The organism is Cohnella sp. OV330 (assembly GCF_900112065.1).
GTDB lineage: Bacteria > Bacillota > Bacilli > Paenibacillales > Paenibacillaceae > Cohnella.
This window is the reverse complement of sequence record NZ_FOKE01000015.1, coordinates 57,469-115,139: the sequence shown is the minus strand read 5'-3', so window position 1 is coordinate 115,139 and position 57,671 is coordinate 57,469. Positions and strand designations below refer to the sequence as shown.

Sequence of the window (57,671 nt, the reverse complement as noted above, 5' to 3'; positions counted from 1 at the left end):
GAGCGTGTAGCCCCGCGGCTTGTAGTAGGCGTTGTAGTGCTCGTCGATCGCGCTGATCGTGCTGACGCGCATCAGGTCGAGCCCCGCGTCGGTAATGGCGCGCAGGTGGTCGCTGAGACCAGCGTTCGTATTGATGTTGATGTAGCCGTTCGACGTACGCTCGCGCACCCGTTTGATCGCCTCGATGATCGTCTTGGCCTGCGTCGAGGGCTCGCCCTCGCAGCCTTGGCCGAAGCTGATGATCGTGTCGGGCTTTTTCAGATGCTCGAGCATGATGTCGACGACCTCGTCCGTCGTCGGCTTGAACTTGAGACGCGTCTGCGGAGCCACGAAGCCGCTGTCGTCGGGCTGCTCCGAGATGCAGCCGAAGCAGCCGGCATTGCAGGAAAACGATACGGGCACGGCTCCCTCGAGGCGCTGGAGGAACGTGTTGGACGCCGTGAGGCATTCGTAGCCGAGCGCGCAATGGGACAAATGCTGATAAAGGCGGTTGTCCGGGTAAGCGGCCAGCAGCCTGTCCACTTCGACCTCGAGCTCCTTCCGGTCGCAATTGTCCGGATTCCAGGGCTCGGGATCGTCCGTACCCGCAGCCGCTACGTAGAAACCGCCGTCTTTCCAGACGACGGCCGTATAGCCGAACAGAGGGAATATCTGCGTCTTGTCCGTCTTGGTGTAGCCCGGGACATAAAAGCGCGTGAAGCCCTGCGGCAGCAATGCGCCGACCGCCTGGCTGCCCGCAGGCAAAGCCTTCATCTCGCCGGTCTTCGGATTCATCCCGATCGCGCGCGTGTGCGGCAAGCCGACCAGCGTAGCGCCGGCGGGGAGCGGAATCAGTTCGTCTTCAAGCAGCTCGACCAGCCTGTCGCCGCTCCGCGCAACGGCATGAAGTTGTTCGTGATCGTATACATTGCCGTGCTCGTCGGCGTAAACCAGGTACATGGCGTATAGCTCCTTTCGTGACTCGGACGCGCCCGGACGAAGCCGGGCGCGTCCTGTATGGCATAGGCGGGCTTATTCGCTCGCCGGGTTGTTCTTGGTCGTGCGCCGCTGGCGGGGCGCCTTGGCTGGCGGCGCTTCGGCGTCCGCCGGTGCGGACGGTGCCGCAGGTGCGACTGGCGCAGCCGGCGCGGAAGCCGCGGGCGAATCGCCTGTGGCGCTGTCCGCTGCAGCCTTAGCGGCGCGAGCGCCCGTCTTGGCGCCAGCGGACGCGCGGGTGCGCGGCGCGGCGGGCTTGGCCGCGGCCTGCGGAGCCGCGGTCGGCTCTGGCGCCGGCGCAGCTGGCGCGTCTTCGGCCGCCGCAGAGGCGGCGCGGCTGCCGCGGGCGGTGCCGCGCGGCGTCGACGACGAAGCGCGCGCGGTCGTGCGCTTCGCGGCGGCCGGCGCCTCGGGCGACGACGCAGCCGGCGCCGCCGACGCTGTTGCGCTAGGCGCGGCCTTAGCTGCGGCTGCCGGCGACTCTGTCGCCGCTGCGTTGGCCGCAGGCGAAGCCGTTGTTGCCGGCGCTGCTACCGTTGACGCTACAGCAGGCGGCGTCGCTGCAGCCGGCGATACCGCCGGTGGCGTAGCCGCCGCGTTCGGCGCTGCCGCCGCATCGGACTGCGCAGCCCCCATGGCTGCGGTAGTGCCGCCCGCTGCCTGACGGCTCGGGCTCGGCGCGGCTGACGTGCTGCCAGCCGGCCTAGCAGCGCGAGACGCCGCTCCTGGCGAAGACGCAGTCGGACGCGCCGATGATCTCGCCCCCGCCGATGCCGGCGATGAAGACGTCGCGCTCGTTCTGGACGAATCGCTCGGGCGCGGCGTCGCTCCCGTCGGCGCAACACCGCCCGCCGAAGCGGTCGTGCCCGCGCCCGGGTTCGTCGCGGCCGAAGGCGCGATCGGCGCCGCGTTCCCCGCGTTCGTGGCTGCGCTTGGCGAAGCCCCTGCCCCGGTCCCTGCCGTTGCCGAGGATCCCGCCGCCGAAGACGGCGCCTGCGAGGCAGGCGATCCGCCGCCCGCGGACGGCGAAGAAGCGTTAGGCCGTCCGCCATAGGAGGACGTGCCGTTCGAATAGGTCGGACGGCTGCTCGAGTAGCTGCCGCCGCGCGGTCCGGCGTTGTAGCTGCCCGGACGCGACTGAGACAACGGCCGGGAACCCGGCGTGCCGGAATACCGAGGACCGCCGGTCGATCCGGCGGAGCCGGAGCCGTAGCCCGTTCCTGTGCCCGAAGACGAGCCGCCGGACGTAGTGCCCGCGGATGCGGACCCGCCGCTCACAGACGAGCCGTTCGATGCAACGCTGCCGGAAGTCCCCGTAGACGACTGGCCGCCGGTCTGCCCCGGACGCAGCGGCCCGCGGCCAGGCGCGTTCGCCGCGTTGTCCAGCACGGCCAGGAATTCCACGTTGGTCTTCGTGCCGCCCAGCTTGCGCAGGAATTGATCCACGAACTCGATCGAATCGTTCATGCTCTTGCGCAGCGTCCACACTTTGTCGAGCTCCTCCTTGGAGAGGAGCATCTCCTCGCGGCGCGTGCCGGAACGGCGGATGTCGAGGGCCGGGAAAATCCTGCGCTCGGCGAGCTTGCGGTCGAGATGCAGCTCCATGTTGCCGGTACCCTTGAATTCCTCGTAGATGACGTCGTCCATCCGGGATCCCGTCTCGACGAGCGCGGTCGCCAGGATCGTCAGGCTGCCGCCTTCCTCCACGTTGCGCGCGGCGCCGAAGAAGCGCTTCGGCCGATGGAACGCCGCAGGATCGACGCCGCCCGAGAGCGTACGGCCGGAAGGCGGCACGACCAGGTTGTAGGCGCGCGCCAGGCGCGTGATGCTGTCGAGCAGGATGACGACGTCGCGCTTGTGCTCCACGAGACGACGCGCCCGTTCGAGGACGAGCTCCGCCACCTTGATGTGGTGATCGGGCACTTCGTCGAACGTCGAGGCGACGACTTCGCCTTTGACCGAACGCTGCATATCCGTGACTTCTTCAGGCCGCTCGTCGATCAGCAGCACGAACAGATCGATATCCGGGCGATTCGCCGAGATGCTGTTGGCGATCTCTTTGAGAAGGAGCGTCTTGCCTGCTTTGGGAGGAGCCACGATGAGGCCGCGTTGGCCGAGTCCGACGGGAGCCAGGAGATCCATGATGCGGGTAGACAGGCGATGAGGCGTCGATTCGAGTACGAGCTTCTGATCCGGAAAAAGCGGCGTCAGCGCCGGGAAGTGAAGTCTCTCTTGCGCGACTTCGGGGGTCTCGCCGTTGACGAGGTTTACTTGCAGCAAACCGAAGTAACGTTCGTTTTCCTTGGGCGTCCGGCATTTGCCGGAGACGAGATCGCCGGTACGCAAGTCGAACTTGCGAATCTGGGAAGCGGAGATGTAGATATCCTCCGCGCTGGGCAAATAGTTGATCGGGCGAAGAAAACCGTAACCTTCGGACAATACTTCCAGCACGCCTTCGAGAAACATATGTCCGCCGCGTTCGGCCTGCGCGCGCAGGATGGCGATCATGAGCTCCTTTTTGATCATTTGGCTGTAGCCTGCGATCTGAAGGTCCTTCGCCAGCTTGTATAGCTGGGTCAGGCTGAGGCCTTCCAGATCGGACATTTTAAAATCCGTCAATACAATCCCCACTTCATATTAGAATGTGCGGAACGCCGGAGCGGCTGCCGCCGCTCAAGCTTCGCGCCATACGTCCGCGCCGAGGCCGCGCAAATGCTCTTCGAGCCTCTCGTAACCGCGATCGATGTATTCCAGACCGGTGATCTCCGTCACCCCTTCTTCGACGGTCAGCGCAGCCACGACGAGCGCAGCTCCCGCGCGCAAGTCGGATGCCCGAACCTTGGCGGCGTTCAGCTTGCCGCCTTCGACGATTGCCGAGCGTCCTTCGACGCGGATCTGAGCGCCCATCCGCGCGAGCTCGGGGACATGCTTGAACCGGTTGCTGTACACGAAATCGGACAGTATGCTCACGCCGGTCGTCTGGGTGAGCAGGCTCGTCATCGGCGACTGAAGATCCGTGGCGAACCCCGGATAGACGAGCGCCTTGACGTCGACGGCTTCGTAGTCTTGCTGGCCGACGACGCGGATGGATTCGTCCATCTCGTAAACGTGAACGCCCATTTCTTGAAGTTTGGCGGTGAGTGCTTCCATGTGCTTGGGAATGATGTTGTCGATGAGAACGTCGCCGCGCGTCGCGGCGGCCATGATCATATAAGTGCCGGCTTGAATGCGGTCGGGAATGATGGAGTGTCTGCAGCCGTGCATGCGGTCTACGCCTTCGATGCGGATCGTCTCGGTGCCCGCGCCTTTGATCTTGGCGCCCATGGCGTTCAGCAGCGTGGCCACGTCGATGATCTCGGGTTCCTTCGCGGCATTTTCGATGATCGTGGAGCCCTTCGCTCTGGCCGCTGCCAGCATAATATTAATCGTGGCGCCTACGCTGACGACGTCCATATATATTCTAGCTCCGCGTAATTCGTTAGCTTTGATGCGGATAGCTCCATGTTCGTTGGTTACGATTGCGCCCAGGGCCTCGAAGCCCTTGATGTGCTGGTCGATCGGTCTCGGCTCGAAGTTGCAGCCGCCCGGCAGTCCGATGGTGGCTTCGCCGAAGCGTCCGAGCAAAGCGCCCATTAAGTAATAAGAAGCTCTCAATAGCTTGACCCGGCCGTTGGGCATCGGGATCGATTGAATGCCGGTCGGATCGATGGATAAAGTCTCCTCTTGCCAAGAGACCCGGCAGCCTAGTTCCTGAAGCAATTCCTTATAAATCTCGACGTCGCTGATATGAGGCAGATTGTCGAGCCTGACTTCGGATTCGGCGAGAATGGCGGCAGGGAGCAGCGCGATCGCGCTGTTCTTGGCGCCGCTGATGGAGACCGTTCCGCGAAGCGGACGTCCCCCGCGTATCATCAGTTTTTCCATGAATGCATGGTCCTCCTAGTAGATGCTTCATCTACTCCGGGGGCGCGTGGCGACCGCGTTCGATGAAGGAAAGGAAAGACGCCCGGCGAGGCGTCTTGTCCGTACGTAAGACAGACGCCGCCTCCGTCCGGATCTCCGGTTGCGGACAAGCCGCGGCGCGGCGGGACGGATTGCGGCGACGAATCTTCGATTAGGCTTGGTTGCTGCTGCCGAAGAGACGGATCTTCTCTTGAACGACGGCCTTCATCGCGTTGCGTGCAGGCGTCAGGTATTTGCGAGGGTCGATGACGTTGGCGTCCTTGTTAAGCACTTCGCGGATCGACGCGGTGCAAGCGACTTGGTTTTCCGTGTTGACGTTGATCTTGCCGGCGCCCGCTTGGATCGCCTTGCGGATCATGTCGTCCGGTACGCCGGAGCCGCCGTGCAGAACGATCGGCACAGGGATCTTGGCGACGACCGCTTCGATGATATCATAGTGGATCTTGACTTCGCCCTTGTACATGCCGTGAGCCGTGCCTACTGCGATAGCCAGCGCGTCGACGCCGGTTTCTTCGTAGAAACGGATCGCTTCTTCAGGCTTGGCCAGCGATGCGTCGGCCTCGTCCACGCTCAGGTCGTCCTCGACGCCGCCGATCGTGCCCAGCTCGCCTTCGACGGAAACGCCCATCGCGTGAGCAGCCTTGACGATCTCCTTGGTCAGCTTGATGTTCTCTTCGTACGGGTGGTGCGAGCCGTCGAACATAACGGAGGAGAAACCTGCGCGAATACACTTCATGGCGATGTCGAAGGTGCTGCCATGGTCGAGGTGCAAGGCGATCGGAAGGCCGGATTTCTTCGCTGCCGCCTCCGCGATGGCAACCGTGTACTCGATGCCCATGTACTTCAGCGCGCCTTCGCTGACGCCGAAGATGAAGGGGGATTTTTCTTCCATGGCAGCTTCGGTGATCGCTTGGGCGAATTCAAGATTGTTCATGTTGAATTGGCCTACCGCGAACTTGTTCGCCTTCGCCTTGGGAAGGAATTCGTTCATTGATACGAGTGGCATTGTGATTCCTCCTGCGCTCTGAATAAGTCGTGTGCTGTCTTACGCCCGACTTGCATGCGACGTTATTATATCACAAATGAAAGAAGGATTGTAAAATGCCTGCGTCCGGCAAAGCGCCCGCCCCGCGGCACGAAAAACAAAAACCGCCGGTCGTCTCCGGCGGTTCCCGTTCCGATATTCCCAGTCATTCTCAGGTGCCCGCCGCAAACCTCGGCGACGGCCCGCCCTCCGTCAGCTGCATATTGACGGCCACTCGCAATTCGTCGATATCGAAGGGCTTCGTGAAGTGCATCAGCGCGCCCAGATCGGTGGCTTCCTTGATCATGTCCAACTCGCCGTACGCCGTCATCATGATCACCTTGACGTCCCGGTTCATTTCCTTGATCTTTTTCAAAATCTCAAGCCCGTCCATGCCGGGAATCTTCATGTCCAGCAGAACAAGATCCGGGGTATGCGTGCGTACGATCTCCAGCGCCGCGCGTCCGTTCGCCGCCTGGAAAGTCTCGTAGCCTTCGACGCTGAATACCTCGAGCAGCAAGATCCGAATGCCGATCTGATCGTCGACAATTAGCAATCTCTTCTTGGCCACTTCATGATCCTCCTCTTCCTGTTGGTTCCTTCTTCCCGTATTCGCGCCCCGACCGGGAATTCCTTCCTAACTTCTGGCAATTGCAAAAAAAAGCTCCGGCTTTTGCCGAAGCTGGAATGCTTTTGTTGAAATAATCAAGATTCTGCTCCGCCCAGCGCCGCCTTGACGAATTCGCGGAAAAGGGGCTGAGGACGGTTCGGACGCGAGATGAACTCCGGATGGAACTGTACGGCCAGGAACCAAGGGTGGCCCGGCAGCTCCACCATCTCGACCAACCGGCCGTCCGGGGACGCGCCGCTGATCTTGAGCCCCGTCGACTCGATGAGGTCGCGGTACTCGTTGTTGAACTCGTACCGGTGGCGATGGCGCTCGTAGATGAGCTCTTCGCCATAGCACTCGGCCGCAAGCGTGCCCGGCACGATCTTGCAAGGATAGAGTCCGAGGCGCAGCGTGCCGCCCATATCCTCGATATCCTTCTGGTCCGGCAGCAGATCGATGACCGGATAAGGCGTAGCCGCATGGAACTCGGAGCTATGCGCGCCGTCCAGGCCGGCCATGCTCCGCGCGAACTCGATGACGGCCACTTGCATGCCGAGGCAAATGCCGAAAAACGGCACCTTGTTCTCGCGCGCGTACCGAATCGCCGTGATCTTGCCCTCGATGCCCCGATCTCCGAAGCCTCCCGGCACGAGGATGCCGCCGACGCCGCCCAGCAGCTGCTGTACGTTGGCAGGCGTGACTTCCTCGGCGTTCACCCAGCGGATGTTCACCTCGGCGTCCGCGTCGATGCCCGCATGCGCGAGCGATTCGACGATGCTGAGATAAGCGTCGTGCAGCGCGACATACTTGCCGACGATCGCGATCTCCGTCGTGCGCTTCAGCGACTTGACGCGGTTCACAAGCTCGATCCACTCGCCCATGTCGGGCTTGTCCGCTCCTCCGAGCTTCAGATGGCTCACGACGTAGTCGTCGAGCCCCTGCTCCTGCAGCATGAGCGGCACTTCGTAAAGCGTCGAAGCGTCGCGGCACTCGACGACTGCGTTCGCGTCGATATCGCACAAGAGCGCGATCTTGCGCTTGAGATCCTCGGCCAGCGGATGCTCCGTGCGGCAGACGATGACGTTCGGCTGGATGCCGATGCTGCGCAGCTCCTTGACGCTATGCTGGGTCGGCTTCGTCTTCACTTCGCCGGCAGCCTTGATATAAGGAATCAGAGTAACGTGAATGTACATGACGTTATCCCGGCCGATATCGCCCTTGATCTGGCGAATCGCTTCGAGGAACGGGAGACTCTCGATGTCGCCGACCGTGCCGCCGATCTCGGTGATGACGACGTCGGAGCCGGTCTCGCGCCCGGCGCGGAACACGCGGTCCTTGATCTCATTGGTGATATGGGGGATGACCTGGACCGTGCCGCCCAGATACTCGCCGCGGCGCTCTTTGCTGATGACGGTAGAGTAGATCTTGCCGGTCGTCACGTTGCTGTTCTTGGAAAGATTGATATCGATAAAGCGCTCGTAGTGGCCGAGGTCGAGGTCCGTCTCCGCGCCGTCGTCGGTTACGAACACCTCTCCGTGCTGATACGGGCTCATCGTGCCCGGGTCTACGTTAATGTACGGGTCGAACTTCTGTATCGTCACTTTGAGGCCGCGATTCTTGAGCAGACGCCCCAGCGACGCCGCCGTGATTCCTTTGCCGAGCGAGGATACGACGCCGCCCGTCACGAATATATATTTGGTCACCCTCTGTCATTCCTCCCGCATGTGCCCCTGGCATCATGTTAATGGTCTCCAAAAAAACAAAAAAAGTGACACCCAATTAAATGGGGGCACTTTTAAAAATAACGCTATTGAAATGCCTGCTTGAAAAGCCCAAGCATAAGTTTACCCGCTGACCACAGTGGTGTCAAGCCTTCGGAGCCCGTCGCCGCCGCGGCCGATCAGGCCTTAAAACGCTCGGGAAAGACTCGAACCAAGCCGCGCGCTCGCCGCAGCCGGTCGCGGAATGGGACGCCGATTCGGCGTCCCTTCCGGACGAAATTAACGCGCTTCTTCGTCTTCCTCTTCGTCCGCGTCTTCCTCGTCCTCATCCTCGTCGAAGCCGTCGTCTTCCTCGTCGACTTCGCCTTCGATGCCTTCCTCTTCCTCGGACTCCTCGTCGATCGCGACTTCTTCGTCGGTCTCGCCAGCTTCTTCGCCCTCGTCGAAGATCTCCTCGCGATCCTCGTCGAACAGATTATCGAAGCCTCCTTCTGCCTCGGTGAAGGTCTCTTCCTCGTCCTCGCCGTACAGATCCTCGTCGTCGAGATCGTCGTCGTCGTTGATGATGCGCGGACGCTTCGCGCCGCCCGTCACCGGATCGTCGGAGCGGTCGACCGGGTACCAGCGCTTCAGTCCCCAAACATTGCCGCCGACGCAAGCGAAGCGCCCGTCGATATTGATCTCTGTATAAACCTGCGCGATAAATTCATTAATCTGCTCGGGAGAAAATCCTCGCAGCTTGGCGATCTCCATCATGAGATCCCGGTAGTAGAACGGCGTATTGGCCGCCTTAAGCACCTGGAAGGCCAGATCGACCATCGGCATCTCCCGGATCTTCTCGGCGTCGAACTTCAGGACGTATTCAGCGCTCACGCTCTAAGTCCCCATCCTCTCTGTATGTTAAACGTTCTTATACCCCTCGGGCGTCAACCTTTAGTTAACCGCATTTGCCGCCAAAATGCAAGTACGGCGGCCTGCGGTCAAGGCTTCGCGGCGTTCGCCGTCCTATGCCTTTATTCGTCACTTTCCGCGGGAACGAAGCGTAGGTTGAGCGTTTTGCGCTGCAGCGGGCTTGTCCTTCGCCATGCGGACGCCATTAAGCGAAGGCGCCTCGGATCCGCGCCTTCGCTTAACCGACTGTACCCTTCCGCGCTCCTCGGGAGGAGGAACCTACATGGGTGCGAGAGTCTCTCCGGGGAAACTCCCACTTCATATTATGTGCCGGGAACCGAATTGACACCGCTTGTCGCCCAATTTAAGCATTCCCGGGCCATACTCCCAAGCTTTGCTCCGCCGGTATACATAGTATGGGAAATCTAAGCCGGGAAGGAGGCCAGCACATGGACACGAGCGCTCTCCTTCGCCTCCTCCGCCGCCTGCTCGCCGGCGGCGGGGAGCATGGCGCCAGAACGATCGTACGGTTCGCAAGGCATGAGGACGGCCGCAGGTTCCTCGCGAAGCTGGCCGCCAGGCGATCGAGCGGCGCCGCGCTGCGCGCCGCTCGTCCGATCCGGGTCATCGGCGGCTTTAGCCTCCCGCTGCCCGTTGCCTCTCTGATCCCTCTGCTGGGTTACGGCTGCGTGCTCGAGGAAGACCGAAGCGTCCAGATCAGCCGAGCGCTCCCGAGGCCGTTCGTCCGCGCGGACAGCAAGATGGACATCCCTTGGGGCGTTCGGCGCATCCGCGCGCCGCAGGCATGGAGCCGCACGACTGGGCAGCGGGTCAAGGTCGGCGTGATCGACACCGGCGTCGACTTCGGCCACCCCGACCTTCGCCACGCCCTGAGCCGCGGCATCAACCTCCTGCAGCGAGCGTCGCTGCCGCATGACGACAACGGGCACGGCACGCATATCGCGGGAATCATCTCCGCTGCCAACGCCTCGCGCGGCATGATCGGCGTCGCGCCGCGAACGGAGATCCATCCGGTCAAAGCGTTCGATACCGACGGCTCCGCGTACGTGTCCGACATCATCCTCGGCATCGAGTGGTGCGTCCATCACGGCATGGACATCGTGAACATGAGCTTCGGCATGCCGAACCGGAGCGAGGCGCTGCTGAAGGCGGTCGAGAGCGCGCACAGGGCCGGCGTGCTCATCGTCGCCTCGTCGGGCAACGACGGCAGGAAAGGCCGGATCGACTTTCCGGCAGGCTTCGGGCGAACCGTCGCCGTCGGAGCGCTCGACCGGCGCGGCCGGATCGCGCGCTTCACGAACCGCAGCGCCGCCATCGATATTTACGCTCCAGGCGCGAAAGTGGAATCCGCCTGGCCGAACGCCCGCCGACGCGTCATGAGCGGCACGTCGATGGCGACCTCGCACGTAACCGGCGCGGTGGCGTTGCTGCTCGCGCTCCGGCCGGGGCTGTCCCCGGGCCGGATTAAGGATATCCTGCGCCGGTCCGCGAAGCCGCTCGGATACGACAAAGCTCCCCAGGGAGCCGGGGAGCTGGATGTCCTGCGCATGCTGGAGGTTGCCGGCGAATCATCGGCCGGGGTATCCGGGATTGCGGCGCGCAATAAGGACTAAGAGGCGCTGCGCGGAATGCAGAATAACGGTGCCGGGCGCCGTTATTTGTGCCATATCGTGGCTACAACGCGAATTAACGGCGCTGGGCACCGCTATTTGCGCGGTAGCGTGGCCGCGATGTGGAATAACGGTGCCTGGCGCCGTTATTCGTGCGGTTTCGTGGCCCTGACGCGAAATAACGGTGCTAGGCACCGTTATTCATGCGGTTTCGTGGCCGCGATGCGAAATAACGGTGCTAGGCGCCGTTATTCATGCGGTTTCGTGGCCGCGATGTGGAATAACGGTGCCTGGCGCCGTTATTCGTGCGGTTTCGTGGCCCTGACGCGAAATAACGGTGCTAGGCACCGTTATTCATGCGGTTTCGTGGCCGCGATGCGAAATAACGGTGCTAGGCGCCGTTATTCATGCGGTTTCGTGGCCGCGATGTGGAATAACGGTGCCTGGCGCCGTTATTCGTGCGGTTTCGTGGCCCTGACGCGAAATAACGGTGTTAGGCACCGTTATTCCAGCGATATCGCTTCCCGCCGCTTACATCTGCTCCGGCGCGGACACGCCGATCAGGCGCAAGCCGTTGGCCAGCGTGTGACGCAGCGCGGCCAACAGCTGCAGGCGCGCCTGGCTCTGCGCGGCATCCTCGGTGATGACCCGCTCCGCGCGGTAGTAGCTGTGGAAGAGCGCGGCCAGCTCGTACACGTAACGCACGATATGGTGCGGCGCGTAATCCTTCGCCGAGTCGGCGACGACGGCGGGAAACTCGCCCATTTTGCGCAGCAGATCGTACTCGTGCTCGGCCGTGAGCAGCTCCAGGTTCGCCTCGGCCACCGGCAGCACGGCGACGCCCTGCTCCTCCGCCTGGCGGAAGATGCTGCAGATGCGCGCATGAGCATACTGCACGTAGAACACCGGATTCTCGTTGGAAGTCGAGACGGCCAGATCCATGTCGAAGTCCAGATGCGTGTCCATGCTGCGCATCGTGAAGAAGTAGCGGATCGCGTCGACGCCGACTTCGTCCATCAGGTCCTCGATCGTGATCGCCTTGCCCGTGCGCTTGGACATTTTGACTTTTTCGCCGTTTTGGAACAGGCTGACCATCTGCGCGATCAGTACCGTCAAGCGCTGCGGGTCGTGGCCGAGCGCCGCCATGGCCGCCTTGACGCGCGGAATGTACCCGTGGTGGTCGGCGCCCCAGATGTTGATCAGCTCGTCGAAGCCGCGCGCGAACTTGTCCATATGATAGGCGATGTCGGGCGTCAGATAAGTGTAACTGCCGTCGTTTTTGACAAGCACGCGGTTTTTGTCGTCTCCGAATGCCGTCGTATTCAGCCAGACCGCGCCTTCCTCATCATACACGTGGCCTTGCGCGCGCAGCGCTTCGAGCGCGCCTTCGACCTTGCCCGTCCGATACAGCGAAGTCTCGCTATACCAGCTGTCGAAGCTCACGCCGAACCGGCCGAGGTCGCGCTTGATCTTGTCCAGCTCGCGCTCGAGGCCGTAGCTGCGGAAGTAGTCGAAGCGCTCCTCCTCCGTCTTCTCCAGCAGGCGCGCGCCTTCGCGCTCCGCAAGCTCCTTCGCGAACCCGACGATATCCTCGCCGTAATAGCCGTCCTCCGGCATCGCCGCATCCTCGCCGAGCGCCTGGCGGTAACGCGCCTCGATGGAGCGGGCCAGGTTATTAACCTGGTTGCCCGCGTCATTGATATAGTATTCGCGCGAAACGTCATAGCCCGCAAACGCCAGCACGTTGCACAGCGCATCGCCGACCGCGGCGCCGCGCGCGTGGCCAAGATGCAGGCTGCCCGTCGGATTCGCGCTCACGAATTCGACCTGGACCTTGCGTCCGCCGCCGGCGTCCGTACGGCCGTATGCGCCGCCCTGCTCCAGCACGGATGCGACGACAGGCAGCAGATAGCGCTTGTCCAAGCGGAAATTGATGAAGCCCGGACCCGCGATTTCCGCGGACGTGACATTCGCCTTAGCCTTGTCCAGGTTCTCGATGATCGCGATCGCGATCTCGCGCGGATTTTTCTTCGCGATGCGCGTCAGCTGCATGGCCGCGTTGGTGGCCAGATCGCCGTGCGCCTTGTCGCGGGGCACTTCGATGACGATCGCCGGCACCTGCTCCCGCTCCACGACCCCCGCCTTGACCGCGGCGTCCGCGATCGCTTCTTTTAACGTCTCGTATGTCTGCTCCAGCACGTTCATGACCCTATTCCTCCCGTATATCCAGTCCGATCTCGAACCGGCCCATCTCCTGATCCTCGCTGCGCATATCGTAGCGCCAGGACAGCGTGCCGCCGGCATCCGTCAAGTCCGCCGACAGCTCGTGCGTGAACGCCTCCACGGCCATCGAGCCCTGCGGCAAGCGCACCGCGCCCGGCGTCGCCGCGCCCAGGCGAAACGTCTGCTCGACGCCGATCTCCCCCTGCCGCACGACGCGCACGTCGCCCTTCAGGACGGATACCGTCATCGCGTCCGGGCACCGCAGCACCCAGCCCGTCGCCATCCGGAACCACTGGCCCGTCAGCCGCTCCTCCGCCCATTCGCCGGATTCGCCGCCCTGCCGGCTGCGGAACACGACCGTCACGCGCCTGTAGTCCGGCATTCCGATCCGCTCCCGTCTGTCCGATTGTCTGTTATTACTATATACACAACGCCCTTTGAATTCAACGACGGAGGGCGCTTGCCCCTCTTGCCCCCGCCGCCCCCGCATGCTATGATATGTGCCAATATCCGATCGACGATGAACGGGAGAGTACCGGATCGCATAGCCGTACCAGAGAGCCGGAGAGGTGGGAACCGGCACGGCGGGATCTTCGGGAAGCGGACCCGGGAGTCGGTCGCCCGAACCGGCGCGGCGCCAAGCCGCAAGTCCGGCACGTAGGGCGATCCGGCCTTGCGGCCGTTATCCGTTCGAGCGGCGTCTAGCGCAGTCTATCTGCATGGGCGCTATAAGAGTGGTACCGCGGACACACCTCCGTCTCTTGATGAGACGGAGGTTTTTTGCGTTCGGATTGATGCGTTCGGATCGATGCGTTGTGGATTGATGCGCTCGGATCTAAGCGAAGGAGGACATCGACATGCTGTTGGAACAAGCCGCAGCGCTGCTGCAACCCCACGTACCGTTAGAAAAGGAGGCGCTGCTGCGCCGGCTCGAGACGCCTCCGGAGCCGCGCCTCGGCGACGTCGCATTCCCTTGCTTCGTCCTGGCGAAGCAGCTTCGCCGCCCGCCGGCCGCGATCGCCGCGGAGCTCGCCGATGCAGTCGCCGCCGCTCATGGCGTCCGAGCCGTGGCTGCTGGCGGGTACGTCAACCTGTTTTTCGATCCCGCCGCCTGGCTGGGCCGGATCGTCGACGCCGCTCTCGAACCCGGCTTCGGGAGCAGCGACGAGGGCCGCGGCCGACATGTCGTCATCGACATGTCCTCGCCCAACATCGCCAAGCCGCTCGGCGTCGGCCACCTGCGCTCCACGATGATCGGCAATGCGCTGGCCAACCTTTACAGAGAGACCGGGCACGCCGTAACGACCGTCAATCACCTCGGCGATTGGGGCACCCAGTTCGGCAAGCTCATCGTCGCCTACCGCCGATGGGGCGGCAAATCGGCGCTCGAAGCCGATCCGATCGGGGAGAGCCTGCAGCTGTACGTCCGATTCCACGAGGAGGCGGCGGAACATCCGACACTGGAGGACGAGGCAAGGGAAGCCTTTCTGCGGCTCGAGCAAGGGGACGAGGAGACGACGGCGCTCTGGCGCTTTTTCGTCCAAGCGAGCATGAACGAGTTCGAGCGCGTCTACGCGCGGCTCGGCGTCCGGTTCGACGAAGTGCTCGGCGAGAGTTTCTACAACGACAAGCTGGCGCCCGTCCTGGACCGCCTGCGCGCGCAGGGGCTGCTCGAGGAGAGCGACGGCGCGCTCGTCGTCAGGCTAGACGAGGAAGGGCTGCCGCCTTGCCTGATTCTCAAGAAAGACGGCGCCACGATCTATCCGGTCCGCGACCTCGCGACCGCGATATACCGCAAGCATGTCATGAAGGCGGACCGTCTGCTGTACGTCGTCGGCGCCGAGCAGCAACTGCATTTCAAGCAGGTGTTCGGCGTGCTGGGGAAAATGGGAGAACCGTGGACGGGAGACTGCGAGCATGTGCCGTTCGGGCTGATGACCGTGGAGGGCAAGAAGATGTCCACCCGCAGGGGGAAGGTCGTCTTCCTGGACGAGGTGCTGGACGAAGCGGTGCGCAGAGCGCGCGAGATCATCGCGGCCAAGAGCCCGGATCTGCCGAACGCGGACGAGGTCGCCGAAGACGTCGGCATCGGCGCGGTCGTGTTCGGCGATCTGAAAAACCGCAGGCAGCTGTCCGTGGACTTTAAGCTGGAAGAAGTCGTCAGCTTCGACGGCGAGACAGGGCCTTACGTGCAGTATACGCACGCGAGGATCGCCAGCTTGCTGCGCAAGGGCGGCTTTGAGCCGCAGAACGGGCAGGACGGCGTATCCGCTGCGCCCCTTGCAGCGGACGAGGGCGTCGATATGGCGGATGCCGCTTGGGTTTGCGCCAAACGGCTCACCCAGTGGAGCGCCGCCGTGAGCGAGGTGGTTCGAGACAACGAGCCGTCGGCCGTGGCGCGTTTCCTGCTGGAACTGGCGCGCGACTTCAACCGCTTCTATCACGACGGCAAGGTGATCCAGCCGGACGACGCGGCAGGCACGCAGGCGCGCTTGCGATTGTCGGCGGCGGTCGGCCATCTGCTGGGACGCGGCTTGAAGCTGCTGGGCATCGCCGCGCCGGAGCGAATGTAAATCGAGGTCGGCGAAGCCTCGCCTGGCGGCGCCAATTTGCTAAGAACGTGACCTCGCAGCCGATGTTAGCGCCCTTTTGCGCTTATCGGCCCAGTCCGGTGTGTAGCGGAGTTAGCGTTAATGCCTTTTGGCGCTTATCGTCCCCTTCCCGAGCGTTGCGGAGGCTGCGTTAGCGCCCAAAAGCGCTTATCTCTGGCCTCAGGCCGCGCTTGGCGGTCACGTTAGCGCCCAATTGCACTTATCTCTGGCCGCACACTGCGGCACTCCAACGAAGAAGCCCGGAACGCGATACGTCTTACGACGCTCCCGCCCGGGCTTTTGCTTGACAAACCATATCTCTCCATCGCTTAGCGAACCCGCGTCTCCGTCAGTTGGAACTGCCCGACCAGTTGCCGAAGGAACGCGGTAATGCCTTCGACGCTGTGCGACGTATGCCGGACGCCGACGATCTCGCCGAGCAGCGCCTGCACCTTGGTCTCGACTTCGGCCGAGATGGCGCGGTTCTCCTTGCTGACGTCGGCGATCTTCTCCATCAAGGCGACGACTTCGTCCACGGCCTGCGTCTTCATTGCGTCCTCCGACTTAACGGCGACTAACGTATCGGACGCGGCAGCGACGAGCTCGGCGCCCTCCTCGACCACGCGCGTGCCCTCTTCCATCGAGGCGGAGGCCAGCTTCGCGTGGTCGTATATTTGGGCTACGATGGCGTGGACTTCTTCCGTCGAACGCCGCGTGGAATCGGCCAGCTTACGAATCTCGCCGGCGACGACGGCGAAGCCGCGGCCGTGCTCGCCGACGCGCGCCGCCTCGATGGAGGCGTTCAGCGCGAGCAGATTGGTCTGCGCCGAGATCTCCTCGATGACGGCCAGCACGCTGCGGATCTCGCCCGCCGTATCCATGAACAGCCGGATCGTGCCGTTCGTCTGCGCGACGCGGTCCGAGATTTGCGACATTTTGCCGCCGATCCGCTCGACCTCGCCCTGCGCGACTTCGATCTGCACCGCGGCCTTCCGCTCCAGCTTGGCCAGCGTCTCCCGCATCTCGCCGGCCACGTCCTTGGCGACGTCGATATCCTTCAGCTGCCGGCGGAGGCTGCGAATCATGTCGTGGATACGCTCGCTGACCCGCTCCGTCGAGCCGGCCGTGGAAGCGGCGGTCTCGTACATGAGCCGCTGGCTGCTGGATACGTCCGACGCGGCAAGACGCACCTGCAGCATGATGCCCTCAAGCGAATCGATCATATTATTGATCCACTTCGCCAAGTCTCGGATCTCGTCGTCGTCGTAATCCGACGTTCGTATCCGCTGCGTCAGGTCGCCCTTGCCTTCGGCATTGATCCGGATAAACTTGCTCAGGCTCCGCAGCGGTTCGGACACGCGGCGATCGCTCCTCCGCTGGACCAGCGCGAGGCCCGCTCCGCCCGCGGCCAGCGACAGCGCCAGCTCGCAGACGGCGGTCCATACGGGAGACGCCTCGGATGCGAGAAACCCGACGAGCGCCGCCGATACCGCGGAAAACCCGATAACGCCCATCCACAGCGGCTTCACGAGTCGCGACGACACACTGCGAATCCGGTACACCTCCTCCAGATCGCCTTCGCACATCATGCCCCAACGATCCGGACAGTGCGGAAGCTCGAAGGTCACGCCTTTGCCGATGACGGGAATGTGACGGTAGTCCGAGTAGCCGGGAAACTCGACGAACAGGTTGCTGCCGTTGCGAATCGTGCTGGCGACGCCCGGATGGAGTTGCCCGGTGGCCGGATCGGTGAACATGAGCTCGAGCTCGGTGTGCTCTTTGACGGATACGACGCCCCAGTCGGTGGCGACGCCGTCCCTCAGGTTTTCGCCGTGCGTGAAGGTTCTATCCTCGAACCGGCTGCGCGACAGCGCGGTGCCGGGCGCGATATGCATATTGAGCGAAGGCTTCGCCATGAACAGGTAGTTGTCTCCGGAGTCGGGATAAACATGGCCGGATTCGCGCTGGATGAGATCTCCGATGACGTCGTTCGGCACTCTTCCGCACAGCGCGCCCTTCCAAGCCCCGCTCTCTGCGAGCGGCAGAATGAAGAGCAAGGTCATCTTGTCGTGAAACGCGGACGAACGGGCTCCGATCTCCTCCGTCATCGAATCGGGGTAAGGGCCGAACAGGCAGGGACGCGCGCCGGCGCCGCCGCCTTTCGCATAGTCCATGCCCGCCGAGAAACCCGCGCCGCTTCCGTAAATCCGCCCCTCGTGGGAAAGATGCGTCGAATAAACGACCGTCCCCGCGGCATCGGTCAGAAAAATCTCGGTAAAGTCGATCGCGCGCGTATACGCCGAACCGATCAGCTTTTCTATCGTCTCGCGGGCAACCCCGCCGCCCGAATGCGCCAGGCCGCCCTCCTGCGATCGAAGCTGCTCCAGCAGCCGGTCCAGGTGACGCCAATAATCCGTCGTCCAGTCCTTCAGAAGCTGCATTCGCGTCTCCGCGATCCCTTCGAAGATCTCCTCGATATCGCGTTTCAACCGCTTGTTCAGCCTGTACGACCACCATAACGGAAGTCCCTTTTTGAAGCCGAGCCAGTCGAACATCCCGCCCACCCCTTTTATATGTATTATGTGAGTAATAATAACATTAAAATCGACGAATTTCCTCGTTTTTCCGAATATTTTCAACTGAACCAATGAATAATGTTAGTGTTTATGACGCAATCAAGGTTTTAAACATGCAAAAAACCCAACCCCTTAAGGAGTTGGGCGCCAGCTCATATAGGCGGTACCGGATTACTTGGTCAGATCCTCGACGAACTTCGGCAGCGCGAAGGCTGCGTGATGCAGGCGAGGCGTGTAGTACTTCGTGTCCAGCTCCGGCAGCTTGGATGCGTCGACTTGGAGCGGATCGTGCTTTTTGCTGCCCATCGTGAACGTCCACAGGCCGCTCGGGTACGTCGGGATGTTCGCCGTGAAGACGCGTACGATCGGGAACACTTCCTTGACGTCGCGGTTCACGCTTTGGATCAGCTCCGCCTTGAACCAAGGGTTGTCCGTCTGGGCGACGAACAGGCCCTCTTCCTTCAGCGACTCGTAGATGCCCTGGTAGAAGCCGCGCGTGAACAGATGCGCCGCGGGGCCGACCGGCTCGGTCGTATCCGCCAGGATGACGTCGTACGTGTTTTTATGATCGAGAATATGCTTGAAGCCGTCGTTCACCTGTACGTCGACCCGCGGGTCTTCGAGCTTGCCGGCGATCGAAGGCAGATACTGCTTGGAGTATTCGATGACCTTGCCGTCGATGTCGACGAGGACCGCTTTTTTCACCTTCGGATGCTTCAGCACTTCGCGGATGACGCCGCCGTCGCCGCCGCCGACGACCAGCACCTGCTCCGGATTCGGATGCGTGAACAGCGCGGGATGCGCGACCATCTCATGGTAAACGAACTCGTCCTTGACGGTCGTCATGACCATGCCGTCCAGCACCAGCATGTTGCCCCACTCTTCCGTCTCGATCATGGCCAGTTCTTGAAAGTCGGTTTGCTCGTGTACGTATGTTTGCTTGATCTTCGCCGTGATGCCGAAGTTTTCGGTCTGCTTTTCGGTGTACCACAATTCCATGGAGGACATGGGATCCCTTCTTTCCTGTCGGATTCGACTAAACAAGTTGTATTATAGGGGATCGTGCGCAAAAAGCAATGCGGATTTGGACGGGGCTGGAATAAGAGAAAGCCGACTTTTCCATAATAAGGGGTGAGTGTGTTCGGAATGTCACGTTAAACGTCGACCTGTGTCAGACGATGAAAAGAATCGCTCGGCGCGAAGCGCGCAAAATTCGCAGACGGCGCAAGGAGGGTTCGAATTGGATATGCACTCGGAAAGAAGGGCGGCCGGCCATGAAGCCGGAGGCGCCTCCGCGCGCGCCGAGGCGCCTGCGCGCCAGGAACGCCCGGAGCGAGCGGACGGCGGCAGAGGCCGCGGATTCAAATGGCGGATGGCGCTGGGCATCGCCCTTCTGCTGCTCGCAGGCGCCGTCGCCGCGGCCGAGCTGGCGCTCCGGTTCGGCAGCCTGCCGATGGCCGAGCTGCCCCAGTCGACGCGCATACTCGACATGGACGGCCAGGTGCTGTCCTCTCTGCAAGGCGGCGTCAACCGCAGGACGGTGGCGCTGCGCGACATCTCGCCTTGGCTGACGAAGGCGACGCTGGCGGTAGAGGACCGCCGGTTCTACTCGCACTCGGGGGTCGATCTGCGCGGACTCGCCAGGGCCGCCTGGGTCGACGCGCGCCATCTGTCCCGCGAGCAAGGGGCCAGCACGCTGACGCAGCAGCTCGCCCGCAACCTGTATTTGAGCCACGAACGCACGTGGACCCGCAAAGCCAAGGAAGCCTGGTACGCGGCCATGTTGGAGCGCAAGTACAGCAAGGACAAAATTCTCGAGATGTACCTGAATCAAATTTATTACGGGAACGGCGTCTACGGCGCCGAGGCGGCGGCGCAGCTCTACTTCGGCAAGCCGGCCGCCTCCCTCAGCCTGGCGGAGAGCGCCCTGCTCGCCGGCATCCCGAAGGGACCGCGCTACTATTCGCCTTATACGCGGCTGCCTCAGGCGCTCCAAAGGCAGCGCATCGTGCTGCAGTCGATGGAGAACAGCGGCGCGATCGATGCGCGGCAGCGGCGGCAGGCGCTCGCCGAGAAGATCGTCGTCCGGCCGATGCCGGACAATCGCGGACAGAGCGCGCCGTACTTCGCCGACTACGTGCGGAAGCTGGCGGCAAGCAAGCTCGGCATCGAGGAGCGGCTCCTGAACGAAGGCGGACTGCAGATCTATACGACGCTCGACAGCCGGATGCAGCGCGAGGCGGAGGCGGCCGTCGAGAAGCAGATGCCCAAGAACAGCCAGCTGCAAGCCGCGCTCGTCTCGATCGATCCGTCGACGGGATATATTAAGGCGATGGTCGGCGGCCGCCATTACGTGGACAATCCGTACAATCGCGTCTTCGCCGCCACGCGCCAGCCGGGCTCCTCCTTCAAGGCGGTCGTCTATGCGGCTGCGCTTGAGAGCCGCGCGGTTACCGCCGCGACGACTTTCCGCAGCGAACCGACCGTCTTCTATTATGACGACTATCGCAAGGTGTACCGCCCCAGCAACTACAACGACCGATACTTCGGCGCGGACATCGGGCTGCGGCAGGCCATCGGCACCTCGGACAATATATTCGCGGTTCAGACGCTTATGAAGACCGGTCCCGAGACGGTCATCGCGATGGCGCGCAAGCTCGGCATCGCCGCCAAGATTGACGCCGTGCCGTCTCTCGCGCTCGGCACGTTCCCGGTGAGCCCGTACGAGATGGCGTCGGCTTATGCGGTGTTCGCCGCGGGCGGCGTGAAGCGGGAGCCGACGGCCATCCTGCGGATCGCGGACAGCGCCGGGCACACGTTGTACGAAGCGCGTCCGAAAGCGGAGCAGATCGTATCGCCCGCGCTCTCCTACGTGCTGACCGACCTGCTGGGCAGCGTGTTCGAGCCTGGCGGCACCGCCCGGCGCGTCGCCCATCTGCTGCACCGGCCGACGGCAGGCAAGTCGGGCACGACGAGCTCCGACGCCTGGTTTGTCGGCTACACGCCGGACCTGGTCACCTCCGTCTGGGTCGGCTATGACAAAGGACGCGCGATCACCTCTAGCGAAGCGCACCGGGCTGCCCCTATCTTCGCCGAGTATACGGAGGCCGCGCTGGCCGGCGTGGCGCCGCACGCCTTCGCGGTGCCGGAGGGCGTCGTCTCGACGGACATCGATCCCGCATCGGGACTGCTCGCCTCCGCAGCCTGTCCGACGCGCGTGCGCGCGGCGTTTCTGGCCGGCACGGAGCCGACCGGCACCTGCGGCGAAGATCCCGAATCCGCGGCCAAGGACGGCGGCGGGCCGCAGTCGCTCTGGAGCAAGATACGCGGATGGTGGAAGAGCTGACTAATTCACGCAATGAGACGGCGGCGCGATCTCGATCGAGCGCATGGGTCGTCCATCCCGGAAAATAAGACGATGCGGTCTTGCACAACAAACGAATCAAATATGAAAAAACTGCCCCGGCTCGCTCGGAAAATTCTTCGGCGACCTAGGCAGTTTTTTTATGCAGCGGCGATGATTAAGCTAGCTGGTCCTTCAGATCCTCCGGCGAGCGGTCCCACCACTCGTAGTTGTGCGATTGCAGCAGCCGGCGGAGCGCCGCCTTGTCCTCGTCGCCAAGCTCCTCGAGCATGAACTTGCGCTTGATCGCGCGGTCCATGAGGTTCACGTGCTCGGCCAGCACCTTCCAGCCGCGCCGCGCTTCGGTATCGATCAGCATCTCGCAGGCCGTCGCGCCCCCGTAGAAGCTGCCCCGCTCGTCGCGGTCGACGGCGACCCAGACGATCCACACCTGGCGGCCGTTCGGGACGTTTTCTTTTTCCGGCGAGAACTTGATGCCCTTCTCCACTTTGCTCTTCGCATGCATCGCGCCTACATCGATATAGGCCTCGCCGCCGTCGATGATGACGGGCGATACTTGGCTCAGATCGATGGTCCCCGCGCCAAAGCCTTTATGTTCTTTACTGCTCACTACATTCAGCGCCAGCTTCTTTTTCTCCGGCTTGGGCTGCTGTTCGTTCGCGTTCGTGTCCACGACTCATCCTCCATCCTCTTCGCTAATCTTTATTTTATCGAAAAGCAGGGCAAAAAGCACCACGCGGCGCCCCCTCCTCCAGACATGCGATCTACCCGGCTCGCCCGCGCGCCAAAAAGCCGCCCGCCGCATCTTCCGCGGCAAGCGGCTTCCGTTCCTTAGATATCGTCGCTTGGCGTCGTCGGTCCTTCCGACTCCAGCAGATTCTTCTGCGCGACCGGCTTGCCGATCGCGTCCGCGAGCGTCGCATGCTCGGGCACGAACGCGCCGTAGCGGTACGTATAGGTCGTTCGCAGCCAGCCGATGGCCCTCCGTCCGCCCCCCGACTCGCCGGAGACGCGCTGCACCGCGACGATCTCCCCGGATGCGATCTCGTAGGAAGTCGCCGGATCCACGGCCGCTCCCTTCGCGGAAACGTCCGGGATAACGCCGCTGAGCCCGCTAGCCGGATCGGTCAGCCTGACGCCTCCGCCAGCGGTTCCCTTCAGCTCGTAACGCTGCGCCAGATCCGCGATCGTGAAGGCCGGATCCGTCACGTCGAACGACAGCCTGAATCCTTTCGCGCCGTCGTAGACACTAAGCCCCGTCCCTGCTTCGGCCTTCGCCGCCTTGCGGTAGACGAGCAGCTCCGGCACGCCGTCGCCGGTGACGTCCTTGAACTTGACCTCGGGCTTCTTCAAGTAATCGATCTCGGCAGCCTGCATGAAGGCGAACCGGAGCGTGCCGTCCGTCAATACGCGCCATCGGATCGGACGTCCCGCTGCGTCCAGATCGGCTTGGATATCGATCCCCTCCCTGAGATTCAGCGCCTCGGCCAACGCGGGATCGTGATTCGTATATACGGTTTCCGTGCGCGCGATCGGCAACGTCCCGCCGTCGGATACGCCGCCGGCCAAGGGAGGCCCGGCGAAAGCTATGGATGGGATTCCCGCGAACGCGGCGGCAGCCGTGCCTGCCGCGATCAGACGGAGCGTGCGATGAATGGGGTTCATGACCATCCCTCCTTCTATTATAGTTGTACCCATTCTATGTGGCGGAACAACCGGATAGACCGGCTTGTCCTTCGCATGCACGGTCTCGAGCCTCGGGCGGCAGGCGAATTTCATTTGTTTGGGACAAAGATATAATCCGCGGACAACCCACATATACATCTGCTAGACGCTTGTCAACGGGAGGGTTACCGTCATGCCCCAACGCCCCATCTATCGCATCGCCGCGCTCGCCGTCTCCGCCGCCGTGCTGCTCGGCTCGGCCAGCTTCGGATTCGATGCCGCCTGGCAATCTCAGTTCACCCTGCCCGCCTATGCCGCACAGGACCCGCTGACCGCCGCCTCCCGGGAGTCCGGCGATTCGGCCGGCGCCCCTGCAGCAAACCCCGCAGCCGTTGAGCCCGCCGGCACAGGCGCTTCCGACGGGCAGCACAGCGCGGCCGCGGCGCCGCAGTCCCAGCCGTCTCCAGTTCCGGCGCCGCAGGCGTCCGTCGCGCTCAGCAACCGGATCGTCGATTACGACATCTCGGTCAAGCTCCTGGACGGCGGCCAACTGGAAGGCGCCGAGACGGTGACTTGGAAAAACCCCGGACGCAAGCCCGTGACGGATCTGTACTTGCACTTGTATCCGAACGCGTTCGCGCCCGGCAGCACGTTCCTGGACGAATCGAACGGCCAGCTCCGCGGCGTGAAGATGACGCCGGGCAAGGACGGCGGCATGGAGCTGACCGAGCTGACGACCGAGGACGGCGAGACGCTGCTGCCGCGCCTTCGCTACGTCCAGCCTGACGATGGCAACGCGCAGGACCGGACGTTGGTCTCCTTTCGCCTGCCGAAGGCCGTCGCGCCCGGGCAGAGCGTCACCGTCCGCATGAAGTTCGCCGTCAAGCTGCCGCAGGTATTCGCCCGCATGGGGCAAGCGGGAGACTTCGTCATGGCCGGCCAATGGTTCCCGAAGGTCGCCGCCTACGAGACGAACGGCGTCCGCGGACGCGCCTCGGAGGGCTGGGATCTCCATCAGTACCACGGCAATTCGGAGTTCTACTCGGATTTCGGCGTTTACGGCGTGAAGATCGACGTGCCCGAGGACCGCATCGTGGCGGCGACCGGGTTTCAGTACAAGCAGCCGGTCGTCAAGGACGGCCGCAAAACGTATCAATTTTACGCCGAGGACGTGCATGACTTCTCCTGGTCCGCCTCCCCGGATTTCGTGACATCGGAGGACTCGTTCTCCTCGGCCGGCGTGCCTGGCGTACGGATCAAGCTGTACCTCGACCCGCTGCACGCGAAGCAGCAGGACCGCTACATGCACGCCGCCAAGTCCGCGCTGGCCAAGCTCGGCGAATGGTACGGCGACTACCCGTATACGACGCTCTCCGTCGTCATCCCTCCGGCCGACGCGGAAGGCGCGGGCGGCATGGAATATCCGACGCTCGTCACCGGCGCGGCAGCGAAGGACGACAACCCGGGCTACGAGCTCGAGCGCACGCTCGTGCACGAGATCGCGCACCAGTACTGGTACGGCATCGTCGCCTCCAACGAGTTCGAGGAAGCCTGGCTGGACGAAGCCTTTACGTCCTACACCGAGGATAAGCTCATGGCCGCCATCTACGGCGTCTCGGCCCGTACGCCGATCGAGTCGCTCTACATGACGAACCCGATGCCGCTCAAGCTCGACGCATGGGATTACGGCGGTTCGGATGCCTACGCGGAAAACGTGTATATTCGCGGCAAGCTCGTGCTCAAGGCGATCGAGTCCAAGACCGGGGAAAAAACGATGTCGAAGATCATGCGGACTTATTTTCAAAAATACCGCTTCAAGCACCCCGACAGCCAAAGCTTCCAGCGCGTGGTCGAAGCCGTCACCAAGGACGACTGGAAAGACTTCTTCCAGTCCTATGTCTACCGCGGGGAATCGGCCGACTTCGCGGTCGCCTCCATCCGCACGGAACCGGACGGCGAGGGCGGCTATCAGTCCATCGTCCTGCTCACGAGGACCCAGGGCAGCCCGCAGGCGGCGACGGTGCAGTTCGGCTTCAAGGACGGCAAGACCGTCCGCAAGACCTGGGACGGCATCCAGAGCCACATTCAGATCCGCTTGCAGTCGGCGTCGCCGCTAACTTACGTGGTTGTCGACCCGATGCTCGACATCGTGCTCGACCATAGCCGCTACGACAATTATCTGAAGGCCGAAGCGCCCGCGCGCAAACGGACCAAGCTCGACGTGACGCTGGGGCAGCTGATCGACGCGATCGTCGGCAGCATGGCCTGGTGAAGGAGGGGGACCCGACATGAACGACGCGATCCGGCAAGGCTGGGAGACGACCAAGCGGCACAAATACGTGCTCGTCGCCTTGTTCCTATATCGCCTGCTGTGGGGGTTTTTCCTCTACCGGTTTATCGACGCGGTCGTGACTCCGATCCTGGTTCGGTATCCGGACGAGCATCCGCTCGGCGAGGCGGCCAAGCAGTTGTTCGCCATCGAAGCCCAGTTCCGCCTCCTCAAGACGAATCTTGCCGACCATACGCTGCTCATGCTGGCCGGCATGCTCCTTCTTCGCATGCTGCTCACGCCGATCCTGAACGCGGGGCTTTATTACTCCTTCGCCTATGCCGAGGATCAGGGCGGCACCCAAGTGCTGCAGGGCATCCGGCGTTCGTGGAAAAAGGTGTCGCTGCTCTACGGCGCCGAGAAGCTGATTGCCTTGGCCCCCGCGTTCTGGCTGATCCCGTTCGGGAGGAGCGCTTACCTGGAAGTGCCCAACGCCATGTCCTGGCTCGGGCAAATGCTCCCTTACGCTGCGGGTTGGGCGCTCTGGATGCTGGCCGTGCACCTCCCCTTTTTGTTCATGCAGTTCAGCGCCGCCGCCGGAGACAGCCCTTGGCAAGGCGCGCTTCGATCGGCTCGCCGCCTGCTCCCCTTGCTCGGCGTGACGATCCTGCTGCCGCTGCTCTCCCTGCTCGGCTCCGCCGCGGTATCGGGCGCCGCATTGATCTGGACCGGCTTGCTCGCGATCGCGCTGAACCAGGCGTTCCACCTCGCCAGGTCAATGATCGCGCTCTGGACGGCAGCCTGCCAGCATCGGCTGTGGCAGCGCGAAGATGCTTGACAGGCGTTCGAGAAATGCGACTTGATCGGACCTATAAATCGGAAATAGGCGACGTTCGGCTCACCGTCAGGTGATCCGGGCGTCGCCTATTTTGCGAATGTTATTAATATCGTACGAGAGCGCTGCATAGACTACGATCATACTCTAGCGACCGCAGCCGTGTCGAAGACTTGCGTCCTCTTAATCTTTCTCATTTATTCATAGGCTTGGCCTCTCGTCGGTCCGCAGCCCGAATCCCTTGCCGCGCTTGGGTTCTGCGACGTCGCCAGCATATTCCTTTTCTTTTGGGACATTAAGGAATTCTAATCTTAAAGGAGCAGGAGTTGGGGCCTAAAAATCGAATTTCTAAAGCTAAGGTGCGAAAACTGCCGAATTCCCGCGCACTGGGAAACGGGGGAACCAGTCTTTACCGGGTGAATTGGCTTTGCCTCGCGCAGAAGCCATAGGGAACCTTCAACCGAACCCTCCAGCTAACCTCGTAGGCACTTGGAAGGAGCTTCTCGTTTTGCGTAAAGTTACAGTCCTCATTCTTGCATTAACCTGCCTTCTGGCTTTCCAGATGGGCAGCGCATCCGCAGCTTCCAAGCTTGACTCGGCCGTCTCCAAGCTGATCGGCATCGATTACGATTACGGCGGCACGACGACGAGCGGCTTCGATTGCTCCGGATTCACGGCTTATGTCTTCAAGAAGTTCGACGTCAAGCTGCCTCACTCGTCCAAAGGCCAATACGCCATGGGCAGTAAGGTCGCTCGCGACGATCTTCGTCCGGGAGACCTCGTATTCTTCAACACGAGCGGCAAAGGCGTGTCCCATGTCGGCATCTACGTCGGGGACAACAAGTTTGCGCACTCGGCTTCGAAGGGTGTCACGATCTCGGATCTGGATGAAAAGTATTACGCGAAGCGCTATCTGGGCGCCCGCCGCGTAATGGACTCCGACACTTACACGTCCGTGGCGATCGACCACGTGTAAACTCGGCTGAAGTGGAATAGCTTAGGCAAAGACCCGCCCCCAAGCGGGTCTTTGCTGCTGCATGGAGTGAATGGAGAGGTTACTAAGGTTGTACCCGTCCCCTCAGGAGCTTGAAACAGGCGTTGCGTAAAAAGAGGATCGAAAAAAAGGGGCTTAGGCGTTCTGCGCCTAAGCCCTTTTTTTCGTCATGTTTTCCAAGGAAATTCCGCGCCGAGACGGTCGGCTTCCTCGGGCTTCACCCGGCCGCCGTAGCGGGCCCTGCCGTAAAGCTCGCCGAGCGGCCGGGACATTTTCGCCAGCCACCCGCGGGACGCCGTCTCCGGCGCGCGGCCCGAAGGAGGAGCTTCGTTCAACCCGCGCCACTTTTCGATCGCCCCGATCGTCTCGGACGGCGTCAGCGATTCCCGGTGCGCGTATCCTTCTTTGATGGCCTCGGCGAGAACCGCTGCATACAAGCTTCTGACCCGTTTCTCCGCGGGCATCGCCGTCCATTCCTCGCGACGAAGCGTGCGTCTCGCCTTCGGCCGATTCCGCGCGAACAGTCTGCCAAGCAGCTTTTCCCCCTGCAGCAGGCTCTCGCGCTCTTCGGTGTAGCCGAGATCCGTCTCGGCCGCGCGCCGCCCTGCGAGAAGCTTGTCGTACCAAGCCGTAACGCGATCCGCGATGCGCCGCCACCAGACGGCGTTCAGCAAATATCGCCGCGCCAGGCGATAGACGACGACAAGCGCCAGCGCCGCGAGCACGACGTAGAGCGCATATTCGAGCCAGATCCAGAGCCGCCCCGTTCCTCCCTCCTGCGGCGGGAATGCCGGCGGCTGCGCGGACTGCACGGGCTGGGGCGTCGGCTCCGGCGCGGGCTCGCCTGCCGGCACGAGCGAGAACAGCCAGCGAAGGAGGCGCGCGACCTGCGGCCAGATCGGCAATCCCGCGAACGGGAGGAAGACCAGCACGACGATAACGCCCCACAACGCGAGGTACCGCTTGCCCGCGACGGCAAGCCGCCTCGTGACCAGGCCGGCGTGTAGACCGGCTTCGGCCAGCGACTTGGCCTGCACAAAATAAAATGCCGCAGCCAGCCAAACCATGCCAGCTGCGAGCAGCAGCGGCTTCGCTCCGGCTGCGATGCCGAGCGGCGATGCGGCCGCGAGGACGAGCGCGTGGAGTCCGACCGCGACGGAGCAGCGAACGGTGCGCGCCCAGTCGAGCCGGGCGATCCATGACAGGATGCCGAGCGGCAGTACGAGCCCTATCAGCCGCCAGTTTGCTGCGCTTGCGGCGGCGGTTGAGGCCGCGATCAGCGCGAGGTGGACGAGCGACGCCGGCAGCTTGCCGCGCAGCATCTCGGGCAGCGTTCGCCCGATCGCGGCGCTCAGCCAGGCGAGAGCGATCCAGCCGACCGTAGGGAAGGCGAGCCCGGCCTGCGCATGGAGCGCCAACAGGAGCGGATAAAAGGCCAAAGCATCAGCGAAACCGCGGAGGATGAGCTTCATGACATCCCTCCCGCCGCTTGACGCGAAGCCTGCCTATCCTTGTACAGCAGCATGACCTCCACCCGATTGCCCGCCTGTCGCAGCTTCCGTACGGCCAGCTCCTGCTTAGGCGTCAGGAAGGCGGTGATCAGCAGCAGATTCGCTCCGCGCATCCGCCCCTGGATCAAATCGCCGAGCAGGTAGCCCAGCTCCAGCCGAACGACGGGCTCGAAGCCGGTCATCGCTTCGAGCATGGCGTAAAGCTGGCTGCGGCCTCGCCCAGGCTCGATTCGCAGGGGGACCGACTCGTCGCCCTGCACGCGGCCGTTGAAGATCAGTCCCGCCCGGCCCCCGCTGTCGAGCGCCTGCTTGGCGACGGATGCGGCGATGCTGACCGCTTCCTCGAACTGCTCATGCGGGAGCCGCCTATTCGTCGAAGCGTCGGCGAGCTCCGCGTTGAGCAGCACGGTCACGTCGCCGCCCACCATCGTCTCCCTGCGGTTGACGAGCAATTCGCCGGTTTTGGCGGTGGCGTTCCAATTCACCTGCTTCATGGCGTCTCCGCCCCGATAGGCTCTGACGCCCGCCGTATGGTAGTGATCCTCGCGAAAAGCGTCCGGCGAGCTGAGCGCGCTGTGCATCCATTCGCGCGCCGCACGAGGGAGCTCCCTGGCGCCTAGCAGCTTCGGATACACGATAACCGCACAGTCCGAATCGACCTGAAGCGCCCCGCTCGTCATGCCCAATAGATCCCCGTGCGTTATCGTCAGCGTCTGAATCCGATATCGCCCCCGCTGCAAGCAGGTCACCTCATGACGCCGCACGAGCTTCGTGTAGGGCCCCAGCGTGAACAAGCTCGCATGGTTCTGCAGGGTCTGCCCGACGCTGACCGCAAGATCCGACGTCTCCTTGCCGAATCTTAGCGCGGCAGGCATCTGCGTCTCGGCACGCAGCCACGGGACCGGCAGCCACTTGGCATTGACGAGCCGCTCCTCCAGCCAGATCCGGTCCCCCGCGAACGCCCGAGGCACGCTGAACCTACGTTCGTAACGGATCTTGCGTAGCCCGATCCAACCGAACAGCATTCGCTGCGCCATCGCGAGGACGGCGACAACGACGAGCAGTTTAATGATCGGCATGGTCTATGCGTATACCGCGTCCTGCTCGGCAGGCACCGCGGTCTTGTTCACGATCTCGCGCACGATCGCTTCGGCCCGGCCGCTGCCCGCCAGCGGGTCGTGAAGGACCAGCCGATGGGCAAGCACGGGAACGGCGAGCGCCTTCACGTCCTCGGGCAGGACGAAGTCGCGCCCGCGAAGCAGCGCCCTCGCCTGTGCCGCCCGCATGAACTGAAGGCTCGCGCGCGGACTCGCGCCGACGGCCGTGTCTTCGCTGTCCCGCGTGGCGGAGACGATCGCGAGCAGATATTGCAGCACGTCGTCGTGGCAGCGTACCTTTTGGAGCGCTCCCTGAAGCTGCACGACTTCTTTCAGCGCGAGGACCGGCTCGGCCGACGCCAACGGATCGCCGTCCATGAACCGGCGCAGAATCTCCGCTTCCTCTCCTACGGCGGGATAGCCCATCGGGATCCGCAGCATGAAGCGGTCGAGCTGCGCCTCGGGGAGCGGGAACGTGCCGTGGCTCTCAACCGGATTTTGCGTGGCGATGACGAGGAAAGGCCGCTCGAGCGGATAGGTCTCGCCGTCGATCGTCACCTGGCGTTCCTCCATGCTCTCCAGCAAGCTCGACTGCGTGCGGGGCGTCGCCCGGTTCAGCTCGTCGGCCAGCAGAATGTTCGTGAAGACCGGACCCTTTCTCAGTTCGAAGACGCCAACCCGCTGATTATAAAAGTTAATGCCCGATACGTCCGATGGCAGCAGATCCGCCGTGAACTGGATCCGCTTGAAGGCGCAGCCGAGGGACCGGGCGAGCGACTTGGCAAGCAGCGTCTTGCCGGTGCCGGGCACGTCCTCCAGAATGATATGACCGGAAGCCAGCAGCGCGATCAGCGCATACTCCGCGGCGTCCGGCTTGCCGACGACGATCGCGGCGATCTGATCCAACACGCGGCGCGTCTTGTCCCGTACGTCTTGCAGATGAACCATGGATAAGAGCCTCCTCTTCCTCAAACGCTTTCAATTCCAGCTACCTTCCATATTACAGAGGCTGGCGCGGAATAACAATCAACGCGAGGCGTAGGTGAAGGCGGGCTTGCCAGACAGGAAGTGTGAAAGGCGCGGTTGGGGAAGCGGCGGCAGCCTGCTACAAGCGAGAAAAGCGCGGTTTCAGCGGCTGGGGAAGCGGCGGCGAGGTCTGTAGGCGCGAAAAGCAACGCTACTGCGTCGGCGGCCTGCTGCAACAACAGTTTCTGCGGTTACAGCGGCGGATGGCGCGCTCCGGACTACTGCAACAGCAGTTTTGCGGCTACAGTGGCGGATGACGCGACCCGAACTACTGCAACAGCAGTTTCTGCGGCTACAGTGGCGGATGACGCGTCCCGGGCTGCTGCAAGAGCAGTTTCTACCGTTACAGCGGCGTCGGACGCAACAACGAGAGCTGTAGGCGCGGAATGCAACGTTGCGGCGCCGCATGTCGACGACGGCAACGCAGCAAAAAAGCCGCCTCCCCTGGCAAGGGAAGCGGCTTCCGACAACCGATTGCTATACGACCGCAGCCGTCAAGCGGCCTTCTTCGCGAACCGCGGCCGCTTGGCCTGCTGCCGGCGCTTGGCCGATGCCTTCGGCCAATCCGTAGGGCAGGCAGAGCGGCGCGCCCGTGCGCGGATCCGGGATCACGTCGGCATCGATGCCGAATACGTCGCGCAGCATATCCGGCGTCATGACGACCTCGGGATGCCCTTCGTAGAGCACCGTGCCGCGCTTCAGCGCGACGAGATGCTGGGAGAAGCGCGCCGCATGGTTGAGATCGTGAACGACCATGATAATGGTGCGCTTTTGCTCGCGGTTCAGCTTTTCAAGCAGGTTCATGACTTCGATCTGGTGCGCCATGTCGAGGAACGTCGTCGGCTCGTCGAGCAGCAGCACTTCGGTGCCCTGCGCGAGCGCCATCGCGATCCAAGCGCGCTGACGCTGGCCGCCGGAGAGCTGGTCGACGGCGCGGTCGTGGAATTCGCCCATTCCGGTCGCCTGCAGCGCCCAGTCGATCATGCGGTTGTCCTCGGCGGACAACGTACCGAAGCCGCGCTGGTGCGGGTAGCGTCCGAATGAGATCAGCTCCCGTACCGTCAGCCCCTCCGGCGACGTCGGGTTCTGCGGCAGGATGGCGAGCTGCTTCGCCACTTCCTTGGTCGGCTGGCGGTGAATCTGCTTGCCGTCCAGATATACGCCGCCGCTCTGCGGGCTCAGGATGCGCGCGAGCGACTTCAGGATCGTGGACTTGCCGGAACCGTTCGCGCCCACCAGAGAAGTGATCTTGCCGTCGGGTACGGACAGATTCAGATTCTCCACAATACGCCGGCTGCCATAGGCGAGGGTCAACTGACTCGTGCTTAACCGCGACATATCTTCACTCCTCCGGCGAACGGATTCGCCTTTATGTTAGGTCTATGATAATCGTTATCATTATCAATTCATAATAAGAATGATAATGGTTCTCAACCTGGAAGTCAACGATTTACCATATTTGTTTTCGAATTTTTCAAATGCAGCATTTCCGATACGGTCACGAACCGATATCCTTCCTCCGTCAGCTTGGGCAAAATGACGCGAAGCGCGTCGATCGTCTGCGTCTTGCCGCTCACGTAGTCGTGCAGCAGGACGATATCGCCGCTGCGCACGTCCGCCAGAATTCCTTTGACGATATGGCTCACGCCGGGGCGCGCCCAATCGTCCGTCGGATGATGCCATGACCACAGTACGGTCATGAGCCCTTCTTCGCGCCCCACCGTCAGCACCCGCGCATTAAAGAAGCCTTCGGGCGGCCGAAAAAGAACCGGCTCCGCGCCGGCGGCCATGCCGATGCTCTTCTGGGCCATCGCGATCTCGCCGCGAATCTGCGCATCCGTGCAGTGCAGCAGCATCCGATGCGTGTATGTATGGTTCGCGACCTCATGGCCTTCGATCGCTTCCCGCCGCACGATGCCGGGGTATTGCTCCGCCTTTTTGCCCGTGATAAAAAACGTCGCGCGCGCTCCGTACGTCGCGAGCAAATCCAAAATCGCCGGCGTGTCAGCCGGGTCCGGGCCGTCGTCGAACGTCAGCGCGATGAACTTGCCGTCCAGCGGCACCTCCCAGATCGCTTCGCCTCTGGATTCGTAGTACGCTCTGCCTTTGAAGGCCGGCGCGTATCCCACCGCGTCCGCAGTGCCGCCGCGATCGGCTGCAAGCAAGACGGGCGCAGCGAACAAGATGGTTACAGCGACTGTTTTTACCGCGATACGGCGAATGATGGCCGACGTCTTCCCGTGCCGCATACCTTTGCCCCTTTCTATTGAAGAAGGAGTCCCGGACTTGCCGGAACTCCTTTCCTTGAACCGTGTTCGGCGATCCTAAAATCCTTTGTATTGGGGCTCTTCCTGCTCCAGCTGCTGAACGCGCTGCTCGACCTGGTCGACGATCTGCTGGGTTTGCGCAGCCGCGTCGGTGAAAAGCTGCTTGGCCTGCTGGTTCTGCGTGCCGATCGCGAATTGCTCCAGGCTCGCTTGAGCGCTCTTGAGCGATGCGACGGTGGTCTTTACTTGGGATGCTACGGTCATGTACGCTACGCCTCTTTCTCTTCGGTAATGTTCCCCGCAGAGGGACCCGTCTACTTTGCCCGTCTCCGCCGCGCTTCACAACTGTAAACATCTGGTCGACGCGCGGTCGCCTGATCCGTGCGGGTAAAAATCCGGCCGGCGAGGCATCCTCAACTTATACTGCCCGTCATTTGCACGAAAGTAGGAGGCGAACGCCATGGCGAACAACAAAATCAAAAAGCTGACGCCCGTCCAGCAGGAATACCGCCAGCTCGCATTGAAGCGGCAGCCCGCGCGTCCCGTCGCGCTCAACTGCCTGCGCGCCTTCGTCGTCGGAGGTCTCATCTGCACGCTTGGCCAAGGCATCCAGGAAGCGTTCATGCACTTCGCGGACATGACGCAAAAGGAAGCGGCAGCCCCGACGGTCGCCGTGTTGATCGCGATCTCGGTCGTGCTCACCGCGGCAGGCGTCTACGACAAGCTCGGACAATGGGCCGGCGCCGGTTCGGCCGTGCCCGTGACGGGCTTCGCGAACGCGATGTCGTCCGCGGCCATCGAGCACCGCAGCGAAGGCCTCGTGCTCGGCACCGGCGCGAATATGTTCAAGCTAGCGGGCTCCGTCATCGTGTTCGGCACGGTGGCCGCTTTCATCATCGCGCTCTTGCGATTTATTTTCGGATATGGAGGGTGAACGAATGACGATCCTGAAGGGACATCAGAGCTGGCTGTTCCGCGACAAGCCCATCCTCTTGTCGTCCGGCACCGTGGTCGGTCCGTTCGAAGGGCGCGGCCCGCTCGCAAACGACTTCGACATCGTGCACGACGACTCGCTGGTCGGCCAAGACAGCTGGGAGAAGGCGGAGCGCACTTACCTGGAGGAAGCGGCCAAGATCGCGCTGCAAAAGGCGGGCATGACGCAAGACCAGATCAGCTTCTATATCGGCGGGGACCTGATGAACCAGATTACGAGCAGCAGCTACGCGGCGCGCACCCTGGCGATGCCCTATATCGGCATGTTCGGCGCCTGCTCCACCTCGATGGAGAGCCTTGCGATCGCTTCTTATCTCATCTCGACGGGCGGAGCCAAGCATGTGCTGGCCGGCACTTGCAGCCATAATTCGACGGCCGAAAAGCAATTCCGCTATCCGACCGAGTACGGTTCGCAGAAGCCGCCTTACGCCCAGTACACGGTGACCGGCGCAGGCACCGTCCTCGTCGCGAGCGAAGGCGACGGTCCGCGCGTCGCGGCCGCCACGATCGGCCGCGTCGTCGACATGGGGATCACGGATCCGTTCAACATGGGCGCCGCGATGGCGCCGGCCGCGGTCGATACGATCATCTCTCACTTCCGCGATCTCGGCGTCGGCCCGGACCACTACGACCTCATCGTGACGGGCGACCTGGCGAAGGTTGGCTACGAGCTCGCCAGCGACCTGTTCCACAAGCATCGCATCCCGATGCACAAGACGCGCTTCCGCGACTGCGGCATGATGATCTACGACTACGACAAACAAATGGTGCAGGCCGGCGGCAGCGGATGCGGATGCTCCGCGGTCGTGACCTACGGCCACCTGCTGAAGAAGCTGCGCGAGGGCGAGCTGCGCCGGATCCTCGTGGTCGCGACGGGGGCGCTCATGTCGCCGCTGGCCCTTCAGCAGAGCGAGTCGATCCCGGGCATCGCGCACGCGGTCGCGCTGGAAGCGCCGAATTCCATTTTGGAGAAAGAGGGTTAACGTCATGCCGATGTGGGGTCAAATCATCTTCCGCTCGCTGGGCGCGCTGATCGTCCTGTTCATCATGGCCCGGCTGCTTGGAAAGAAGCAGATCTCCCAGCTGACCTTCTTCGAGTATATACTGGGCATCACGCTTGGCGAGCTGGCCGGCTTCATCTCCACGGATATCGAGACTCATTATTCGCACGGGCTCATTGCGCTCGCCGTCTGGTTCGCGGTGCCCTTCACGCTGGAGTATCTGTCCATGAAGAGCATCCGGCTGCGCCACCTGCTCGAGGGACGCGGCCGGGTCGTCATCAAAGAGGGCAAGGTCATGGAGGACAATCTAAAGAAGGAGCATCTGACGACGGACGAGCTGATGGAGCAGCTGCGCGGGAAAAGCGCGTTCAACTTGGCCGATGTGGAGTTCGCGGTCATGGAGACGAGCGGAGAGCTCAGCGTCCTGCTCAAAAAGGAAAAGCAGCCCCTCACGCCGAGCGATATGGGCATGCCGAAGGTACACGAGGTCGAGCCGCAGGTCGTCATCATGGACGGCAAAATGATGAGCGAGCCGCTCGCCACCGCGGGTCTCAGTCCGGGCTGGCTGGCGACGGAGTTGGAGAAGATCGGCGTTACGGTAGACAATGTGTTTCTGGGGCAAGTGGATGCGTACCAGCAGCTCTACGTCGACTTGTACGACGACAAGCTTCAGGTGCCCGCGCCGCAGGGCAAGGCGCTGCTGCTCGCCAACCTGAAAAAGCTGGAGGCGGATCTGGAATTGTTCGCCGTGTCGACGAAGGACGCGGAGGCGAAAGCCATGTATACCCGCACGTCCGCCGCGATGGCGCAGGTCATCTCGGATCTGAAGCCGATGCTGCAGGGGTGACGGTCGGGAACGAGCCTTTCAATAAATCCGGCTGACGATCTCCTCGAACGCGGGCTCCTCGACGTGCACGTCCGCAATCTCGCCCCATGCGGACAGCAGTCGCAGCACCTCCATGACGCCGGTCCGCTCGCGATTGAAGCTGACCTCCGCCTCCCGTTCAAGCACGTTTACCACGCGGACCTCCTCGGAGGCGGCCGACAGGCCGTCTCCGATTCGCGTGCCAGGCGCGAGGCTCGTTGCCCCGGCATAAGTCACGCGCACGGTCGTCGGCAGCCCGATCCGCTCCCGGAGCTTATCCAGCTCGCCGTCGTAGAGCAGCTCTCCGCGGCTGATCACGATGACCCGCCTGCACAGCGTCTCGATATCGTCCATGTCGTGCGTCGTGAGCAGCACCGTTTTGCCGAATTGTACGTTGAGCATCCGCAAATGATCCCGAATCTGCCGCTTGGCCGCCGCATCCATGCCGATCGTCGGTTCGTCCAGCACCAGCAGCTCAGGGTCGTGCAGCAGCGCCGCCGCCAGATCGCCCCGCATCCGTTGCCCGAGCGACAGCCGGCGGACCGGCGTGTCCCAGAAATCCCGCAGTTGCAGCACTTCCTCCAACTTCGCCAGCTGCCGCTCTTTCTCCGCGGCGCCGAGCCGGAACATCGCCGCCAAAATGTCGAAGCTGTCCTTCAGCGGCAGATCCCACCACAGCTGCGACCGCTGGCCGAATACGACGCCGATGCGCCTCGCCACGCGCCGCCTGTCCCGCTGCGGGCTGAGCCCGCCGATCCGGACTTCGCCCGCGCTGGGGTGCAGGATGCCGCACAGCATCTTGATCGTCGTGGACTTGCCCGCGCCGTTGGGCCCGATGAAGCCGACGAACTCGCCCTCCTCAATTCGCATATCGAGCGCCTTGACCGCCGTCACGATCTTGCGCTCGCGGGAGAACAGCGTACGGACCGCCTTGAGCCTGCCCGCCTTGGGCAGCGTCGTCGCGAACGTTTTGCCGAGCCCCTTGGCTTCCAGCATCGTTGTCATGCCGATCCCTCCTTGATCTTTTTGTCGAAAATAGCACGGCATCTGAAAAAGTCAGGTGCCCGTACTTTGATACTTCCGCACCCCGACGCGCCACAAGGCGAGCGCAGCACCAAGGGATAGCGCCGCGACTGCCGCGGTAGCCGGTACCGTCCACCATCCCCACTCGGACCGAACGATGAACATCGCGGGCACGTAGTTGATAAATCCGAACGGCACGACGGTCAGCAGCAGCGTGCGGAGCCAGTCGGGAAAAAGGCTTAGCGGCAGCTGGCACGCCGTCGTCGACGCATTGTCGGTGAGCACGGACAGGTCCTCGGTTCGCGTCGTCCAGAAGCCGACCGCCGCCGTCGCGAGGCCGACTGCGAACATGATGACGGTCCCGGTACAGACGATCAGCAGCGTCAACGGGATCGCGGCCCAGCCGACCGTCCCGTCCCCGAGCAGCTTGCCGAGGCATACGCCAAGTACGGTCAGGCTCTGAAGCAGCTCGCCGCCTACCATTCGCGTCCGCGACGTCAGCACGGACAACAGGAGCGGCATCGGCCGCAGCAGCAGCTGGTCCAGCTGGCCGTTCACGAGGTACGGCTCGAAGTTGTTCACGGCGGAGCCGAAGCCCCGATACAAATACTTGGCCGTCATCAGCACGCCGTAGAGGTACCCGATCTCCCACACGTTCCAGCCGCGGATCGCGCCGAACGCATGCAGCACCACCGCCAATCCGAGAAACTCGGCGACGGTCACGACCGACGCGAGCAGCGTCGTCAGCAGAAAACTGACCCGGTACTGCATCCTAGCGCGAACGTTGATCTTGTAAAGCATCCAAGAGATGCGCAGCCAATTCATCCGCCTTGCACCTCCACCTTGCGCCGTACGGCGGACGTCGCCGCGAGGCAGGCGAGCGAGAGCAGCGCGCACCAGGCGAGAGGCGCCAGCAGCGCTGACGGCGCGGCGGTACCGAGATAGGTACGGGTCGGGATGTCGTTGAAAACCGGGTACGGCGACAGTCTCGCGATCGTCTGCAGCCAACCGGGCATCCAAGCGATCGGCATGAGGAAACCGGACAGCACGAAGCTCAGCGAATAATTCAGCAGGCTGAACCAGCGGCTCTCCACCGTCCAAAGCGCCGTCACGCCAATGCAGTAGGAGATGCAGATGCCGGTATAGGCGGCCATGACGAGCGCCGCGAGCGTACGCAGCCAGAGCGCCGGATCCGAAGGAACCGGCAGCCCGACGAACAGCGCGTAGAGGACATATAGAGGCAGCGCGGTGAACAACATGTTATAGGCGATCGAACCCGCTTCCCGCCCCGCGGAGAATACGAAAAGATGCACGGGGCGGATAAGATCCAGCGCGATCTGGCCGGTCCGGACCCGATCCTCCAGTCCAAGCCCGTGCGAAGTGAAGGTCAGCCACAGAATCACCTGGTTAAACGCGATGTAGGCCACCATCCCCTCCCGGCCATAGCCCTCCAGCGCATATTGGTCGCCGATTCCTTGCCAAATCGAGATATAGATCATGCCGAAAATCACGCTGGCAACCGTACGCACGGCGTGCGATGCCGTGTATTGCAGGCGGCTCTCGTACGCGCTTCTGGCCAGCACCCAAAGCACGGTCATTGGATCCCTCTTTTCCGCGTTAGATTGGCTCTCCCGGGAAGAGCATTCCAAATGATAACAAATTCAGAAAAAAAGACTAGACTATTCTTTTCCGGCGTGCTAATCTAATATTATAGATGTCGAGGATACCTATTTATTTTTCGATCAGCAACCGCTGATCCCCCTTACTTAAAATTTGCCTAAAATCCGCCGATGGCGGTTTTTTTTATGTTTTTAAAAGGTAATATGGAGTTGCCGCCATCCAGCACTGCCGGCGTACGCCTGGGGGCGCGCGCCGATTCCGGACGACGAGCCGCCCCCGCGCCGAAGCATACGGAAAGCGAAGCTCGGCATAGGATAGTGGGGAGTTTGGGACGGCTTCGTTCCAAAAAGTGGTTGTCGAAATGTGACATCGCTTGTAAAATCAGTATGGATTGGGGACAGTCTTCTGTACCACTACTTGAGACGCAAAGGTGGAATTGAGCAAATGACAACAAGTTCGGAGCTTCGGGCACGAGCAAGATCGACATTGCAAGGCAAATGGACGGAGCCGGTGCTGCTCGCGCTGGTGTACTTCGTCATCTTTACGGTGATCGGCATTCTCGAACGAATCCCGCTGATCGGATGGGTGGCTTCGCTTGTATTGACCGGACCGCTGATGCTGGGGGTTTACGGGTACTTCCAGGACCTCGTGCGCGAGCGCAATCCGAGCATCGGCGGGTTGTTCAGCGGCTTCAACCGCTTCTCGGAAGCCTTTATCTTGAACCTGCTCGTCGGCATCTTCACGGCGCTCTGGACGCTGCTGTTTATCATACCTGGCATCATCGCCGCCATTCGCTATTCTCAAGCCTTCTTCATCTTGCGCGACAATCCGGGCATCGGCGGCCTTGAGGCCATCCGGCGGAGCAAAGCGATGATGGCGGGCAACAAGGGACGCTACTTCGTCTTTTGCCTGAGCTACCTCGGATGGGCCATTCTCGGCGCGATTCCGTTCGGCATCGGCTTGCTGTGGGTCGTTCCGTACTTCTATACCGGACTCGCCCACTTCTACGAGGACCTGAACCAATCGGCTTACGCGGAACCGCCTGTCCAGCCGGGACTGAACAACTACCAATACTAATAATCGAAGCCTTTCCGCAAAGGGAGACGAAGCGATGACATCCGACGATTCGAACAACAATTGGGGCGGGCCGGGACCGACGGATCCATCCCCTGGCCCGGATGCGGGCACGGCGCCGGACGCTTCGCCGGCCCAGCCGGCGGACCGCGGCGGCGAAGCCGCGGGCGATCGCGCGGCGAGCGAGCCGGCGCGAGCGCACGAAGCGCAGGCCGACAGCGGGTATCGCGCGGCCGATGAGCCGGCGCGATCTGTGCAGGGCTGGCGGCCCGAGCCCCATCAGGGCGGGTACCACGCGCCGGATGAACAAGCGCGGGCTCAGCAGGGCTGGCGGCCGGAGCCTCAGCAGGGCGGGTACCGCGCGCCGGATGAGCAATCGCGGGCTCAGCAGGGCTGGCAGCCCGAGCCCCAGCAGGGCGGGTACCGCGCGCCGGATGAACAAGCGCGGGCTCAGCAGGGCTGGCAGCCCGAGCCTCAGCAGGGCGGGTACCCGCCGCGTGCGGATAACCAGCATGCACAGCATGCGGGCCATCCGCACGCGCCTAACCAAGGCGGCTACTATCCGCCGCCGCACGGTTCCTCCTACGCGCAGCATCCCAACCAGGGCCAACAACCGTACTTCGGCGGGTCGGCGCATCCCTCTTCTTTCCGCCCGCCGGTCTACGATTATGCCCGTCCTCCCCTGACGCCGCCTGCACGCTCGAACAGCAAGTCGGTAGCCGCGCTCATTCTCGGCATCGGTTCGATCGTCATTCCGTTCATCGGCTTCTTCCTGGGCGTCGTCGGCATCATCGTGTCCGCGATCTCGCTGAAGGAGATCCGCGTACGAGGCGAACAAGGTTCCGGCATGGCCGTCGCCGGACTCATCTGCTCGATCGTGGGCACGGTGCTGTACTTCGTCATCATCGCGCTGATCATCATCTTCGCTATCGCCGGCGCGACGGACAACAATTTCGATTACAACAATTACTCGAACATCATCATGGAAGCCTAAAAAAAAAGGCTGTTCTATCGATTGCGAAATGCAATCGAAAGGAACAGCCTTTTTTTATTGGCGCCTCGGCCGACAACGACTTGCTTGGTTCCAAAGCCGGAACCCGCGCTTTTCTAGTTCACCCAAGACCACCTATCGCGCAAAAGTGCACGATCGTTATCACTTTCATCTCGCCGTTACGCCTATCGCGCAAAAGTGCAGGATTTTCTCCCGAAACACGCTGGATTTGGCCTATTGAGGCGAGCTACCGCGCACTTTTGCGCGATAGCACGTAAAAAACCGCTACACTGGCCTTCTATGATGTATTTTTGCATGATAGTACTAGCTTAGCGTACGATCCGACGCCCTTTGCAGGCACCTGCGAAGGATTTCCTCTCTTATTCCTCGTAAATCTTCGACAGCAGCGGGCCAAGCTCGCGAAGCGCTTCGTCCTCGCGCTCGCCGTCGACTTCCAGCGTTACCTCGTCGCCCTTGGCGAGGCCGAGCGAGAGCAAGCCGAGCGAGCTCTTGCCGTTGACCTTTTTAGATCCCTTGATCAGGTTCACCTTGCAGTTGAATTGCGTCGCCGCGTGGACGAAAATCTTCGTCGGACGGGCATGGAAGCCGGACGGATGGATGACGGTAAAGGTTTCGGAAAGCATTAGGCATGACTCCTTTGTTCTACGAATTGTTTGACTTCCTCTTGGGTACCGAGCTGCAGCGCCTCGTCGGCGAGCCGCGCCCATTCTTGCTTGGACAGCCGCCCAATGAGCTCGCGTGCCGGCAGCACGGACGACGCGCTCATGCTGAACTCGCCGAGGCCGAGGCCGAGCAGCAGCGGGATCGCCGTGAGATCGCCCGCCATTTCCCCGCACATGCCGGTCCACTTGCCCTCGCGCTCCGCGGCCCGGATGACCATGCGGACGAGCCGAAGGATGGATGGGTGATACGGCTGATACAAGTACGAGACGGCATCGTTCATGCGGTCCGCCGCCATCGTGTATTGGATCAAATCGTTCGTGCCGATGCTGAAAAAGTCGACTTCCTTGGCCAAGTAGTCCGCGTTCAGCGCGGCAGCCGGAATCTCGATCATGATGCCGACCTCAATATCCGCAGCTACCGGGATGCCCTCGCTTTCGAGCTTGGCGCGCTCCTCGGCCAGGATGGCCTTGGCCTGTCGCAGCTCGCCGGCAACGGCGATCATCGGGAACATAATATTCAGCTTCCCCGCCGTGCTCGCGCGGAGCAGCGCGCGCAGCTGCGTGCGGAACACATCCTCGCGGCTCAAGCAGAAGCGGACCGCCCGCAGGCCGAGGAACGGATTGCTCTCCTTGGGCAGCGACAGGTAGGGCAGCTCCTTGTCGCCGCCGATGTCGAGCGTGCGGATGACGACGCGTTTGCCGTCCATTTTAGCCAGCACGTGGCGGTAGGTCTCGTACTGTTCTTCTTCGGTCGGAAGCGAATTGCGCCCCATGTACAGGAATTCGGTACGGAAAAGCCCGACGCCGTCGGCGCCGTTCTCCAGCGCCTTCGCGACGTCCTCGACGCCTCCGATGTTGGCCGCCAGCTCGACATGGGCACCGTCAGCCGATACGGAAGGCTCGGTTGCCAGCCGTTTCAACTCGGCCACCCTCGCGTCGTAAGCTTCCTTTCTCGCCCGATAGTCCGCAAGCTCCTCCTCGCTCGGATCGACGACGATCCGTCCCTCCGTCGCGTCGAGGATGATCGTCGTCCCGTCCGGTACGTCGGCCGCGGACTTGCCGGCCCCGACGATCGCGGGCAGCTCCAGCGAGCGCGCCATGATGGCGGAATGCGACGTACGGCTGCCGATCTCGGTGACGAAGCCTCGCACGTAGTCCAGGTCGAGCTGCGCGGTATCGGACGGCGTCAGGTCCTGCGCCACGATGATCGTCTCCTCCGCGATGCCGGACAAAGCGGCGTACGTCCTGCCCTGCAGATGGCTCATGACCCGGCCGGAGACGTCCAGCACGTCCGTCGCCCGCTCGCGAAGCATCTCGCTGTCCATGCCGCGCAGCATCTCGACGATCATGCCCGTTACTTCGTGTAGCGCGTATTCGGCGTTCACCGATTCATTGTCGATCTGCTCAAGGACGGCGTCCACGAGATCGGGATCGTCGAGCAGCATCAGATGCGCTTCGAAAATTTCCGCCTTCGCGGCGCCGAGCCTGCGCTCCGTCGATTCGCGGATCGCGTCGATCTCCGTCTTCGCCCGCGCCACGGCGGCGCGGAAGCGTCCCGCCTCTGCGGATGCGTCGGCGACCTCGGCGCGCTCCGGTACCCCGGCCGCGTTATGCGCGTACCGGAACGCCCTGGCGATGGCGATGCCGGGAGAAGCGGCGATGCCGGTTAATAATTGGGACATGGTGCATCTCTCCTTTTATATAAAGCCGTCAGCTCGGCAGACGAGCCGACAGCGCTTCGTATTGATCCATCGCGAGCCGGTGCAGCGGATGCTCCGGCTGCAAAGACGTATAGGCCGTCAGCGTCGCCGGGACGCCCTTCTCCTGCAGCGATCGCTGCAGCTCGACCGACTCCGGGTCGTCCGTGTAGTCGAAGCGCAGCGCCGCCGCCATGACCTTGGCGAGGGCCACGGGCCGGGTGCCCTGCTCCAGCGCCTGCAGCGCGGGACTGACAAGACGGTCGTTCGGCGACAGCTTGCGGATCGGCGACCGGCCGACGCGCGCGATCTCGTCGGTCAGATGCGGATTGCGGAAGCGGCCGAGGATCGTATCGATATAATGGCGATGCGCCTCCGGATCGAAGCCGTGTTTGCGGACGACGACGGCGCCCGTCTCGTCCAGCACCGCGCGCACTTCGCTCACCAGCTCCTCGTCGGCCATCGCCTGTTGAATCGTCCCGTACCCTTTCAGATTGCCGAGATAAGCAGCCGATGCGTGCCCCGTATTCACGGTGAATAGCTTGCGCTCGATATACGGCGTTAAGTCGTTTACGTAATGTACGCCTTCGACGCGTTTGAAATCCGGGAACATAACGGACGCGTCGACCGCCCATTCGTAGAAAGGCTCCACCGTCACCGCAAGGGGATCCGCGTTGTGCTGGATCGGCACGATCCGGTCCACCGCCGCGTTCGGGAAGGCGCACATGGCGTCGGCCTTTAAGCGCGTCTCCTCGTCCAACAGCGCATATACATGCGCTTTGAGCTGGGCGCTGCCGCCGATCGCGTTCTCGCAGGCGATCAGGTGGAGCGGGGCTGCGCTCGCGGCGATGCGGCGCTCGATGCCGCGCGCGATACCCGGAGCGATATGCTTCAAAATGTTCACCCCGACGGCGGTCGTGACCAGCTCGGCCTCGGCCACCGCGGAGGCGACGGCCGCAAGGTCGGTGCCGTCAATCGCCGTCACGCCCGTCACCCGAATCTGCTCCTGTTCGTCGTCGGCCAATGTCACCGTGTATTCGCCACGCTCGCGAAGCGCGTCGACCAGCGTCTTGTTTACGTCGGAAAATATAACTTCGTAGCCCGAGCGTGACAACAGCAGTCCGATGAAGCCCCGTCCGATGTTGCCTGCGCCGAAATGCAGGGCCTTCATTCCTCCGCACCGCTCTCGAAGATTTCGATCATCTCGGCGGGGGTATTGGCCGCGAGAATTCGCTCCATGTTCTCGTCGTCCGAGCAGATCATCGCCACGTTCGTCAAAATGTCCAGGTGGTCGTCGCCTACCGCAGCGATACCGATGACCAGATGCGCTTTCTCGCCATCGCCGAAGTCGACGCCGGCCGGCAGCTGGACGATCGACAGGCCCGTAGATTTGATCGTGCCCTTGGATTCGCTCGTACCGTGCGGGATGGCGAGCCCGCCTCCCATATAGGTGGACAGCGAGTTCTCGCGTTCGATCATGCTGTCGACGTAAGCCGGCTCTACGTGGCCCGCTTCGACCAGCAGCCGGCCGGCCAGTCGGATCGCCTCGTATTTGTCGTTGACGGATGCGTTCAATTTCACTTTGTTTGCGGAAAGGATGCTCATATCGGTCACTCGCTTTCGGTTTTAGTTAGGAAAAAGCTTCTTAAATGCGTCGTCATTCGCTCGCGGATCGCCGTCTCGTCGCCACCCTCGAGCAGCGCGACCGTCTCCTCGTCGAGCAGCATCGCGCTGATCTCGCTCAGCACCTCGAGTCGCTCGCGCGCCAGCGCGCGGGGCGCCAGCATGAGGAGGAACCGGGCCAATTGGACGGGCGAACCGTCGTCTTGCTCCGGCAGTCGAACCGCCTGACGAAGCCGGTATAGCTTAAGGGTGGAAGACTTGATTTCCGGCGCCCGCGTATGAAAGAGCGCGAGGCCCGTGCCGGGGATCATCTGGCTGCCCTGTTCCTCCCGCCCCAGCAGCCGGTCGCGCACTGCGGCCGCGCAGCTCAGCGCGCCGAGCGCTTCCTCCCGCCGGCAGGCGTCGTCCAGCGCCGCGTGCAGCTCGCTCGCCTCCTCGCCCAGCTCGATCACCCGGAACCCGCCGACGAGCGATACGATCTCGTCGAGCGTCGTCTTCAGGCGCTGCAGCCGGGCGAAGGCGTCTGCCGCAGCGTCCGGCGAGCCGGTCTCTCTCTTCCGGACGGCGGCTTGCTTAAGCTCCCACGGCGCCTCGCGAACGAACGCCCGCAGCCGGTCGGCCTCTCCCTGCGTGAGCAGGGGGCTGACCTTCATGTAGTGCCTGGCGTCGATCGGAAGATCGATCGTGGAGATGATGAGGTCGTACGTGTCCTCGTCAAGGCGAGCCGCCTCGTACCAGGACACCCGGTCCGCGATCTCGATCTGCGGGAGCTCCTTGCGGATGCGCATCTGCAGCAGCTTGGAGGAGCCGATGCCGCTCGTGCACACGAGGATCGCCCGCACGTTCCGCTGGAGCTGCTTCAGCCGCTCGTTGGAGGCGCCGAAGTGCATGACCAGGAAGCCGATTTCCTCGTCCGGCACCTCCAGATGGGGCAGCGCCGCGCAGGCAGCCTCCCGGACGGCCGCGAACAGCGTCGCGTAATCCCGGCGAATCTGCCCCAGCAGCGGATTGCGGATGCGCTGCCCCTCGCCGAGCCGCTGCACCGCCTGCTTCAAGTGTTCGAACAAGCCGTCCCGAAGCGATCGGTCCTCGTCGTAATCGACGCCCGTCGATGCCTGCACCGATCGGATGAGGCGGCGAACGGCGTCCGCCAGCGCCAGATCGTCGCCGGGCAGCAGAGCGAGGTCTTTGCCGTGCGCGTCCTGCAGCAGTTCGGCGGCGTAAGCCGTCTCGGCCGGGCCGATCGCCACGCCCGGCCGCGCCGAGAGCTGGTCCGCCAGCTGCGCGGCTTCCGCCGCGGCCCGCTCGGACGCTTGCCCGTCCTGCGGCGGCGGCTGGTACGGAACGGGCGCGTCCGCCACCGTTTTTCCTTGCCGGACGCGATGCAGCGAGATCGAGAGGCGGATGAGCAGGTCCGTATAAATCTGTTCGTTGAGGCTTCCCGCCCATCGGCCCTCCAGACTCCACAGCGCGCTCTCGACGTCGGCCATGTCGGCGCGTCCGGCCAGCTCGAACAGCATGCGGTCGAGCGGATGCGACGGCGGCTCGCCCCGGCTCGCGATCAGCTCGGCGTCGTCGAGGCGCAGCCGGATGAGCTGCCGGATCGCCTCCCGCAGCTCCGCCTCCCCGCCCGAGAGCTCGACGCCGTAGCCTCTGCGGCGAATAAGCCGGACGCCGAAGCGCTCCACCCACTCGGCCAGTTCCTCCAGGTCGCTGCCGATCGTCTGCACCGTCACCTTCAGCTCGTGCGCCAGCGCGAATTGCTTGACGGGCTCCCGCTCCCGAAGCAGCAAGCAGAGCAGGTAAATCTGGCGTTCGTCGGGGGAGAATTCGGTCTCCTCCGACGCGGATACGATGCCGCCGAGGCGCTCCAGCGCGGCCGGGTCGCCCTGCAGGGCGATGCCCGAGCCGGATTTTTTCACCAGCGATACCGCTTGGCCTGCCAGCAGATCCTCGACCGCGGCGAGTTCCCGGTGCACGGTGCGCGAGCTGACCTGGAGACCTGCGGCAAGCTCGGCGGCCGTCATCTCCCGCCCGCTGCGCAGCAGCAGCTCGAGGATGCGCCGGGTTCGGTTGGATACGATCATGGACGGATCATTCCTGTCTATCCAAAATGGGCTGAACGCCGGCGATATGCTCGCCAGCGTCAGCCGATTCGATATGCGGAGCGGATGCGGCCGTCATGGCGCACCGTCCCAAAAGCACGCTTCGGATCAGGCGAGCCTATTCACCAGCACGTCGTACTCCGGGCTTTTAAGGAAGTTGTCGATCGAGATATGCTCGGCGTTCGGCGCTTTTTGTTTGGCGCGGTCGGTGAGCGTTTTATGCGTGATGACGATATCCGCGTCGTCCGGAATGTCGCTGATCGCCGTGTTAATGACCGTGATGTCCGATCCAGCCGCCTTCATTTTTTTGCGCAGGATGGATGCGCCCATGGCGCTCGAGCCCATGCCGGCATCGCAGGAGAAGACGATCTTGCGCACGTCCTCCTTATCTTTAACCGCGGATGCCGCCGCTAGAAGACTTGCGTCGACGACCGCCGTGTCCGGGATCGCGGACCGCGCTGCGCCGGCAGCGGATGCAGCCGTTACGCCGACCGGCGCCGCGGCGTTTGCCGCCGTAGCGGCTGCAGCAGGCGTGCCCGCTGCCTTCATCGCCTTCATGCGGCTTTGCGCTTCCTCGATGTCCTCGTCCTCCGCGTTCTTCCTCGACGTCTTCAGCAGCAGCGCCGAGACCGCGAAGGATACGATGGCCGCGGTGAGCACGCCGCTAAGCACCGGCAGCAGGCCGCCCTTCGGCGCCATCGCGATGTAGGCGAAGATGCTGCCCGGCGAAGGCGGAGCGACCAGTCCCGCGCCGAAGAGCGAGAAGGTGAACGTGCCGGTCACGCCGCCGGCGATGACCGCCAGGATCAGGCGCGGATTCATGAGAATGTACGGGAAGTAGATCTCGTGGATGCCGCCGAAGAAGTGGATGATCGCCGCGCCGGAAGCCGACTGCCGGGCGGAGCCGCGGCCGACCAGCATATAGGCCAGCAGCACGCCGATGCCGGGACCCGGGTTCGATTCGAGCATGAACAGAATCGACTTGCCGGTGCGCGAAGCCTCGTCGAGCGCGATGGGACTCAGCACGCCGTGATTGATCGCGTTGTTCAAGAACAATATCTTCGCCGGCTCGATGAGGACGTTCGCCAGCGGGATCAGGTTATGATTGACCAGAAACTCCACGCCGTCCGACAGCCAGCTCGTCAGCTGCTCGATGACCGGGCCGATGCCCGAATACGCGAGCAGCGTCAGGGCCGCGCCGATGATGCCGAGCGAGAAGTTGTTGACCAGCATCTCGAAGCCCGCTTTGATCTTGCCTTCGACGGACTTGTCGAACTGCTTCAGCACCCACGCCGCGAGCGGACCGCAGATCATCGCGCCGAGGAACATCGGGATGTCGGTACCGACGATGATGCCCATCGTCATGAGCGCGCCGATGACGCCGCCCCTTGTCTTGTGTACCATGGTGCCGCCCGTATATCCGATCAGGATCGGAAGCAGGTACTTGATGATCGGATCGACGAGCTTCGCGAGCTCCGAATTCGGCGCCCAACCGGTCGGTATGAACAATGCGGTGATGATGCCCCAGGCAATGAACGCCCCGATGTTCGGCATGACCATGCCGCTCAGGAAACGTCCGAATTTCTGGACGCCTACTCGTATTCCACCGCTAGAAGCAGAACGCTGTGCTTGCTCCATTTCGGTTCCTCCTTGAATTAACCGCTTTCTTTTCGCGGCACTCCGCCAGCGGTCGATATGCGTTAATCGTACCCCTCGCACCTCTTGGCAGCAACAGAAGGAAAACGCGAATTTGTCAATCATACTGTTGACAGCATTTGATGAGTTTATGAGCCGGCAGCTGGCGTCGCCCGTTCTAGCGCGTTTCCCGGGGCATAAAAAAGAACGGTCGACGACGCATCGACCGTTCTTCGCAATAGACTTCCCTTTTACAAACCTACCGTTCCGTTCTTACTCCACGGCCGCACCGGCCGGCAAGGTAGCGCTAGATTCGCCCGCTTCCTTTCGCGACCGCTTGTAGAACAGCAGCGTCGTGACGAACGCGGCGCCGAGCATCCCCGCATACACGTACAATACGGGAATCAAATGGCTCCCGAACTGGTCCGGCGACGCGATCTGTCCGCCCTGGCGGAAGATCAGGCTGCCGATGGCGATGCCGAACACGCCGCCCAATTCCCGCGTGGCGTTGGAGACGCCGCTCGCTTCGCCGGAGGACGATTCGTGCACGGCGGACAGCACGCCCTCGGAGAGCGGCGTGAGGCTAAGCCCCATGCCGAGACCGGCCAATACCATGGCGGGTGCCAGGTAAGCGAAGGAGAAGACCGCGCCGTTCACTGCGATAAGAATCGCGAACAGGCACAGCGCGACCGCCTGGAGCAGCAGGCCGGTCAGCAGCACGCGGCGGGTGCCGAGGCGCCCGATGAAGAGCCCCGCCAGCGGAGCGGCGACCATCGTGGCGCCGGTCCAGGCCATCTCGCGAACGCCGGCGCCGAGCGCAGAGTAGCCTTGCCCTTGCTGCAGGAACAGCGTGAGCAGGAAGATGGCGCCGAAGATGCCCGCATTCAGCCAGAATCCCGTGGCGATGAGCGCGGAATAGTCGCGGCTCTTAAAGAGCCCGAGCGACAGCAGCGGATAAGGATGGCGCCATTCCCAGGCGATGAAGACCGGCAGCAGCGCCAAGCCGCCTGCCAGCGGCCCCCATACCTCGAACGCGCCCCATCCCGCTTCATTCCCGCGAACGAGACCGAATACGATGCCGAGCAGCGATGCCGCGATCAGCAGCAGGCCGAACAGATCGAGACGCTTTTCCTGGCCTTTGGATTCGCGCAGCCAGAGCCAGCCGAACGCGACGGCGAGGACGCCGACGGGGACGTTGATCCAGAAAATCGTCTGCCAGGGCGAACCGTTCACGATGAGCCCGCCGACGAGCGGTCCCATGGCGAGTCCGAGACCCGACACGCCGGAAACGATGCCGATCGCCGCTGCCCTGTACTTGGGCGGGAACGCGGCGCTGACCAGCGTAAGGCTGATCGGCGTGATGGCGGCGCCGCCTATGCCTTGCAGCGCTCTTGCGAGCGTGAGGCCGAGCGCATGCGTGCTAAGCGCGGAAGCCAGCGATCCTAGCGTGAAGACCGCGATGCCGAGCAGAAATACCTTTTTGCGCCCGTACCGCTCTCCCAGCATGCCGAAGGGGATGAGCAGCACGGCGAAGGTCAGCGTGTAGCCGTTGGTGAACCATTCGAGATCCGCGAGGCCCGCGTCGAAAGACTTTTGGATCGACGGCAGCGCCACGCCGAGCACCAGCGTATCCAGCATGACCATGAACAGCGCCAGGCAGATGACGACCAGCATGCGGTTCCTTTGCGAAGTTGAGATCGTAGACATCGTTGGCATCTCCAACACTCCTTATTTATCGATAAATAAATTAAAGCCCTAAAGCAACCGCCAAGCGCCAACGCCTGGCGGCAACGACGAACGGGTCCGCTGACGGATCGAGCGCTCTTGCTTCGCCCGCAGTCGGCAAACGCCCCGCTCCTTGCGCCCCTCCCCTTACTCGTCCTCGCACCACGGGAGCAGCTTGGGCAGCTCCAATATTTGCGAGAGCGCGATGAGGAGACCCGTGCCGATGAACATGCCGGCTTCGCCGGGCGCATCGGGAATGCCCGCCTGCGCGAACCGCTCGCTGACCATCCGGTGAATCTCGGCGAACTTCGACTTCACTTCTTCGCGAATCGCCGGCTCCGGAATCGAATAGGCTTGCATGACAAGCAGGATCTCGTTGCGATGGGTAACGAGCAAATCCTCGAACGCGCCGCCCATCCGGTGAGCGAGCTCCTCGGGCGGACTCTTCACGGCGGCGAAGGCATGCACCAGGCGCCGATAGCCGCGGTCCAGGACGGCCAGGAACAGCTCCTCCTTCGTTTTGAAGAAGTGGAACACGTAGGGCTGCGTCACCCCCACGGTCTTGGCGACCAGCGCCGTCGTCGTCTTGTAAAAGCCTTGAAGCGCGAAGAGCTCGGCGGCAGCGTCGAGAATTTGTTCTTTGCGCGTCGCAGATGTCGCATCGTCTCTAGGTGTCATTTGCCGCAACTCCAACTCAAATTTATTTATTGATTAATAAATACCATATGCGAAGTTTTCCTGTCAATGCTTTCCTCCGAAAAGGACACGCTGCGCTTCATGCGATCTATTCAGTCCACTCAAAAACGCCTTCTTGCATACGGAAGCCCCTTCTGCTTTTAATGGATTCAAGACGATAAATAACGGAGGTTCGGGCGAATTGGAAAGCATAACGAAAACACGGCTGTCTCCCGGACAGCTGGAGGCTGTCGTCAAACAGGCCTTCGGGCCGGATGCCGGGCTGGCATCGGCCGCCGAGCTGACGGACGGCTGGTTCAACGCCGCCTACACGCTTGCGCTGCGGGACGGACGCCAAGCCGTCCTGAAGGTCGGACCTGGCGACCATGCCGAGGTGCTGGGTTATGAACGGGGCATTATGCGCAGCGAGCTGGCCGCGCTCGCGCTGGTTCGGGAGGCGGGCGGCATCCCCGCGCCCGAAGTATACGCCTCGGATACGTCGCGGACCTTGGTCGGCGCGGACTGGTTCGTCATGGAAAAGATCGACGGCAGTCCCTACAATCAGGCGAAGGCATCGCTCTCCGTGCAGGAACGCTTCGAGATCGAGCGGACGCTCGGGCGCTTCAACCGGTCGATCAACGAGATTCGCGGCGACCGGTTCGGCTTCTTGAACGAGTCCGCCGGCATACGGACGGACAGCTGGCAGGCGGCGTTCGGCGACATGATCGGCGGGATCCTGGCCGACGGGCGCAGGCTCGGCGCGAAGCTGCCCGTCTCCTACGAGGAGCTGGAAGCCTTCATCGAGCGGCGCCTGCCCAGCTTGTCGCAAGTGACGGAGCCGCGTCTCGTCCATTGGGATCTATGGGACGGCAATTTGTTCGTCAAGGACGGCCGCATCTCCGCGATCATCGACTGGGAGCGCGCGCTATGGGGCGACCCGCTGATGGAATTTTATTTCCGCAAATTCAACGACCCCGAAGCGTTCCTGCAAGGATACGGCAAGCGCTACGACGCGCCGGAAGAGCTGCCGCGACGCGAGCTGTACGATCTGTACCTCGATCTGATCCTCGCGATCGAATGCTATTCGAGACATTCCGGCGAAGATCAACGCAGCTGGACGGAGCGCAACCTGGCGAAAAGCTGGGCGCGTCTGAACCGTTAGCGGCGCGGAAGGGCTTTGGCTTCGGATTTTTGATAAGATAGGGGTATCTGCTCAATTCGGAGGTCGCTAACGTGGACTACATCATATTGGATATCGAATTCAACGGACGCAAATTCGCGAGCGAGCTGCCCATGGAAGTGATCGAGATCGGCGCGGTACGGCTGAACGAGGCGCTGGAGGCGGTCGACGAATTCTCGGCGCTCATCAAGCCCGTCTACTTTTCCAAGCTGAACAGCTTTATTAAGAAAAAAACCGGCATTCCCCAGGAGGACATCGACAGCGCGAGCGGTTTCGTGCCGGTCATCCGGTCGTTTCTGGCGTGGCTCGGACGCAGCGAGTCGTGCCGGTTCGTCACGTGGGGCGGCGAAGACTTCAAGCGGATCGTGCTCGATACGCGCATGCATAAGCTGGACGATGCGTATTGGATGTCCGCCGTCTACTACGACTTGCTCAAGATATACCTGCGCAGCCGCGGGCTCACCAACGACGTCAGCGTGGAGGCGGCGCTCGAGGAGCTCGGCATTCCGTCCGAGGGCTCGGCCCACCGGGCGCTGGACGACGCGCGGATGACGGCGGAGATCTTCCGCAAGACGTTCGCCGTGCTCGATCCCGAGAAGGACGCGAAGCAGTACAAGGACACGTTCAGCAACGCCAAGGAACGGCGCACGGTCAAGAACGCGATCCGGCTGGCCCAATCGCAGAAGTTCGCGCTGAACTGGGAGCTGCTGACGGAGCACGTGCTGGCCGGCAAGATCGATCTCGCCGATCCGCGCAAAGCCGCGGAGCTGAAAGCCTACTTCGAGGCGGAGACGGCGAAGCCGCCCAAGCCGTCCAAACCGAGAAGCGCCGAGCGTCAAGGCCAAAGCCCGGAGGGCGGGACTCGCGCCGGGGCGACGGACGCGGCGACCGCGGAGACGGATGCGAGCGAGCCGGGTTCGGAAGACGCGGACTGACTGACAAACCGGTAGAACCGAATCGTCGGCAACTATAAAAAGGCTTGAGCCTTAAAGACGGCTTAAGCCTTTTTGACGTGCAGGCGCAGCATCCCGACGAAGACTTGCAGTTCGATCGCTGCGCCCCGTCAGGCTTTCTTATTGCGCATCGCCTTAAGCACCTTCACGCCCTCGACCTCGCCGTCCACGAACCGGCCGTATGCCTCCGACTCCTTGGGCACGAGCGCAACCTTGCCCTCGGCGTTGAAGTGCAAGCCCCAGCCGTACTTCTTCGGCAGCATCGAGGCTCGCATGCAAGCCTTCGGCTTGCCGTAAAATTCGGCCCGCATCTCCGCCTCTCGCGCGTCCCGTTCATCGGGCGGGAGCTGCTTGTGGCGGACGTAGGTCTCGTAAAGAATCTCTTCCTGCGTGTGCGCGTAAGGCTCGCCGGCGATCATGTCGTACTCGATGCCCGGCTTCGTCTTGCCGGCGGCCTTGTCCGGCGGCACCGCGCCATACTCGACGGGACAGTCGTCGGATACGGCGATAAAGGTGTTGTAGTAATTCCATTCCAAGGCGGGTCCCTCCTCTTCAGCAGGCGTTGGACATTTTCTCTTGGCATGAAAGTAACATATTCGGACGCGACTTACAATCGGTTCGTAGAGGACCGGCCGAAAGCGAAAAAGGCCGGCCCGGCCCCCATCTCGCGATGAGCCCGGAACGGCCTCTGTTTACGGCCTGCTTTACTGGTTGGCGAAGCCCAGCGCCTGAAGCATGCGCAGCGTCATTACCGAAGCCTGCGCGCGGGTGGCGCCCAGCTTGGGGGCGAAGGTGACTTGGTCCATGCCGGTCACGATGCCCTCGCTGACGGCGAAGGCTGCTGCGTCCGCGGCATAAGGCGCGATGTCCGCACGATCGGCGAAAGCCGACAGCGCGCGATCCGCCTGCTCGGCGGCAAGTGACGCCCCCTGCCCCGCAAAGCGCATCGCGCCGGCGACCATCGTCGTCAGCTCCTGCCGGGTGACGAGCCGCTGCGGCTCGAACGCCGTAGACGAGGCGCCCTTAAGCTTCTATTCATGCGTGCGGCTCTCCTCCTTTTGCATTATTCGCGTACCAGCGAGAAATCGTCGAAGTAAACGTCGCCCTGCAACCCGTTCATATACAGCCGGACGCGCACCTTGGCCGTGCCGTCGGGAGCGGTTTTCGCGCCGTGTACGTTGACGAACGCGTCGGACGCCGCATCCACGTCCGCGATCCACGCCTCGGACAGTGGAGCGTTCGTCGCGTCATAGAATACGAGCTTCAGCTGTACGTTCCCCGCCGTCTTCGCGGCCAGCTTGACGTAGCCGTCCGCCGCATACGTTTTGCCCGCAGCCGCCTCGGCGTCCTGGTAAACCTCGAACCACTGCGCATCCGTCGTCACGACGCGCATGGATGCCGTCCCCGTCCGCTTCGTCTGATCCGTCCACTGGCACAGCCATTCCTTTTCGCAGGTCCAGACCGCCGTTTTCCACGCATCGTTGTGATCGTCGAAGCCCGGGTTCAGCAGCAAATTGCCGGATGGTCCTGCCGGCTCCTCCGGCTCCGTCGCGCCTCCGCCGTCTGCCGTCAGCTTGAAGTCGTCGAAGGAAGCTTCGCCCTTAAATCCGTTCGCGTACAGCAGCACCCGGACGTAGGCGGTGTCGGCGGGAGCCGTCTTCGAGCCGCCGATATGAACGAACCCCTCGGACGTCGCATCGAGGTCGGCGATCCATTCCTCCGACAGCCGATTGTCGTCCGCGTCGAAGAACACCAGCTTCGCTTGGAGCTTGCCAGCCTCAACGGAGGCGACCTTCGCATAGCCGTCGAGCGTGTAAACGCCGCCCGCCACTGCGAGCGCATCCTGATACACGCCGAACCACTGCGCGTCCGTCGTGACGACCTTCATCGCCGCCGTACCGTCGCCGGTCGTCCGTTTCGCCGCAGTCTGATCCGTCCACTGGCACAGCCATTCCTTTTCGCAGGTCCAGGCGGCCGTTTTCCAGGAATCGTTGTGCGCGTCGAAGTTCCCGTTCACCAGCAGGTCGGCCGCAGGCTCGCCCGGCCCCTCGCTTCCGCCGCCGCTGCCGTAAGCGCGAATCGAGAAGTCGTCCAGGTTGATCTTCGCGTTCAGCCCCTCGATATAGATGTACACGCGAACCTTGCCCGTATGCGCGGGCGAGCGGAAGACGCCGTACACATTCTCGTAGCCTTGCGTCGTACCGTTATAAACGGCGACCATCTTGTCGTCCAGAATGCTCCCGACCGCATTCAGGAACTGGATGCGAATCTTGACGGAAGCGCCGTCGTTGCGGGAGACGTTCAGGTAGCCTTGCAGCTCGTAATCGGTATCGGGCGTCGCGGCCGCCGCGGTCGACTGGATGCCGAACCAGGCGCCGGTCGAGGCGTCGATGATCATAGAGGCGTCGCCCGAGCGCTTCTCCGCGGTGTCGGAAAGGCAGTACTGATCCTGCTCGCACAGCCAGCTCGCGGGCTTGCCGGAGGCAACGGTCTCGAAGCCCGGGTTGGTCAGCAGATTGTCCGACATCTCCGGCGTCTCGGTCGTCACAGCCAGCGCTTCGCTCGCCGCGGAAACGTTAAGCGAGGCGTCCTTGGCCTTGATCGCGTACGCGTAGGTCGTGCCGGGGCGCAGGTCGTCGTCCTGGAAAACGGTGTCCCGCGTCGTGCCGACCAGCAGGCCGTCGCGATAAATCAGGTAGCCGTCGACCGCGCGGTCGTCCGTAGACGCCTGCCAGCTGAGATGGGCCGTGTTGAACGTGGTGCCGGTCGAATGAGACGCGGACGGGGCGGTCGGCGCTTCGACGTCGCGGGTCAGCGTCGTCGCCTGCACGGCCTGGCTAGCGGCCGATACGTTGCCGGCCGCGTCGCGGGCGCGAACCGTGTAAGTATACGAGGTGCCTGGCGCGAGCAGCGTGTCCTTGAAGGCGGTCGCGAGCCCGTAGGTGCGGCCGGCCAACCGGTCGCCGCGGTATACGTCGTATCCCGCGACAGCGACGTTATCCGTAGAAGCCGTCCACGTCAGCTTAACGGTATCCTCCGTCGACACGCCCGAGACGGAGGCGTTCGCCGGGGCGGACGGCGCCTTGCGGTCGACGACCGCCGGTATCGGACGGCTGCCGGGCGCGGCGGCCAGCGCCTTGTGGCTCACGGCCTTGATCGCGATGTCCCGCGAGAAGGCCGGCAGCGCGAGCGTCAGCCCCTGCGCATTGGCATTAGCTTTGACGATGGCGATATTTTCGCCGGTGTAGGTATTGTAGTAGGTGACGTTGTAGGGTCCCGGCTTGAGCCCGGGTACCGTCACCGTGCCGCCCTCCATCGTGCGCGGCGACAGCTCGTCGTACGGCGCGGCCTTGTCGTGCGCCCACAGCAGGGCGCGGTCGTTGGCCGCGAACCCGCCGGCCTGCAAATCCTGCGCCGCGCCCTGGTCGCCCAGGTCGACGAACGGCATGCCGATGAGACGGCTCTCCTCGGGCCGGATGAAGTCGGCCAGATGCTTGTACTGTGCCTTGTACGCGTCCGGCATGTCGAAGCCGTTCTCGAAAATCCACCACAGGTTCGCCCCCGCCGCGCCAGAGCGGAAGATCGGGGCCCACACGCCGTCATGCGCGTAATTCAGCAGATTCGCGTCCTGCGTCGTATCGTTGCCCGTCTTGCCGGCCTCTCCGATGAAGACCGGCCGATTGCCGAACGGCTTCAACGCATCGAGGTTGCTTTTCCAAATATCGACGATGCCGGTGCTGCCCTCGTACAGATGCTCGTTGACGACGTCCAGCGTATCGAGGCCGTCCCACGAATCCTGCGTCGCATGCTGCTCCGCGTGATCCTTCCAAGCGAAGCTCGTCGTCGTCGGATGCTTGTAAAAGTCCCAGCTTTTCCAATACGTGTCCAAGGACCGGTGCCAGCTGTCGCGGATGTCCGCCGTCGTGTCGACGCGGTTGTCGGACTCGTTCCAGTACTCCAGCATGCCAAGCGCGGTGCTGTATCCCCAGCGGGCGAAAATGTAGCGCAGCAGCCGCTGCTGGTAGGCGATGGCGTCCGGGTTGTACCAGAAGTCGGTGTCGTTCTCCTTCCAGTCGGACGTGCCGCCGTTGGCGCGGTTGTAGGCGTGGTACGCCCAGTCGTAGTAAAAGTCGCCGAAGCTGTTGAGCGTCAGCATGATGTACAGGTTGTGGTCCTCGGCGGAAGCGATCACCTGGTCCATACGGTCGAGATTGTCCAGATTGTAATCGCCGATGCCCTTGTAGGTCATCTCGATCCCGCCCTGGGTCGTCGTCACGGGGCCGTATTCCGGCGAATAGTTGGCCCACCAGCAGCTCAGCCAGACGCGCATGATATTCATGCCGGCATCCTCGTAGCCCTGCATGGCGCCGGCAATCTCGTCGGGCGTGCTCCAGGCATAGTTGGAGCCGAGCAGGGTGATCTGGCTGCCCGCGCCGTCGACGAAACGGTCGCCGGAAACGTTCATGAAGCCTCTGCCTGACGCGGGGGCGCCGGCGGTGAAGGTGTAGGCGTCGCTTGCGGCGGTGCCGTTCTTGTCCGTCGCGCTCAGCGTAATCCTGTGCAGGCCGGGCTGCCTCGGCGAGTAGCGGACCGCC

The 57,671-nt window shown here is 62.8% G+C and carries 45 protein-coding genes, 1 pseudogene and 1 riboswitch (2 of these 47 only partly in view); of the genes and pseudogenes, 13 read left to right on the top strand and 33 right to left on the bottom strand.

Annotated elements, in window-relative coordinates; genetic code table 11:
- From BM235_RS28495 to rpoE, 7 genes and pseudogenes are all read right to left on the bottom strand, one after another.
- On the bottom strand, positions 1-939 hold the 5' portion of the coding sequence (locus BM235_RS28495; RefSeq protein ID WP_090117658.1) for a radical SAM family protein. The gene continues 330 nt to the left of window position 1, outside the view; the window shows 939 of its 1,269 coding nt (coding positions 1-939); the start codon lies at positions 937-939; its stop codon lies off the left edge, out of view.
- A gap of 1,326 nt (positions 940-2,265) precedes the next feature.
- A pseudogene (rho, locus tag BM235_RS28490) lies at positions 2,266-3,579 on the bottom strand (transcription termination factor Rho); the annotation flags it as partial.
- Between the two features lie 69 nt (positions 3,580-3,648).
- Positions 3,649-4,899 (bottom strand): UDP-N-acetylglucosamine 1-carboxyvinyltransferase, encoded by a 1,251-nt coding sequence (locus tag BM235_RS28485; protein WP_090117657.1) that lies wholly within the window; start codon positions 4,897-4,899, stop codon positions 3,649-3,651.
- Positions 4,900-5,089: 190 nt separating this feature from the next.
- Positions 5,090-5,944, bottom strand: a complete 855-nt coding sequence (fba, locus tag BM235_RS28480; RefSeq protein ID WP_090117656.1) for a class II fructose-1,6-bisphosphate aldolase — start codon at positions 5,942-5,944, stop codon at positions 5,090-5,092.
- 190 nt (positions 5,945-6,134) lie between these two features.
- Positions 6,135-6,533, bottom strand: coding sequence for a response regulator (locus tag BM235_RS28475; protein ID WP_090117655.1), 399 nt, complete (start codon positions 6,531-6,533; stop codon positions 6,135-6,137).
- A 134-nt stretch (positions 6,534-6,667) separates the two neighbouring features.
- Positions 6,668-8,275, bottom strand: coding sequence for a CTP synthase (locus tag BM235_RS28470; RefSeq protein WP_090117654.1), 1,608 nt, complete (start codon positions 8,273-8,275; stop codon positions 6,668-6,670).
- Positions 8,276-8,572: 297 nt separating this feature from the next.
- Positions 8,573-9,166 (bottom strand): DNA-directed RNA polymerase subunit delta, encoded by a 594-nt coding sequence (rpoE, locus tag BM235_RS28465; protein ID WP_090117653.1) that lies wholly within the window; start codon positions 9,164-9,166, stop codon positions 8,573-8,575.
- A gap of 467 nt (positions 9,167-9,633) precedes the next feature.
- Between rpoE and BM235_RS28460 the strand changes: the two genes are divergently transcribed.
- Positions 9,634-10,818, top strand: coding sequence for a S8 family peptidase (locus BM235_RS28460; protein WP_090117652.1), 1,185 nt, complete (start codon positions 9,634-9,636; stop codon positions 10,816-10,818).
- 528 nt (positions 10,819-11,346) lie between these two features.
- Here the strand turns inward: BM235_RS28460 and argS (BM235_RS28455) are convergent.
- Both argS (BM235_RS28455) and BM235_RS28450 read right to left on the bottom strand, forming a co-directional pair.
- Positions 11,347-13,020, bottom strand: coding sequence for an arginine--tRNA ligase (gene argS / locus BM235_RS28455; protein WP_090117651.1), 1,674 nt, complete (start codon positions 13,018-13,020; stop codon positions 11,347-11,349).
- Positions 13,021-13,024: 4 nt separating this feature from the next.
- A complete protein-coding gene (locus BM235_RS28450; RefSeq protein ID WP_158543960.1) occupies positions 13,025-13,420 on the bottom strand; it encodes a YwiB family protein in 396 nt (131 codons plus the stop codon).
- A gap of 475 nt (positions 13,421-13,895) precedes the next feature.
- Here BM235_RS28450 and argS (BM235_RS28445) point away from each other — a divergent pair, with 475 nt between their 5' ends.
- Positions 13,896-15,611 (top strand): arginine--tRNA ligase, encoded by a 1,716-nt coding sequence (gene argS / locus BM235_RS28445; RefSeq protein ID WP_090117649.1) that lies wholly within the window; start codon positions 13,896-13,898, stop codon positions 15,609-15,611.
- A 347-nt stretch (positions 15,612-15,958) separates the two neighbouring features.
- On the opposite strand, the gene BM235_RS28440 is transcribed toward argS (BM235_RS28445), so the two are convergent.
- A complete protein-coding gene (locus tag BM235_RS28440; RefSeq protein WP_090117648.1) occupies positions 15,959-18,184 on the bottom strand; it encodes a methyl-accepting chemotaxis protein in 2,226 nt (741 codons plus the stop codon).
- A gap of 192 nt (positions 18,185-18,376) precedes the next feature.
- Complete coding sequence (gene speE, locus BM235_RS28435) at positions 18,377-19,204, bottom strand: polyamine aminopropyltransferase (RefSeq protein WP_090117678.1); 828 nt, start codon at positions 19,202-19,204, stop codon at positions 18,377-18,379.
- A 247-nt stretch (positions 19,205-19,451) separates the two neighbouring features.
- Between speE and BM235_RS28430 the strand changes: the two genes are divergently transcribed.
- On the top strand, positions 19,452-21,551 hold the full coding sequence (locus BM235_RS28430; protein WP_090117677.1) for a transglycosylase domain-containing protein: 2,100 nt from the start codon (positions 19,452-19,454) through the stop codon (positions 21,549-21,551).
- Between the two features lie 175 nt (positions 21,552-21,726).
- Here BM235_RS28430 and BM235_RS28425 read toward each other — a convergent pair whose 3' ends face one another.
- Positions 21,727-22,242, bottom strand: a complete 516-nt coding sequence (locus BM235_RS28425) for a YwhD family protein (RefSeq protein WP_090117647.1) — start codon at positions 22,240-22,242, stop codon at positions 21,727-21,729.
- Between the two features lie 158 nt (positions 22,243-22,400).
- Positions 22,401-23,234, bottom strand: a complete 834-nt coding sequence (locus tag BM235_RS28420) for a hypothetical protein (protein ID WP_090117646.1) — start codon at positions 23,232-23,234, stop codon at positions 22,401-22,403.
- 193 nt (positions 23,235-23,427) lie between these two features.
- On the opposite strand from BM235_RS28420, the gene BM235_RS28415 reads away from it, so the two are divergent.
- From BM235_RS28415 to BM235_RS28405, 3 genes are all read left to right on the top strand, one after another.
- Positions 23,428-25,506: a M1 family metallopeptidase gene (locus BM235_RS28415; protein ID WP_090117645.1), complete on the top strand. Its 2,079-nt coding sequence runs from the start codon at positions 23,428-23,430 to the stop codon at positions 25,504-25,506.
- A 16-nt stretch (positions 25,507-25,522) separates the two neighbouring features.
- Positions 25,523-26,341 (top strand): hypothetical protein, encoded by an 819-nt coding sequence (locus tag BM235_RS28410; protein WP_090117644.1) that lies wholly within the window; start codon positions 25,523-25,525, stop codon positions 26,339-26,341.
- Positions 26,342-26,697: 356 nt separating this feature from the next.
- A riboswitch (cyclic di-AMP (ydaO/yuaA leader) is annotated at positions 26,698-26,841 on the top strand.
- A 5-nt stretch (positions 26,842-26,846) separates the two neighbouring features.
- The gene (locus BM235_RS28405) at positions 26,847-27,314 is read left to right on the top strand and encodes a C40 family peptidase (protein ID WP_090117643.1); all 468 of its coding nucleotides are present in this window, start codon (positions 26,847-26,849) and stop codon (positions 27,312-27,314) included.
- 185 nt (positions 27,315-27,499) lie between these two features.
- On the opposite strand, the gene BM235_RS28400 is transcribed toward BM235_RS28405, so the two are convergent.
- From BM235_RS28400 to BM235_RS28375, 6 genes are all read right to left on the bottom strand, one after another.
- A complete protein-coding gene (locus tag BM235_RS28400) occupies positions 27,500-28,804 on the bottom strand; it encodes a hypothetical protein (protein ID WP_090117642.1) in 1,305 nt (434 codons plus the stop codon).
- Positions 28,801-29,922 (bottom strand): DUF58 domain-containing protein, encoded by a 1,122-nt coding sequence (locus tag BM235_RS28395; RefSeq protein WP_090117641.1) that lies wholly within the window; start codon positions 29,920-29,922, stop codon positions 28,801-28,803. Before BM235_RS28395 ends, BM235_RS28400 begins: the two co-directional genes overlap by 4 nt.
- Positions 29,923-29,925: 3 nt before the next feature.
- Positions 29,926-30,888, bottom strand: a complete 963-nt coding sequence (locus BM235_RS28390) for an AAA family ATPase (protein ID WP_090117640.1) — start codon at positions 30,886-30,888, stop codon at positions 29,926-29,928.
- A gap of 555 nt (positions 30,889-31,443) precedes the next feature.
- Positions 31,444-32,304 carry an ABC transporter ATP-binding protein gene (locus BM235_RS28385; RefSeq protein WP_090117639.1) on the bottom strand — a complete coding sequence of 287 codons (861 nt, stop codon included), beginning with the start codon at positions 32,302-32,304 and terminating at the stop codon, positions 31,444-31,446.
- Between the two features lie 104 nt (positions 32,305-32,408).
- Positions 32,409-33,215 carry a polysaccharide deacetylase family protein gene (locus BM235_RS28380; protein WP_090117638.1) on the bottom strand — a complete coding sequence of 269 codons (807 nt, stop codon included), beginning with the start codon at positions 33,213-33,215 and terminating at the stop codon, positions 32,409-32,411.
- Positions 33,216-33,290: 75 nt separating this feature from the next.
- Positions 33,291-33,497, bottom strand: coding sequence for a DUF1657 domain-containing protein (locus BM235_RS28375; RefSeq protein WP_090117637.1), 207 nt, complete (start codon positions 33,495-33,497; stop codon positions 33,291-33,293).
- A 196-nt stretch (positions 33,498-33,693) separates the two neighbouring features.
- Between BM235_RS28375 and spoVAC the strand changes: the two genes are divergently transcribed.
- The 3 genes from spoVAC to BM235_RS28360 are packed head-to-tail and all read left to right on the top strand — an operon-like array spanning position 33,694 to position 36,074.
- Entirely contained in the window at positions 33,694-34,167 is a 474-nt protein-coding gene (gene spoVAC / locus BM235_RS28370; protein ID WP_090117636.1) for a stage V sporulation protein AC, read from the top strand.
- Positions 34,168-34,177: 10 nt separating this feature from the next.
- Entirely contained in the window at positions 34,178-35,209 is a 1,032-nt protein-coding gene (gene spoVAD / locus BM235_RS28365) for a stage V sporulation protein AD (RefSeq protein ID WP_177244301.1), read from the top strand.
- Between the two features lie 4 nt (positions 35,210-35,213).
- Entirely contained in the window at positions 35,214-36,074 is an 861-nt protein-coding gene (locus tag BM235_RS28360) for a DUF421 domain-containing protein (protein ID WP_090117634.1), read from the top strand.
- 18 nt (positions 36,075-36,092) lie between these two features.
- Here the strand turns inward: BM235_RS28360 and BM235_RS28355 are convergent, their stop codons facing one another.
- Genes BM235_RS28355 through BM235_RS28345 form a run of 3 tightly spaced genes read right to left on the bottom strand, consistent with a single transcriptional unit; the run spans position 36,093 to position 38,713 of the window.
- A complete protein-coding gene (locus tag BM235_RS28355; protein ID WP_090117676.1) occupies positions 36,093-37,088 on the bottom strand; it encodes an ABC transporter ATP-binding protein in 996 nt (331 codons plus the stop codon).
- Positions 37,089-37,148: 60 nt separating this feature from the next.
- Positions 37,149-37,940: an ABC transporter permease gene (locus BM235_RS28350; RefSeq protein WP_090117633.1), complete on the bottom strand. Its 792-nt coding sequence runs from the start codon at positions 37,938-37,940 to the stop codon at positions 37,149-37,151.
- A complete protein-coding gene (locus tag BM235_RS28345) occupies positions 37,937-38,713 on the bottom strand; it encodes an ABC transporter permease (protein WP_090117632.1) in 777 nt (258 codons plus the stop codon). The genes BM235_RS28350 and BM235_RS28345 overlap by 4 nt, the downstream gene beginning before the upstream one ends.
- 466 nt (positions 38,714-39,179) lie before the next feature.
- Between BM235_RS28345 and BM235_RS28340 the strand changes: the two genes are divergently transcribed.
- Both BM235_RS28340 and BM235_RS32390 read left to right on the top strand, forming a co-directional pair.
- Positions 39,180-39,812 (top strand): DUF975 family protein, encoded by a 633-nt coding sequence (locus BM235_RS28340; protein WP_090117631.1) that lies wholly within the window; start codon positions 39,180-39,182, stop codon positions 39,810-39,812.
- Between the two features lie 34 nt (positions 39,813-39,846).
- Positions 39,847-40,803, top strand: coding sequence for a DUF4190 domain-containing protein (locus tag BM235_RS32390; RefSeq protein ID WP_199408956.1), 957 nt, complete (start codon positions 39,847-39,849; stop codon positions 40,801-40,803).
- A 377-nt stretch (positions 40,804-41,180) separates the two neighbouring features.
- On the opposite strand, the gene BM235_RS28330 is transcribed toward BM235_RS32390, so the two are convergent.
- The 8 genes from BM235_RS28330 to BM235_RS28295 all read right to left on the bottom strand — a co-directional run bounded on the left by BM235_RS28330 (position 41,181) and on the right by BM235_RS28295 (position 50,946).
- Entirely contained in the window at positions 41,181-41,444 is a 264-nt protein-coding gene (locus BM235_RS28330; protein ID WP_090117630.1) for an HPr family phosphocarrier protein, read from the bottom strand.
- Positions 41,444-43,165 carry a phosphoenolpyruvate--protein phosphotransferase gene (gene ptsP, locus BM235_RS28325; protein ID WP_090117629.1) on the bottom strand — a complete coding sequence of 574 codons (1,722 nt, stop codon included), beginning with the start codon at positions 43,163-43,165 and terminating at the stop codon, positions 41,444-41,446. The genes BM235_RS28330 and ptsP overlap by 1 nt, the downstream gene beginning before the upstream one ends.
- Positions 43,166-43,193: 28 nt before the next feature.
- Entirely contained in the window at positions 43,194-44,351 is a 1,158-nt protein-coding gene (locus BM235_RS28320; RefSeq protein ID WP_090117628.1) for a mannitol-1-phosphate 5-dehydrogenase, read from the bottom strand.
- Complete coding sequence (locus BM235_RS28315) at positions 44,348-44,785, bottom strand: PTS mannitol transporter subunit IIA (protein ID WP_090117627.1); 438 nt, start codon at positions 44,783-44,785, stop codon at positions 44,348-44,350. The genes BM235_RS28320 and BM235_RS28315 overlap by 4 nt, the downstream gene beginning before the upstream one ends.
- Positions 44,786-44,790: 5 nt before the next feature.
- Positions 44,791-46,890 (bottom strand): BglG family transcription antiterminator, encoded by a 2,100-nt coding sequence (locus BM235_RS28310; RefSeq protein WP_090117626.1) that lies wholly within the window; start codon positions 46,888-46,890, stop codon positions 44,791-44,793.
- Between the two features lie 126 nt (positions 46,891-47,016).
- Positions 47,017-48,546: a PTS mannitol transporter subunit IIBC gene (locus BM235_RS28305; RefSeq protein ID WP_090117625.1), complete on the bottom strand. Its 1,530-nt coding sequence runs from the start codon at positions 48,544-48,546 to the stop codon at positions 47,017-47,019.
- A 270-nt stretch (positions 48,547-48,816) separates the two neighbouring features.
- Complete coding sequence (locus tag BM235_RS28300; protein WP_158543962.1) at positions 48,817-50,250, bottom strand: MFS transporter; 1,434 nt, start codon at positions 50,248-50,250, stop codon at positions 48,817-48,819.
- Between the two features lie 165 nt (positions 50,251-50,415).
- Complete coding sequence (locus BM235_RS28295; protein WP_090117623.1) at positions 50,416-50,946, bottom strand: TetR/AcrR family transcriptional regulator; 531 nt, start codon at positions 50,944-50,946, stop codon at positions 50,416-50,418.
- 199 nt (positions 50,947-51,145) lie between these two features.
- Here BM235_RS28295 and BM235_RS28290 point away from each other — a divergent pair, with 199 nt between their 5' ends.
- Both BM235_RS28290 and BM235_RS28285 read left to right on the top strand, forming a co-directional pair.
- A complete protein-coding gene (locus tag BM235_RS28290; protein WP_158543964.1) occupies positions 51,146-52,105 on the top strand; it encodes a phosphotransferase family protein in 960 nt (319 codons plus the stop codon).
- A 71-nt stretch (positions 52,106-52,176) separates the two neighbouring features.
- A complete protein-coding gene (locus tag BM235_RS28285; protein ID WP_090117621.1) occupies positions 52,177-53,058 on the top strand; it encodes a 3'-5' exonuclease in 882 nt (293 codons plus the stop codon).
- Between the two features lie 128 nt (positions 53,059-53,186).
- On the opposite strand, the gene BM235_RS28280 is transcribed toward BM235_RS28285, so the two are convergent.
- The 3 genes from BM235_RS28280 to BM235_RS28270 all read right to left on the bottom strand — a co-directional run.
- Entirely contained in the window at positions 53,187-53,612 is a 426-nt protein-coding gene (locus BM235_RS28280) for a DUF6157 family protein (protein ID WP_090117620.1), read from the bottom strand.
- 168 nt (positions 53,613-53,780) lie between these two features.
- Positions 53,781-54,038 (bottom strand): S-layer homology domain-containing protein, encoded by a 258-nt coding sequence (locus tag BM235_RS28275; protein ID WP_090117619.1) that lies wholly within the window; start codon positions 54,036-54,038, stop codon positions 53,781-53,783.
- A gap of 101 nt (positions 54,039-54,139) precedes the next feature.
- Positions 54,140-57,671: the 3' portion of a fibronectin type III domain-containing protein gene (locus BM235_RS28270; protein ID WP_158543966.1), read on the bottom strand. The gene runs 425 nt beyond the window's last position; 3,532 of the gene's 3,957 nt are visible here — the last part of the coding sequence; the start codon falls outside the window, past its right edge; the stop codon is at positions 54,140-54,142.

Coding starts and splice junctions, on each gene's coding strand:
- BM235_RS28485 (WP_090117657.1), bottom strand. CDS start 4,899: ATGGAAAAACTGATGATACGCGGGGGACGTCCGCTTCGCGGAACGGTC.
- fba (WP_090117656.1), bottom strand. CDS start 5,944: ATGCCACTCGTATCAATGAACGAATTCCTTCCCAAGGCGAAGGCGAAC.
- BM235_RS28460 (WP_090117652.1), top strand. CDS start 9,634: ATGGACACGAGCGCTCTCCTTCGCCTCCTCCGCCGCCTGCTCGCCGGC.
- argS (WP_090117651.1), bottom strand. CDS start 13,020: ATGAACGTGCTGGAGCAGACATACGAGACGTTAAAAGAAGCGATCGCG.
- BM235_RS28450 (WP_158543960.1), bottom strand. CDS start 13,420: ATGCCGGACTACAGGCGCGTGACGGTCGTGTTCCGCAGCCGGCAGGGC.
- argS (WP_090117649.1), top strand. CDS start 13,896: ATGCTGTTGGAACAAGCCGCAGCGCTGCTGCAACCCCACGTACCGTTA.
- BM235_RS28440 (WP_090117648.1), bottom strand. CDS start 18,184: ATGTTCGACTGGCTCGGCTTCAAAAAGGGACTTCCGTTATGGTGGTCG.
- speE (WP_090117678.1), bottom strand. CDS start 19,204: ATGGAATTGTGGTACACCGAAAAGCAGACCGAAAACTTCGGCATCACG.
- BM235_RS28430 (WP_090117677.1), top strand. CDS start 19,452: ATGCACTCGGAAAGAAGGGCGGCCGGCCATGAAGCCGGAGGCGCCTCC.
- BM235_RS28420 (WP_090117646.1), bottom strand. CDS start 23,234: ATGAACCCCATTCATCGCACGCTCCGTCTGATCGCGGCAGGCACGGCT.
- BM235_RS28415 (WP_090117645.1), top strand. CDS start 23,428: ATGCCCCAACGCCCCATCTATCGCATCGCCGCGCTCGCCGTCTCCGCC.
- BM235_RS28410 (WP_090117644.1), top strand. CDS start 25,523: ATGAACGACGCGATCCGGCAAGGCTGGGAGACGACCAAGCGGCACAAA.
- BM235_RS28400 (WP_090117642.1), bottom strand. CDS start 28,804: ATGAAGCTCATCCTCCGCGGTTTCGCTGATGCTTTGGCCTTTTATCCG.
- BM235_RS28395 (WP_090117641.1), bottom strand. CDS start 29,922: ATGCCGATCATTAAACTGCTCGTCGTTGTCGCCGTCCTCGCGATGGCG.
- BM235_RS28390 (WP_090117640.1), bottom strand. CDS start 30,888: ATGGTTCATCTGCAAGACGTACGGGACAAGACGCGCCGCGTGTTGGAT.
- BM235_RS28385 (WP_090117639.1), bottom strand. CDS start 32,304: ATGTCGCGGTTAAGCACGAGTCAGTTGACCCTCGCCTATGGCAGCCGG.
- BM235_RS28380 (WP_090117638.1), bottom strand. CDS start 33,215: ATGCGGCACGGGAAGACGTCGGCCATCATTCGCCGTATCGCGGTAAAA.
- BM235_RS28375 (WP_090117637.1), bottom strand. CDS start 33,497: ATGACCGTAGCATCCCAAGTAAAGACCACCGTCGCATCGCTCAAGAGC.
- spoVAC (WP_090117636.1), top strand. CDS start 33,694: ATGGCGAACAACAAAATCAAAAAGCTGACGCCCGTCCAGCAGGAATAC.
- BM235_RS28360 (WP_090117634.1), top strand. CDS start 35,214: ATGCCGATGTGGGGTCAAATCATCTTCCGCTCGCTGGGCGCGCTGATC.
- BM235_RS28355 (WP_090117676.1), bottom strand. CDS start 37,088: ATGCTGGAAGCCAAGGGGCTCGGCAAAACGTTCGCGACGACGCTGCCC.
- BM235_RS28350 (WP_090117633.1), bottom strand. CDS start 37,940: ATGAATTGGCTGCGCATCTCTTGGATGCTTTACAAGATCAACGTTCGC.
- BM235_RS28345 (WP_090117632.1), bottom strand. CDS start 38,713: ATGACCGTGCTTTGGGTGCTGGCCAGAAGCGCGTACGAGAGCCGCCTG.
- BM235_RS28340 (WP_090117631.1), top strand. CDS start 39,180: ATGACAACAAGTTCGGAGCTTCGGGCACGAGCAAGATCGACATTGCAA.
- BM235_RS32390 (WP_199408956.1), top strand. CDS start 39,847: ATGACATCCGACGATTCGAACAACAATTGGGGCGGGCCGGGACCGACG.
- BM235_RS28330 (WP_090117630.1), bottom strand. CDS start 41,444: ATGCTTTCCGAAACCTTTACCGTCATCCATCCGTCCGGCTTCCATGCC.
- ptsP (WP_090117629.1), bottom strand. CDS start 43,165: ATGTCCCAATTATTAACCGGCATCGCCGCTTCTCCCGGCATCGCCATC.
- BM235_RS28320 (WP_090117628.1), bottom strand. CDS start 44,351: ATGAAGGCCCTGCATTTCGGCGCAGGCAACATCGGACGGGGCTTCATC.
- BM235_RS28315 (WP_090117627.1), bottom strand. CDS start 44,785: ATGAGCATCCTTTCCGCAAACAAAGTGAAATTGAACGCATCCGTCAAC.
- BM235_RS28310 (WP_090117626.1), bottom strand. CDS start 46,890: ATGATCGTATCCAACCGAACCCGGCGCATCCTCGAGCTGCTGCTGCGC.
- BM235_RS28305 (WP_090117625.1), bottom strand. CDS start 48,546: ATGGAGCAAGCACAGCGTTCTGCTTCTAGCGGTGGAATACGAGTAGGC.
- BM235_RS28300 (WP_158543962.1), bottom strand. CDS start 50,250: ATGTCTACGATCTCAACTTCGCAAAGGAACCGCATGCTGGTCGTCATC.
- BM235_RS28295 (WP_090117623.1), bottom strand. CDS start 50,946: ATGACACCTAGAGACGATGCGACATCTGCGACGCGCAAAGAACAAATT.
- BM235_RS28275 (WP_090117619.1), bottom strand. CDS start 54,038: ATGGTCGCCGGCGCGATGCGCTTTGCGGGGCAGGGGGCGTCACTTGCC.